Raw genomic sequence first — 57,671 nt, forward strand, 5'->3', positions numbered from 1 at the left:
CGCATCTAACCCCTTGCTCACCGGAAAATTGGGAGCGCAGCGAGTAATTTTTCCGAGTGCAGCAACTTGTTATGTCTCTTCAATCATTAGCGCGGGCCAAAATGCAGGATTTATCAGATACTCAGCATCCCCTTTCTTCTTAATTATCCCTGCCATTAATTGCATGCTGTAGTTGAAATCATAAATATATTTGGTTTCACCATTAATATTTAAGCCAAGAAAGCCGTACCACAGTAAAAGTTCAAATATATTTTCAAAGAATTGTCCATCAACACCAAATTCTTCTAAAACCGAAAATATCTCACCTTTTTTAACAGTCGACTTACTTCCAATAAATGCATAAAGAACATCATCAATATTATTCTCGACGTCATGTATTTCATATCCAATATCGGTCAAAAGATCTGTAGAGTACGCCGTTAAACCTTTTGCAATATCTTCTTCAAGAATGCGATCATGGTTAAGATTAATCGCAAAACTTTTGCACTGACTAATTAAATTTAAAAGAAATCTCGGTCTCATTAAAGATCTTTCAATAAGATATTGAGAACTTTCCTCTCCTGAGTAATGGCTAACACATATCTTTGGCCACAATGAATTAAATGAGTCATCTCCATTAATATTATTGGATACAATTCTTAAGCGTACTAGTTCTCTTAATAAGTCAGGGTCGGTCCAATCCAGAAGAACGCTGGCCTCTTTTCCTCGATCTGAGGTTTCTTTAACAAGTAATTCATAAACATCATTTCTTAGAAATAAAATCGTATTCACAACAACATTTGATTTTCCAAACTGACGTTCTATTTTTTTTGTTGCATCAATTAATGCTCTAATTATCAATAGGTCTTCATGTTCAAGTCCCGAGGTTGGCCAGCCTTTATCAATATTGTCAAAAAGAAGCCAACAGACCTCCTTTTGCCTCATGTATTCGATCACTTGCTTAGATAGATCTCTAACATCATGGCAATAGAGCATTTCTGTTAGACTAGATGCATTTAATCTAACATTGGTCTTATCTCCATGCCTTGATCTATACTCCGTTGATATTTTTTCCATTAGAGAACTCATCCTCTCGGAGAAGTCACCTTCCGTTTCATACCCATCAGCGTGATATAAATCAGCTAATGCGCGGTACGGTTCATATAGAGTGTGATCATGTTTGTGCTGCTCCCTGTCTTTTTCCAATATTTTGTAACATATCTCTAAAAGTAAAACATATTCCCAAAAGGCCATAATTGTGTGCTGGAATGTGCCTTCTTCAAGAAAAGACAAGATCAGTTCTTTAAACTTAATTAGTTTGTATCCATCAGGCTTAAGATCTAAAACAATATTTCCTTTCTTGTTTCTTTCTCTATCTCTTACTTGTAAAAATATTGCCGACTTACCCGAGCCTTTTCGTCCTACAACTATATTTGCTTCGCCTCTCAAGGACTTAAGAAACTGATCGGTTTTTAAATAGTAGCTTTCTAACGTGCGCATCTCGTTTTCTGCTGAGGTCGATCCCAAATCAATAGATTGAAGGAAGGTATCCTCATTAGATGTGACAATGCTTACATCTTGCTGAAATGCTTCAGCCACTTCGCCAGCGAAATTGGCTATATGCTCATTTATGTCATTCGGATGATATGACATACAAACAAAATCACGGTAATCCAGAGGTACTGGATAATCCTCATACTGAAGAATACAAAGTGCTTTAGACATACCGTCAGCTAAGCCTGCAATAAACGCTCCTCTCATATTGTGAACTTCAAAGCCGACCGCTGTGCTGGATAGTAGTGGAACAACTATGCCATGAGATTGAGCAACTTGATTGATAGCGTCATTTGCAGATAATCTGGGCTGTTCATTCGGGTCAAAAGACCGAAACAAATAGCGCGCCTTCTTAATCCGAGAGACTATACGTGTTGCCCAATCCGTCTTATGCATTCCTTCCAGTAGATATACTGGCGACTTAATATTAATTTTGCTGGGTATGCTAAGTGGGTCAGCCGGAACGGCTGTATTTAGAAAACCACTCAATTCTGAAGAGTTTTGATATTCCTTATATCCAAGCGTGTCAAAAATCCCTACCTCTCTTATTGAAGGACTTCCTTCTTGTATACTTCTGTTTTTTGTCAGAAGTACACGCTTTCCCTTACCTATCGCATAGCCTATCTCATAAGTGACATTAAAATTCAGCACCGAAATATCAGCCACAAGAAAACTGCAAGAATCTATACCTTCTAAGACTTTCTCCGAAATAAAGTGGCCTGGTATGTCAAGCGCTTTCCATGTACTTACTTCTGAATGAGAGCTACTAACAGCCTGCTCAATCGTTTGTCCAATTTCAGCGGGTGATGATGCGTACGCATAAAATCCTGATTCATTATTTCCCACAAACGATTTCCTTATAAATGTAATCTTCTCGAAGCATGACGGCCTAACATTTGAATACTACGCATGCGTGTTTTTCTGCAAGCGAAAAACAACGATCTGAGCGTAGTCTATTGATATCAAAAGCTTTATTGACAGCACTGCCATTTTCCTCCATTAAAAACGAGCATGCGCATATTGATGCTGGGCTGTGCGCAGTATCTACACAGCTATTTCCTTAAGTTTTGAATATGTAACGATTTTCTGAGCAGTGCAAGGGTAAATCTGCGCACGTCAGTGGGCAATTTGAGCATCAGAGCGAAGCGTTGGCTAATAGACTGTCTTCAAATCCGGTGGTGACTCCGGTTTTATCCACAGGGCATGGGTGTTAGCCCGTAGCTTTGTATGGGTTGGGGCTGTCAGCCGGGCACAAAAAAAAGCAGCCGTTGGCTGCTTTTTTAAACGTGATTATGTTTAGAGTTTGAACTTGCGCACCCGGCCTTCAAGCTGGCTGGCAAGGGTATTCAGCTCGTGGGCGACCTGATTCAGTTTGCCAGCCCGGGATGAGGTTTGCTGCGAGGCGTTGGCGATCTCCAGTACGCTGTGTTCCACGCTGGCTGCCATCTCGCTTTGTTCTTTCACCGATGCAGCCACGGTATGGTTCATATCGTTGATTGAGCGGACTTCGTTGGCAATTTTACCCAGTGCGCTGGCGGTGTTCTGGACTTTGCTTACGCCAACCTCGGCACTGCTGTGGGCTTCCTGCATCACACGCACGGCATCGCGGGCATCCTGTTGCAGTTCACTGATAATGCTGTTGATCTCTTCGGTAGAGTGGCGGGTTTTGCTGGCCAGCGAGCGCACTTCATCCGCCACCACCGCAAAACCACGGCCTTGTTCACCGGCGCGGGCGGCTTCGATGGCGGCGTTAAGGGCGAGCAGGTTGGTCTGTTCGGCGATTTTTTCAATCACTTCCAGGACGGTGCCGACCTGCTGGCTCTGGTTATCCAGTTTATTGATCACGCCCAGAGCGCTGTCGATGCGCTCTTTCAGGGACTCGATGGCATCCATCGCCTGCTGGGTGATGCGGGTGCCTTCTTCACTCTGTCGCAGTGCCTGATCAGAGGCGTTGGCGGTGTTTTCTGCGCTGGCAGAAACGCTGCGGGTGGCGGCTTCCATCTGCTCCATTGCTGTGGCAACAGAGCTGGTCTGCATCTGTTGTCCGCTGACCGCAACGTTGGCCATGTCAGCAATGCCATTTATCTCCTGGCTGGACTGACTGAGCTGATGCACGGTGCTGCTGACCTGACGCAGGTTGGCATGGAATTCGGCCAGCATCTCGTTGAGTGACGCTGACATGGCGCCGATTTCATCATCTGCCTGCACCGGAATACGCAGGGTCAGGTCATCGTTCTCGCGGATTTTGTTCAGGGTAGAGGCCATTCGTTTAACCGGACTGACCACCAGATGGCGCAGCAGGTAGCTCACCATCAGCAGGCCGCCAATAAACAGGGCCAGCTGAACAAAACCCACCTGCAGCAGGTTGCTGTGAATACGGCTGTCCAGGTTGGCAAAGGAGTAGGTGACACGCACGGCGCCGAGGATCGTGCCTTCAGGTACCTGGTGACACATCAGGCAGTTGGTGCCTTTGTAGTTACTTTCGGCTTTGAGTGGGGTCACGACGGTCAGGCGGTGGCCGTCAGCGTCATTTAACTCGGTGACGATGGATTCACCCTTCAAAGCACGCTGATCCAGCGCATCCAGTGCTTTTTCATCATCCAGGCCCGAACCAAATACCTTGCTGATCTCTTCTCCGCGAATAATACGGGCTTCCGTGATGTCTTCATTGGAGAGGATTTTATCTTGCAGGGTTTTACGGTTACTCATGGCACCGCTCAGCATCAGGATATTGATGCTGTCGAAATAGGAATCTGCGGTTTCCTGGGTGTTGCGGGTCGCAACTTCTAGCGCCAGTGTGGATTCGCTACGGTGAATGATCCACAGGGAGGTGAGCAAAATCAGTATAAATCCGGCAGCGAGCGAAACATTCACTTTGGTCTGAATGGACAAGCTGGTTTTCATATATGTTCTGCTCCTGGCAGCGGCGCTTAAAACAAACCGTAGGTTAATTTAGCAGTTGTCGGCGGATTGCGGAGTTTCTCAAGTGGTTGGCTCAGGTTCTTTAACCCAGATCAATTTTGGGTGAAGTTGACCCGTGGTTTTCTGGGTAATGGGTGGGTTTCCATCCATTTTAAGCGGAGGACTTAAGGAGGGTTGTTTTTGAAAAATTAAATAAGTATCTGTTATTTAAGGCGTTAAAAATATTTTCTGTTTGTTTTTTGGGTTTTGGCCTTTTCCTTGCTCATACATGGCATCACTCACAATAACGTGCCGACCTCTTCTCTAGGGCGGTGCGATAACAACAAAGAACGAACAGGAGATCACTTATGCGTTTACTCGCTGCTGCCGTCACTACTCTGGCATTGTCATTCGGGGCTCAGGCTGTCATGGCTGCTCCGATCGAAATCAAATTTTCTCACGTGGTTGCGGAAAACACCCCGAAAGGCCAGATGGCCCTTAAATTCCGCGATCTGGTTAAAGAGCGTCTGGGCGATGATAAAGTCGTTGTAGAAGTGTTCCCGAACTCACAGCTGTTTGGCGATAACAAGGTTCTGGAAGCCATGCTGCTGGGCGATGTGCAGATGGCTGCGCCAGCACTGTCCAAGTTCCAGAAATACACTGACCAGCTCCAGGTATTTGACCTGCCTTTCCTGTTCAAGGATATGGCGGCTGTAGAGCGTTTCCAGCAGGGCCCTGAAGGTCAGAAGCTGCTGGATTCACTGCGCAAAAAAGGTCTGGTGGGTCTGGGTTACCTGCACAACGGTATGAAACAACTGTCTGCTTCTGAGCCGATGCGTGTTCCTGCGGATGCGTCCGGTAAGAAATTCCGCATCATGACCTCTGACGTACTGCAGGCGCAGTTTGAAGCGGTGGATGCGGTGCCACTGAAAAAGCCATTCTCTGAAGTGTTCACCCTGCTGCAGACTAAAGCGATTGATGGTCAGGAAAACACCTGGTCCAACATCTACTCCAAGAAATTCTTTGAGGTACAGCCTTATATCACTGAATCCAACCACGGTGTGCTGGATTACCTGGTAGTGACCTCTACTGAATTCTGGATGTCGCTGGATGAGTCTGTGCAGACTGAACTGAAAAAAGCACTGGATGAAGCGATTGCTTACGGCAACGACATCGCCGGCAAAAAGACTGAAGAAGACAAGCAACTGATCATCGAATCCAAACGTTCTGAAGTTGTAACCCTGTCTGATGCTGAGCGTCAGCAGTGGGTTGAAGCGATGAAACCGGTTTGGAAACAGTTTGAAGATGCTATCGGCGCTGACCTGATCAAAGCGGCTGAAATGTCTAACCAGTAATCACTGCAGTGATGGGCAGGCAGTGCCTGCCCATTCTCAGTATTGACCGGAAAGCCGGGTGATTAGCCGACTTTCCAGTCAATGCTGCATCAGCTGACTGCTCGCTGGTTTGAACAGCAGATAACAATAAACGGTAGAGTCCCTCTGAGGTTTCCCCATGGTGAGAAATATCATTAACCAATTTGAAGAGAGCTTTCTCTCTTTGCTGTTGGTATCGATGACCCTTCTGGTATTTGCAGAAGTGGTCGCCCGTTTCGGCTTCAGTGCCGGTATTCACTGGGCACAGGAGGTCACCCTGATCCTGTCGGCCTGGTTTGTGCTCTTTGGCGCCTCTTATGGCGTTAAAGTCGGTGCGCATATTGGTGTGGATGTGTTTGTAAAAGCCCTGCCCAACAAGATGCATCGCATTGTCACTGTGATCGCCATTCTGCTGTGTCTGGCGTACTGCGGCATGTTCCTTTACGGCTCATGGATCTACCTCAGCAAGATGAAGATGATCGGTATTGAACTGGAAGATCTGCCGATTCCGAAATGGACTGTGATGAGCATTCTGGTGATCGGTTTTGTGCTGCTGATTATTCGTTTTCTGCAGTTGGGTTGGAAAGTGATTAAAGGTGAAGCCGATGGTTTCCATCTGGCCGATGAAGCGGAAGAGTCGATGGAGATTGCCAAAGAGCTGAAAGAAACAGCGCTGGCCGATGATGCTTCAACAGGGGGTAAAAAATAATGACCATTGCGATTCTGTTTATCACCCTGTTTGCCTGTATGTTTATGGGCATGCCGATCGCGATTGCGCTTGGCTTGTCCTCAATCACAACCATTCTGATGTTCTCCAACGACTCGCTGGCGTCGATTGCGTTGAAGCTGTTTGAGGCAACATCTGAACATTACACCCTGCTGGCGATTCCGTTTTTTATTCTGTCGTCGTCATTCCTGTCCACCGGTGGTGTGGCTCGCCGCCTGATCAACTTTGCGGTTGATACGGTGGGGCACATTCGTGGCGGTCTGGCGATGGCATCGGTTATGGCCTGTATGCTGTTTGCGGCTGTATCGGGTTCGTCTCCGGCCACAGTGGCCGCGATTGGTACCATTGTAATTGCGGGGATGGTGCGCTCCGGTTATCCCAAGGCGTTTGCTGCCGGGGTTATCGCTAATGCGGGTACGCTGGGTATTCTGATTCCTCCCTCCATCGTGATGCTGGTGTATGCCGCAGCGACCGAAGTGTCTGCTTCACGTATGTTTATGGCGGGTTTTATTCCCGGCATCATGATGGGTCTGATTCTGATGATCGCCATCTATATCGTGGCACGCATCAAAGGCCTGCCTTCGCAGCCGTTCCCGGGTTTTGGCAAACTGCTGCGCTCCGGTCTGGTGGCGCTGGGCGGTCTGATGCTGATCATCATCGTGCTCGGTTCTATTTACGGCGGTATTGCCTCACCGACCGAAGCGGCGGCGGTGGCTGCAGTGTATGGTTTCCTGATTGCGGTGATTGGCTACCGTGATATTGGCCCGCTGAAAAACAGTCCATGGATTAAGGCTGATGAGGGTGTTTCTGCTGCGGTTGTGCGCAATAGCTGGCAGATTGCTCTGGCATTTCCACGTTCTATCTTCGACAAAGAAGTGCGCAAAGTGGTGCTGGATGCCTCTAAGGTCTCCATGATGCTGCTGTTCATCATCGCCAATGCGATGCTGTTTGCTCACGTACTCACCACAGAACGTATTCCACACAACATTGCAGAAGCGATCATCGAGTGGGGCCTGCCTGCCTGGGGTTTCCTGATTGTGGTGAACATTCTGCTGCTGATTGCCGGTAACTTTATGGAGCCGTCAGCCATCCTGCTGATCATGGCGCCAATTCTGTTTCCGATTGCCATGAAACTGGGTATCGACCCAATTCACCTGGGCATCATCATGGTGGTGAACATGGAGATCGGTATGCTGACACCGCCGGTGGGGCTCAATCTCTTTGTGACGGCGGGGATTACCGGGGAGAACATGTTGTGGGTAATCAAGGCCTGTCTGCCGTGGCTGGGTCTGTTGCTTGGCTTCCTGATGCTGATTACTTACGTGCCGGAAATATCACTGTTCCTGCCGGAATATATAGATAAGTTAAAAGGTTACTGATGAGTTAAACGATCACAGACGATCCCGTGAACAGGAGCCCAGGGGCAGTGGGCGATGGGAAATGGCCGCTGCCCCGCATTCGTCGTGCTTTGACCACCGCTTGCGGTGGTTTTTTTTATCTTTTTTGTGGCAGGGAATGAGTGTGGCTATAATGTGCGCCCTGAAACATTCACAGGATATGAGTTGTGTTGGGTAACGTTGCTGCGCTCTGGGGTATTACCGGTATCTGTCTGATTCTGGGCAGCGCTATTTATCGTTTGAGCGGAATCGCTCTGGAAACATTCAGCGTGCCACTGGAGTGGTACCACTGGGCCGCCATTGTCGGCAGCATGATCTTTATGGGTTTTGCCGAAGGTTACCGTGGTTTTCAGCAGGCCTGGTCGCCACGTGTTGCGGCGCGGGTGCTGTTTTTATCCGGCAATGTCTCTCCCGTCCGGTTTTTTCTGGCCCCGTTGTTCTGTATGGGGTTCTTCGCCATCAAGCGTCGCCGCATGATTGTGACTTACTGCCTGACGGGCGGCATTATCTGCATGGTTCTGCTGGTGCATCAGTTGAATCAGCCCTGGCGGGGCATTATTGATCTGGGCGTGGTGACCGGTCTTATCTGGGGTTTAGCGTCCCTGCTGGTGTTTGTATTTCAGGCGTTTTTTGGCGAAGGGTTTTCGCATTCACCTGAAATGCCGGAGACACTGGCTAACTCGCATTAAGCTGACTGAGCCAGTGGCGGGTCCTGATATTTTTCAGCGATATGTGCCACTTCTTCATGCTGCTCTTCCAAAACGCGGATACAGGCGCGGTCGATTTTGCCTTTATCTGCCATCGCATGCAGTTCTGCCAGCGCGTCTTCGACAGGCCACGCAGGCTTGTATGGGCGTTCACTGATCAGTGCATCAAAGATATCCGCAACGGTGACAATGCGGGCTTCGTAGGGCACCTCTTCACCTTTCAGACCTTTTGGATAACCGCTGCCATCCATAAACTCGTGGTGAGAGCCGACAATATTCAGCATCAGTGACGAGTCGGGTAGTTCCTGCAGGCTGAATTTGCCGACGATCTTGTTCACGATATCCAGCCCTTTCTGCACATGCTGTTGCATGATGGCCCGTTCCTCTGGCGTCAGCGGGCCGGGTTTTAACAGAATGCTGTCGGGAATGCCGATTTTGCCAATGTCGTGTAGCGGCGCAAACAGCTGTATATGTTCAACCGCTTCGTCAGTCAGTCCCCACTGGTCCGCCAGGTGTCGTGCAATCGGGTGGGCGTAGCGCGCCATACGCTCCAGATGGGCGCCGGTTTCAAAATCCCGCAGATGGCTGAAGTCCCGCGCCAGATTAACGCTGGAGAGAATCGCATTGACCACACTGAGTTCAGCACTGAGGGTCATATTGACCAGATTGCAGTACAGCAACAGGTCACGTTGAACCTTGTCGGAAAATACAGCGGGTTGTTTTGAATTAAAAAACAGGAAACCGATAAATTTGCCGTTGTGAAACTGGGGTACTGTCAGTGATGAACGGTAGCCCTGTGACAATACCCAGGCACTGTGGGTTTTATCCGGTGTCAGGCATTCATCAAGGTGATGGAGTACCCGAATCTCAGCCGTTTCCGCCAGGCGTTTCAGGCAGGGGCTCAGCGACAAACGGCTTTCGTACCCTTTGATGGCATGCCCCTCAAGGGTGCTGTTGATAAACGTCTTGAGCATATCTTCCTGTTCATCAAACAGGGTCAGGGCGATGCGGTCCACTGCAGGCACTGAGTCCAGAATACGTTGATGCAGCACGGCAAGCCGTTCGGTCAGGGTGGTGCCGGTTTCAAATAACTGTTGCTGCATAAAACACCTGATTACCAGTGGCCGGGGGTACAGGTCAGCTTAGTCAATAGAAGGGGATTTAAACATTGATCGGTGTCATAAAATACCAACCCATTGGTCGTCTAAATTTAAACGGAAGTTTGCCCGATGGGTTTGAGCAGGCAGCCTGAGCCGAATCACCGGCCCAGGCAGATATGGGACAGATTAACCGAGGAAAAGTCGGTAGGCGCTATTGTCGGTTTCGTTCCAGTAGTTGTAGCCGATCTCATCGAGGAACTGTACCACCAGTGGGTAGTCCTCTTTTTCCACCTGCATGCCCACTAAAACCCGGCCATAGGCAGCGCCATGGTTGCGGTAGTGGAACATGGAGATGTTCCAGCGGCTGCCCAGTTGGCTGAGGAAATTCATCAGCGCACCGGGGCGCTCAGGAAACTCGAACCGGTAAACCACTTCATTATTTACCGCCGCCGGAGCATGGCCACCGACCATGTAGCGGACATGCAGTTTGGCGGTTTCGTTATCGGTCAGATCAACTACCTCATAACCCTTGTCGGTCAGGGTGGTCACCAGCTCGTCACGGTCGGTTCCACCGGGCTTGATCTGGATGCCGGCAAATACAATCGCGCTCTGATTATCACTGAAGCGGTAATTGAACTCGGTAATGTTGCGACGGCCCAGTGCCGAGCAGAACTTTTTAAAGCTGCCCGGTTTTTCCGGGATACGTGCGGCGATGATCGCTTCGCGTTTTTCGCCCAGCTCAGAACGCTCGGCAATGTGGCGCAGCCGATCAAAATTGACGTTGGCGCCGGAGTCGATGGCGATCAGCGTCTGATCCTGTAACTTTTCGCGCTCGATATATTTTTTCAGGCCCGCGACACCCAGCGCACCGGCCGGTTCGCAGATCGAGCGGGTGTCATCGTAAATATCTTTGATGGCGGCACAGATCTCATCAATGCTGACGGTAATAACCTCGTCCACATATTTTTGTGCCAGCTCAAAAGTGTTTTCGCCAATCTGAGCCACGGCAACGCCGTCGGCGAAGATGCCAACCTGTGGCAGTACCACCCGTTCACCGGCATCCATCGCGGCTTTCAGGCAGGCGGATTCCTCGGATTCAACACCGATCACTTTGATATCGGGACGCAGGTATTTTACGTAGGTGGCGATACCGGCAATCAGACCGCCGCCGCCCACGGGCACGAAGATGGCATGGATCGGGCCGGACTCCTGGCGCAGCAACTCCATGGCAATGGTGCCCTGGCCTGCGATCACATCCGGATCATCAAACGGGTGCACGTAGGTCATCCCTTTTTCCTCTACCAACTGCTTGGCAAAGGTGGCAGCCTCGTCGTAGGCATCGCCATGCAGGACCACTTTCCCACCCAGACGACGAACGTTATTCACTTTGACGTCCGGGGTGGTTTTTGGCATCACGATGGTGGCTTTAACACCCAGCTTGCGGGCTGACATGGCCAGTCCCTGAGCATGATTTCCGGCAGATGCCGCGACCACACCGCAGGCCTTTTCGGCTTCAGTGAGCTGCGCCATCTTGTTATAGGCGCCACGCAGCTTGAAAGAAAACACCGGTTGTTTGTCTTCCCGCTTCAGCAAAATTCGGTTCTGCAGCCGTTCAGACAGCCCGCGGGCTTCGTCCAGCGGTGTTTCCACGGCTACATCGTAGACGCGGGCTTCCAGAATTTTTTTGATATAGCGGTGCGGCATACAAAATCTGCTGTGTTATAGATGTTCCTGCAAGCCGGTAAGGCGTTAGGAATCACCGGGTTTTACCCATGATTAAAGGCGGAAATGGTAAAGCTTATGTGTGTTTGCGTCTACAAGCGGGCAGGGCAGATGCGTATAATTACGTTTTGCGCTGCCACTGCAGCCCGTTAATCACAACCACAGTGAGATCAGCATGACTCAGGATGAAATGAAACAGGCAGTGGCGCAGGCCGCGGTGGACTACATCAAACCCCGGCTGGGGCGGGACAGCATTGTGGGCGTAGGCACTGGCTCAACGGCGAACTGCTTTATTGATGCCCTGGCAGAGATCAAGCACCTGTTTGATGGTGCGGTGGCCAGCTCGGAAGCCACGGCTGAACGCCTGAAAGGACATGGTATTCAGGTATATGACCTGAACAGCGTGAATGAGCTGGATGTGTATGTAGATGGTGCGGATGAGTTTGATCCGTACTTGAATCTGGTTAAGGGTGGCGGTGGTGCCCTGACCCGGGAAAAAATCGTCGCTGCAGTTGCCAAAGAGTTTGTTTGTATCGTGGACAGCACCAAGCAGGTTGATCTGCTGGGCGCGTTTCCACTGCCGGTGGAAGTGATCCCGATGGCGCGCTCTCAGGTGGCCAGAGCACTGGTGAAAATGGACGGCATGCCGGTCTGGCGTGAAGGTTTTACCACTGACAACGGCAACTGCATTCTGGATGTGTATGACCTCGAAATACTTGATCCCAAAAGGCTGGAAGCTGAACTGAACAATATTGTGGGTGTGGTTACCAACGGCCTGTTTGCTCAGCGTGGTGCAGATATTGTACTGATGGGTACCCCGGAGGGGGTGGTGACACTGACGAAGTGATCACTCACAGTCGCTGTAACGTAAAAGGCCCCGTCAGTGAACGGGGCCTTTTCGTATCAGCCGGAACTGATATCGGATTTGGCTATCAGAAGCTCAAACGGCTGATGGCAATGCTGGCTGGCATGGTAATCCAGGCGATCGCGATCAGGTTGATAATAATCCAGCTAAAGCCCGCAGGGTCGCGGTAGTTTTCATCATGTGCCATGAGAGTCACCCTAGAGTAAGTAAGTTAAAACGTACCGACTTGTCAGCGTGTTGCTCTTAGAGGCAACATCGGCCAAGACAAGACATGCATAGAACAAAATTTGGGCGATTTTATCAGCGCTCTGATCGGCTGTATAGTCGACTGCAGAAGGAGATCCCATTGCCTTTTGTGGGTAAAGGCTAAACTCAATACACGGCCTGTTGTTCGGTTAGGGCGTGTCAGAAAAATAAAAACTTGTGATTGCGAAAGGATACGGAATGTTGCGTTGGTTGATTGCTGTTGTGCTGGTTGTTCTGCTGATGGTGCACAATCTGCCCTATTTGTTACGGGATCAGGCGGTTATCTGGTTACGTAGCCATGGTGCTGAGGATGCCCGGCTTAGCGCAGTAGAGATCAACTGGTTTAAAGGTGAGTTCAGACTGCAGGGGCTTAAAGCTACCGCCGCAGAACGACCACCGATGCAGATTGACCAGCTTGAATTGGGTATAGATTACGCGGCGCTGTCAGACAAACGCCTGTTGCTGAAACTGATTGACCTGTCCGGGGTGCAGATGGGGGTGAGACAAACCGCGGATGCTTTATGGCTGGGTCCTATTAACCTGCTGGCGTTACAGAGTCAGGAAGCTGAACCCGAAGCGGCTGAGCCTGACGCACCCAGTGAGTGGAGTGTCGGTTTTAGTAAAATCGAGCTGAGTAACATTGATTGGCAGGCAGAGCTGCCAAATCAGACCCACCGCCTGACCCTTAACCAAGCGTCCGTTCAGGATCTGCTGTTGTGGGCGCCTGAGCAGGCCACCCAACTTAAACTTGAGGGGGCTCTGAACGGTGCGCCGATCAATCTTCAGTCAGAAGCACTGCCTCTGCCAGAGCAAAAAAGTACGCGGCTGAAAATAAAGTTGCAGGACTTCCCGGTGCACAGCCTGACCGCGCCCTGGGTGCCGGGATTGCGCGCCCGAGTCGATCTGGATCTGGCGATTGATGCCAGCAGCAACCTTGCACAACAGTCTTTCACCGTGCAACAGCAGGGCTCCATCCGGATCAGAAATCTGTCCTTTTCACAGGAAAGTCTGGCGCTGTCTCAGCAGGCACTGGACTGGAGTGGTAACGCTTCGGTCGTCTGGCAGGAGGGCGCACTGCAACAACTGGCCACAGACAGTCAGGTAAGCCTTGAAGGCAGTGAATTAAGTCAGGGTGATGAGTCTTTCGCGCTGGGTTCCGGGCGTTTTAATGCTGTTGTGAATGGCACATTATCTGATCTGAAAGCCAGCCTGACTGATCTGCAGGTGAGTCAGTTGGACGCCCGTTTGCCGGGGCAGCAGTACCAGCTGCAGCAGGGCGAACTCAGTGCTGATCTGCAGTTGCAGGATGGCCTGCCGAGGCTGATTCAGCTGGCTTCCCTGAACCTGACCCAACTGGCACTGGCGATCGGTAATTCCGACCCTTATCGGATTGGTGTTGCGCAGCTAACAACTCAGGGTGAGATGACGGCTGATCCGGAAAATCGCTGGCAGGCGGTTATCCCTGTTTTGTCTGTGCAAAACACCCAGCTCAGTCGGTCCGGGACGGCGCTGGTATTACTTGCCGGGCTTGACGGGCAGAACATCGATGTTGCCAATAACGCAGAGCAGGTCAGTGTTGCTGGCGTGCGGTTTAACCAGCTACAGGTGCAGGGGCAAGACCAGACCCTGAGTCAGTGGCAGCAGATTGAGCTGGATGCTCTGAAGCTGCAGCAGATGCAGAGCCTGCAGATTAACCAGATGACCCTGAGTGGTGGTCGCAACCGTCTGCTGTTGTCAGAACAGCGTCAGCCGGTTGAATTTAACTGGTTGATTGAGCGTTTGCAGCCTGAGCAAAGCACAACATCTGCGACAGTTTCTACACCGCAATCGGATGCAGAACCTTTTAAAGTGAAGATCAACCGGGTCATTGTTAAAGGGGATAACCGCATCGCCTTTGTTGATCAGGGGGTGAAGCCGGTACTTAACACAGAACTGGAGCTGAAGAAGCTGCAACTGGATGCGCTCGACACCGGCTCTGATCAGCCCACCCGATTTGAACTGCAAAGCCAGCTCGGAAAATTCACCCAGTTGAACGCACAGGGGCAGATGGAGCTTTTCTCCGGTAATTATGGTGGTGACTGGACTGTGGACCTTAAAGCGCTGGACCTGCCGATGGTCAGCCCCTATTTCAGCCAATTTACCGGTTATCTACTGCGCAACGGTCAGCTGAATATCAGCAGCCGAGGCAGCGTGAAAAAGCGCAAACTGGACGGCAAAACCGATATCTTCCTGAACCGTATCGAAGTGCAGCGGGATAAAAGTGACCGCAGTGATGCGTTTAACGAAAAAGTGACCATGCCGCTGGAAACAGCGCTGATGGTGCTGAAGGACAAAGACGAAAATATTGAACTGGATCTGGAGCTGAACGGCTCGCTGGATGACCCGCAGTTTGGTTATCAGGCCATCATTAACAAACTGGCAGGCAAGGGTCTGAAAAATGCCGCATTTGGTTATCTGACTAAATCCCTGCAGCCCTTTGGGGCGCTGATTACAGTGGCGCAAATGGCGATGGATGCGGCGGAAAAAGGCAGCTTTATCCAGTTGCAGCCGGTGCTGTTTGAACCACTTTCCGCCGAACTGAGTGGTGATGGCAAAACTTACATGAACAAACTGGCGGCGATGCTGCAGGAACGTCCAGCCATGCGGCTGAATATCTGCGGTCAGGTGGTTGCAGCCGATGCCGAACCGATGCTTAAACAGCTGACCGATGCTAATCGTAAAGCCACGCCTGAAGAGCTAAAGGCACTGCTGCAAACTGAACTGCAGGCGCTGGCTGCGGCAAGAGGCGATCAGATCAAAACGGCATTGTCGCAGCAAAACGTCAGTGTAGAGCGCCTCTTTACCTGTTATCCGCAGGTGGATCCGGCGGCTACCGGTGAGCCGCGTACCCTGTTAGGTCTTTAAAGCTGCTGGCGTAACAGCCGGTAACTGGCGGACAGACTTTTCGAACGGTGACTGATCAAGCCCATCGTTACAAACAGCACAAGACTGCCCAGTGGCAATGCCCACCAGAGGGTGGGGTGCAGCACCGGCTCCAGTTGCAACAGGCGCTGATGTACCGGCCACAGACTCAGTTCGGTAATCGCCACCGCCAGCAGGCCAGTGCAGCCACCGGTCAGCGCCAGTTCCAAAAGGTCCAATTGGCGACAACGCGTCCCACTGGCACCCAGTGTTCGTAGCAGGGCATTCTCTTTCTGACGTTGCTCCAGCTCCTGATGCAGGGTGGTGTAGACCAGCAGCAGGGCTGCCAGAGCCGCCAGTAACAACAGCAGGGTTGAGAGCTGCGCCAGTTGTCCCAGCAGGGTTTGCAGCTGATTCAGTAGCTGTCGCACGTCGATCAGCGTCAGGGTCGGGTGATTTTGCAGCAGATTGCGGTTGATCTCCCCAGCCCGGTCCCCCAGATGAAAGCTGGTGATAAAACTGGCGGGCAGTTCATTCAGTTGCGCCGGTGTGAAGATATAAAAGAAGTTGGGCTGGAAGGAGTCCCAGCGCAAAGTCCGCAAACTGTTGATGGGCACTTCAACGCGGGTGCCGCCGATATCAAACCCAAGTAGATCGCCAACTTTCAGCCCCAGCTCATCAGCCAGTTTCTCTTCCACCGATACGCCGGGTTGGTCCGGTTGCCAGTTGCCCTGTGTCAGGCTGTTATGCGCCGGTATTGAGTCTGCCCAAGTGAGGTTGAGTTCGCGGTTGAGGGAGCCGTGGCTTAGTTGTTCGGCGTTCAGTGTATCCGCCAGCGGTGCCTGATTGAGTGCGGTTAGGCGGCCGCGGTAGATCGGCCACAGCTGCGTCCCAATGTCAGCCTGTTGCAGGATGTTGATGACATCATCGGTTTCCCAGGGTTGCACGTTAATCAGGAAGTGATCGGGTGTGTTGGCAGGCAGTTCTGCCCGCCAGCGCTGCATCAGGTCGGTCAGTGCGAGGTAATTGATACTCAGCAGGCTTAACAGCAGGCAGGTGACCGGTATCTGTAAACGATACCAGCGCTGTTGCTGCTGGATGCGGCTTTGCAACAGGCTGCCAAGGTGCAGTCGGTTCTGCAACAGGTGGCCAAACAATACCATCAGACGGGCACCCAGCCAGGCAATCAGCAGTGCGCTCAGCAACAAAATACCCATCAGCAGCAGGCTCAAAACCAGACTGTTAAGATAGAAAAAGCCACTCAGCAAGATAAACAGACCCAGCACCAGATAGCTGATGCGAACCGGATAGCCGCTGCTTTGCAGCTGTTCATGAAACAGATCGGCAGGAGCGGTGCGGCATAACTGCTTCAGAGCTGGCAGAGACAGGGCCACCACTAACATGCCGCCCATTGCCGGGCCCAGCAGATAAAACAGCGGTCGGGTAGGTGGGATCGGTTGTGGCAGCATGTCTGCCAGCAACAGAAACAGACCCTGTTGCGCAAACAGGGCGAGCAGGGTACCCACCAGTGCAGCGATAAACCAGTAGCCCAAAAGCTGCAGCAGATACACCCCGGCAAGCTGAGCGCGGTTCAGGCCGAGCGTCCGCAGCAGCGCCGCCCGCCGATTTTGCAGTCGGGTAAAACGGCGCAGGCTGAGAAAAATAGTCAGACCCGAAATCAGCAGGGTGAGAAACGCCACCAGTTTCAAAAACGCCGAGGCCCGGCTCAGGGCGCTGCCGCGCCGGTCCTCCTCCTCATCAATCGCAATCAGTCGTTCGCTGGTTTCAAGACCGTCTTTGAATTGTTGTTGCAGGGTACTGATGGCCTCCGGCTCACCGGCAAATAACAGGCGGTATTGGGCGCGAGAGCCGGGCAATAGAAGTCCGGTAGAGGCCAGGTCATCTGCCCGAATGATTGCCTGAGGATTAAAGCTGACAAAACCCCGGCCACGGTCGGGTGAGCTGATCAGCGTATGGCTGATGATAAAGTCCCGCTCGCCCAAAGTAAGACTGTCTCCCAATGCCAGGCCCAGCCGTTCCAGAATGGCTGATTCGACCCAGATATGGCCGGTTGCAGGTAACGCTGATGTGGAGGAAGGTTGCAGGTGTATTTCGCCACGCAACGGATAACCCGATTGCGCGGCACGCAGGGAGATCAGTAAAAACTGTTGCTCTGTGCTGGCCATGGTCGCCAGTTGAGTGACGCCGCTGTGCCGGATGCCCAGCTTTTCTGCCGCTTCTGTCCGTTGCGGATGCAGCGGGCGGGTGCTTTGCAGGATAAGATCTGCGCCCAGCAGCTCTGCGCCTTTACGGCTGAGACTGTGATCCAGTCGGTCGCCCATCACCGCCATCAGGCTGGTGGTAAAGATGGCCAGAATCAGCGCCAGAAACAGTGCCCGGCATTCGGGCAGGGTAAATCCCGCCAGGGTTTGCCTGATTGCCAGTGCGCCGAGGGCTCTCATACTGTGTGTTCCTGCAACTGACCGTTATCGAGATGGAACACCCGTTGGCAACGCTGAGCCAGTGCCGGATCGTGGGTGATCAGAATCAGCGTAGTGCCCTCTGAGGCGTTCATCTGCAGCAGTTGTTCAATGATCTGCTCGCCGGTGTGCTGATCCAGGTTGCCGGTGGGTTCATCGGCAAACAGCAGTGTAGGCTGGGTGGCAAAAGCACGGGCAATTGCGACACGTTGTTGTTCACCGCCGGAAAGCTGAGCAGGTTTGTGGTGTAGCCTGTGGCTCAGGCCGACCTGTTCAAGCCGGGCGGTGGCAATGGTTTTAGCTTGTTTGTTGCCCAGTATCTGCAGGGGCAGCATGACATTGCCCAGCGCATCAAGCTCAGGCAGCAGGTGAAAAGACTGAAACACAAAGCTGATCGAGGCTGCTCGGAAGGCGGACTGCTGTTTGTCACTTAGTTCAGTCAGGGTTCGACCGCACAGTGCAATACTGCCTGCGGAAGGTTCATCCAGCCCGGCCAGCAGGCTCAGCAGGGAAGACTTCCCTGCACCCGAGGGGCCGGTAATGGCAACGGTTTCACCCGGTTTGATCTGCAGGTTGATCTTGCTGAACAGGTGGATGGGACCCGCTTGAGTCGCAAACTGTTTTGCGACATCCTGAGCGTTAATGACAAATTGAGTTTCGACTGGATTGGAGAGATCCATGCTACGTCCGTTGTTGTTTCTGATCGTTTTAGCTCTGACTGGCCCGGTGTCTGCCGGTTCCCTGATCGTGCTGGGTGACAGCCTGTCTGCGGCCTATAAGATGGCGCCGGAGCAGGGCTGGGTCGCGCTGCTTGAAAAGCGGTTACAACAGGAAGGGTATGACGTGTCTGTGACTAACGCCAGTGTCAGCGGTGATACCACGCAGAATGGCATTGCCCGGCTGAAGCCTTTGCTGGCGCAGAATACGCCGGATATCGTCGTGATTGAACTGGGGGGTAATGATGGCCTGCGCGGTATGCCGCCATTGTTAATTCGGCGCAACCTGCAAAAACTGATTGATATGGCAGAGGATGCGGGTGCGCAGGTGCTGCTGTTGGGTATCCAGATCCCCACCAACTACGGCCCGGCTTACACCCGGCAGTTTACGTCCATCTACCCGGATCTGGCTGAAGACAATGATATCCCGCTGGTACCCTTTTTTTTGCAGGGGGTGGCGCTGAAACCGGAGCTGATGCAACAGGATGGGATCCATCCGAATGCTGACGCACAGCCTTATCTGGTGGATGCGGTGTGGCCTCATCTGACCCCGCTGCTGGATTGAAGACACAAAAAAAGCCGCTTGATAGCGGCTTTTCTGATACAGATTCGATTACGCCAGGTTAGCGTTAGCGAAGTCCCAGTTTACCAGTGCCCAGAAGGCTTTCAGATAGTCAGGACGCACGTTACGGTAATCGATGTAGTAAGCGTGTTCCCACAGGTCACAGGTCAGCAGCGCAGTCTGGCCAGCAGTCATTGGGGTGCCAGCATTGCTGGTGTTAACGATTTCCAGAGAACCGTCAGCGTTTTTAACCAACCAGGTCCAGCTAGAGCCGAAGTTGTTCACGGCTTTGTCGTTGAACTCTTCCTGGAACGCGGCAAAAGAACCCCACTTGGCGTTGATGGCATCAGCTACGGCGCCAGTTGGCTCACCACCACCGTTTGGTGACAGGCAGTTCCAGTAGAAGGTGTGGTTCCAGATCTGAGCAGCGTTGTTGAAAACACCGCCCGCAGGCGCGGAAGTGATGATCTCTTCCAGAGATTTACCTTCATATTCGGTGCCAGGCACCAGACCGTTCAGCTTAACAACGTATGTGTTGTGGTGTTTGCCGTGGTGGTAATCCAGTGTTTCAGAAGAGATGTGTGGTTCCAGTGCGTCCTTGGCATAGGGCAGCGGTGGCAGTTCAAAGCTCATAGTCTCACCTTAGAATAAGTCGAATACGGAAAGATCGGATTATCAAATACCGTTATGGGGCCCGGTTCCATGACATTCAAGAGCAGTTACCGGACTTCTTGTAGGTGCAGAAATAATAGCACCCTGTCTGGGGCTTTTCATGCCACAAAAAGTGTGTGTTTTGCGTCGCAAAAACAGGTTGAGACTAAAGTTTGCTGCATCCAGGCATCAATAACCCATAGAATGCCGGGTCTGAATAGGAAACTGTCAAAGAGAAAATTGATATGTATAAAGTATTTATCTGGATTGCCATCGTTGCCCTGGGGGTACTGGTGATCAAAACACAGTTTCTGACCTCCAGTACCTTCACGCCCTTCAAACAGGGCTGTATGCAGATTGAGGGTTCCACTGAAGCACGTTGTGACTGTCTCTCCCGTTATGTGCATAAACACTTCAGTGACAATGATGTGAAGCTGATCATGGCGGATCAGGTTAAAGAACCTGCCTTTAAAGCCAAGGTAAATGAAGTGATTTCCCTGGGCTTTCAGAGCTGCGCGGCGGAAGAGTGACCGGGTTGTTGCAGCAGTTCGACCGGAAACAAGGGGTCGGCTGCTGCAAAAAAGGCCGGATTCACCAATGACTCCCTCTCGTTATACCGCAATGGTTGCAGCGTCTCTGCGTTGACTAACCGTCCGCCGGCGGCTTCCAACAATGCCTGCCCTGCGGCTGTATCCCATTCGCTGGTCGGAAACAGGCGTGGATAAAAATCTGCGTACCCCTCCGCCAGCAGGCAAAATTTAAGAGCACTGCCGGCGTGCAATGAATCGATATGTCTGAACTGATTCTGGACCTGTTTCAACAGGGCGGCATTAGCCTGCTGCCCATGGCGTCGGCTTTCCGCCACAATCAGGGTCTCACTCAGGATACGACTGCGGATATGGGTTGCTTCTTTGCCGGGTTCACGCTTGAAGGCCCCTAGCTGACGACTGCCCCAGTAAGCGGTTCCGCTGAGCGGGATATAGATCATACCCAGTACCGGTTCATGGTTTTCAATCAGGGCAATGTTGATGGTGAATTCACCGTTACGGTGAATAAATTCCTTGGTGCCATCCAGTGGATCAATACACCAGAACAGCGGCCACTGCTGACGTGTATCCAAAGAGATGTCAGCGGCTTCTTCACTCAGCTGAGGCAACTCGGGCGTCAGTTTCAATAAACCTTCGTGGATGATTTCATGGGCTCTGAGGTCTGCCGCCGTGACAGGCGAGTGGTCTGATTTTGTCTGAATTTTGAAGTCAGGCGAGCGATACACATCGAGAATGGCATTGGCTGCCTGATGGCAGATTGCAAGCAATGGTTCAATTAATCCGGCATGGTCAAGCATGGGGCACCTCGCACAACATCCGCATGGCTCCGCTATCGAAAACGCACAGGGACAAACCTAGGACCTGTGTGCATAAGCATAGTTTCCCGGGGCGATTTTTGTGGCGCAGACAAGGGTATTTTTCTTTTCATAGCGCCGGGCGAGGGTATACTGAATTTATGCAAACTTACAAAAAACAACGTCATGGTTGACTGGCAAGAGATAGAGACTGTCCTGCTGGATATGGACGGGACGTTGCTCGACCTGCACTTCGACAGCCACTTCTGGTTAGAACATCTGCCGCTGCGTTATGCGGAAATTCATCAACTGGACCCGGATGAGGCGCGTAACTGGCTGCATGAGCGGATTGTGCAGGAGCAGGGGCATCTGCATTGGTACTGTATCGATTACTGGACCCGAGAGCTCAATGTGCCAATTAACGCGTTAAAACTCGAAGTGGCTGACCGCATCGCTTTTCGGCCCCATGTGCAGGACTTTCTTGCAGAGCTTAAACAGCAGAAGATCCGCAGCGTTATTGTGACCAATGCGCATCAGGACAGTCTGATGCTGAAGATCAAACATACCGGGCTGGATCAACTGGTGGATAAGGTGATCTGTTCACATGATCTGGGCCTTCCCAAAGAGGACCCCCGCTTCTGGGATCAGCTGCTTGAGGTTGAACCCTTTGACGCCGCCCATACATTATTGGTGGACGACAGTCTGCCGGTTCTGCAAAGCGCAAGGCAGTACGGCATCCGTTATCTGTTATCCATTTATCAACCGGACAGTGAGAAGCCGCACCGTCAGATTGATGAGTTTGCTGCGATCCATCACTTTAATGAGATTTTTCCGGATAAAACACGCTGAATGACCGAACACGACGATAAAATCCGACTGGATAAATGGCTTTGGGCCGCACGTTTCTACAAGACACGCGCGATTGCTAAGCAGATGATCGAAGGTGGCAAAGTCCACTACAACGGTCAGCGCACCAAGTGCAGCCGACATGTCGAGATTGGCGCGGAAATTCAGGTCAGGCAGGGGTTTGAAGAGAAGACGGTGGTGGTGAAAGCGCTGTCTGATCAACGTCGCGGCGCACCGGAGGCGCAAAAACTTTATCAGGAAACCGATAAGAGCCTTAAGTTGCGTGAACAGCATGCCGCTGAGCGTAAGGTGAATGGCTGCAGCCTGAATCCACGCCATCGACCGAATAAAAAAGAGCGTCGACAGATTGTCTCTTTCAAGGATCAGGTTGGTTGAGTTTTACCTCTCCGACAGCGGAAATCCTTGTGATAAAATGACCGCTTTAATTTGGTAATCCAGTTCCGGTATGAGTAACCCAGATCAGATTCAACGTATCCTGTTTGATAACCTTGATGTTCGCGGTGTTGTCGCCGGTCTTCAGCAAACCTGCACGGATAACTTCAGCAACCATAACTACCCGCCACGCATTCGTCAGATTTTGGGTGAAATGCTCGCCGCTGTAAGCCTGTTGAGCTCCAGTCTGAAGTTTGATGGCCGCCTTATTCTGCAGGCGCAGGGTGCCGGCCAGATTCGACTTCTGCTGGCGGAATGTACCCATCAGAACAACCTCAGAGCGATTGCCCGTTTCGATGACGCGCCGGCCGATGACAGCGCCTTTTCTGATCTGCTGCAGGAAGGCCAGTTGATCCTGACGCTGGAGCCGGAAAAGGGTAACCGCTATCAGGGTGTTGTGCCGCTGGAAGCGGACACTCTCTCAGGCTGTCTGGAAGCGTATTTTGCCGCGTCGGAACAGTTGCCGACGCAGGTGCATCTGGCCTGTGATGGAGAGCGTGCTGCTGGCTTTATGCTGCAGGTTTTGCCTGCCGCGGGCACCGGCGCTGAAGACTGGTCACATATCAGCCAGTTGGGAGCGACACTGAAATCTGAAGAGTTGCTGCAGTTGGATAATGAAACGCTGCTATACCGGTTATTTCATCAGGAGGCCTGTCGCCTGTATGAACCGGAGGCGCTGCGTTTCCGCTGCACCTGTTCACGCGAACGCAGTGCAGCATCACTGAAAATGCTGGACCCGGATGAGCTGCATCAGCTATTGGCAGAGCAGGGTGAAATTGCGGTAGATTGTCAGTTCTGCAACGCTCATTACCGTTTTGATGCAACAGATATTGAAGCCCTGTTTTCGCCGGATGGAACGACGGACTCATCGGGCCAGTTACACTGATTTATCTGGCCTGCCCGCTTGCCGGGCGGACCAGCGATTATTGGATGGTACTTTGTGCTTTTTTTGTGCATAATACGCCTCCTTAAATTCCGGCACCTAGACCACAAGTTAATAGGTAACGTTATTGGCGCCTAAGCCAAGGGAAACCAGTAATGACCAAAGATTGCGAAACTTTTGCCCAGATTAACCTGACACCCGCACAGCTTGTTGAGAAAGCGATTCAAAACGGCGAGGGTACACTGGCCGACACGGGTGCGCTGGTGGTAACCACCGGTAAGCGTACCGGTCGTTCACCGATGGATCGGTTTATCGTTGAAGAACCAAGCACCGCTGATGCGATTGACTGGGGCAACATCAACCGTCCGTTTGACGCAGAAAAATTTGATGCGCTTTGGTCACGGGTTGAAGAGTATCTGGCCGACAAAGAGCACTTTGTTTCTAATGTCCACGTTGGCTCTGATCACAATCATTACCTGCCGGTTAAAATGACGACTCAGACTGCCTGGCAGAATCTGTTTGGTCTGAACCTGTTTATTCGTCCACACGAGTACAACCCGAAAGGCAAAGAAGAGTGGCAGATTCTGAACGTTGCCGGTTTCGAGTGTGATCCTGAGCGTGATGGCACCAACAGCGATGGCGCTGTGATCATTAACTTTGTGAAGCGCAAAGTCTTGCTGGCGGGTATGCGTTATGCCGGCGAAATGAAAAAGGCGATGTTCTCTGTACAGAACTTCCTGCTGCCTGAAAAAGACGTTCTGCCGATGCACTGCTCTGCAAACATCGGTGAAGATGGCTCTACCACCCTGTTCTTCGGTCTGTCCGGTACCGGTAAGACTACCCTGTCTGCTGATCCTGAGCGTTATCTGATCGGTGACGACGAGCACGGTTGGGGCAAAGGCGTTGTCTTCAATATTGAAGGTGGCTGTTACGCCAAGACCATCAATCTGAGCAAGAAAAACGAACCGATCATCTGGGATGCTATCCGTTTTGGTGCCATCGTTGAAAACGTGGTACTGGATGAGAAACGTCACGCTGATTACAACGACGTATCCCTGACTGAAAACGGCCGTTGTGCATACCCGCTGGAACACGTAGACAAACGTTCTGCGACCAACATGGGTGACGAGCCGAATTCAATTGTATTCCTGACCTGTGACCTGACCGGTGTTTTGCCTCCGGTGTCTATCCTGACGAAAGAAGCGGCTGCGTACCACTTCCTGTCTGGTTACACCGCGCTGGTAGGTTCGACTGAAATGGGTTCCGGCGGTGGTATTAAATCCACCTTCTCTACCTGTTTCGGCGCGCCATTCTTCCCGCGTCCAGCGCACGTATACGCTGACCTGCTGATGAAGCGTATCGAAGAGTTCGGCTCCAAAGTATTCCTGGTTAACACCGGTTGGACCGGTGGTTCTTACGGTGTGGGTGAGCGTTTCAGCATCCCGACTACCCGTAGCATCATCAGTGCAGTTCAGAATGGCGCACTGAAAGATGTTGAGACCACCAAGCTGGCTGGCCTGAATATCGAAATCCCAGTGCATGTGCCGGGTGTTGATTCCAAGCTGCTGAACCCGCGCGAAACCTGGGCTGACCAGGCAGCGTATGATGATGCTGCACAGAATCTGATCAGTCAGTTCGTTAATAACTTCAAGAAGTTTGAAGGCGTGTCTGAAGAGATCGTGGCTGCAGGTCCTCAGCTTTAAAACAGTACAAGTAAAAAAGCCTCGCGAATGCGGGGCTTTTTTTTGGCTGTTCGTCGAAGGCAGGGGAGGCTCAGGGAGTTTCCGCAGTGATTCTTTGGCTGGGACTGAAACCCTGATTGTTAAATAGTTCCTCATTCTGATGCAGTAATAACAGGACGTCTGTAAACGGCTGAGGCTTGCCGATACCATAACCCTGTGCATAGTTGACCCCGATGTGCTGCAACATCTGCATGATCTGAGTGTTTTCGACATATTCGGCAATGGTCTGCATGCCCATGATCTGGCCTATCTCATTGATGGATTTAATCATCGCATGATAGACAGGGTCTTCAGCGATATCCTTAACAAACATGCCATCTATTTTCAGATAGTCGACCGGTAGATTCTTTAGATAGCCAAATGAGGATAGACCGCTGCCAAAGTCATCCAGCGCAAACTGGCAGCCAAACTGCTTCAGGGTTTTGATGAATGATACCGCCATGCTTAATCTGGAGATGGCTGCTGTTTCGGTGATTTCAAAGCAGATCTTATTGCCATCGATATCGTGCTCACTGAGTTGAGCAATAATAAAATCCAGAAAGCCCGGATTGGCGACCGACTGGCCTGAAATATTGATGGAGAAGAACTGGACATGAGCCGTGCAGGAACGATTTTCGGCAATGGTTTTGAAGGCATTTGAAATAACCCAGTGATCAATGTTTTCGGCCAGGTCATAACGTTCAGCCGCGGGTAAAAACAGCCCGGGGGCAATCAGTTCCCCGTTTGCGTCCTTCATTCTGACCAGCAGTTCGTAATGCACATCTTCCGACTGGGTTAGTGGCATGATGGTTTGGGCAAACAGGCAAAACCGATCTTCCTCCAGTGCCTTATGTATCCGGGAAACCCAGCGGATTTCACCTTCACGTTCGGCCAGCGTGATATCGTCTACTTCATATACGTGAATACGGTTGCGGCCCAGATCTTTAGCGGCATAACAAGCAGCATCTGCTTGTCGCAGCAGCTCTGTCAGATTTGGCGTTGTTTCATTAATCGCGACCAGTCCTATACTCACCCCGATTTTAAAAATATTGTCTTCCCAGCTGAACGGGTAATCCTGAATCGCATTTTGCAGCAAGGTGGTGATGTTCTGGGCCTGCTCGAGGGAGCAGTGTTCCATCAGAATGGCAAATTCGTCTCCTCCCAGCCGGGCCAGCGTATCTCTTTGTCGCACCCTCTCCCGCAAGACCATGGCTACCTGGCGCAGCAGTTCGTCACCGGCGATATGCCCACAGGTATCATTTACTACCTTGAACTGGTCCAGATCCATAAAACACAGAGCATGCGTGCTTTTATCCGTTCTGACCTTGGTCAACAGTCTGTTTGCCCGCTGTTCAAACTCACTGCGGTTGAGGATGCCTGTCAGGGCGTCATGGCTGGCCTGATGATTCAGCTTGTTGGATAGCAGGTGTTCTTTGGTGATGTCTTCCTGGGTGGAGATATAATGCGTGATCTCCCCCTGACTGTTGTCGATGCTGGATATAGAAACCCGGCTCCAGTAGGTGTCGCCATTTTTTTTACGATTCTGCACTGTGCCTTGCCATACCTCTCCCGAAGCGATGGTTTGCCACATCTCCTGATAGGTCTCTAAGGGCGTCGATTCTGAACGTAAGATACTGACGTTATGGCCGATTGCTTCTTCACTGCTGTAGCCGTTAATTTCGGTAAACCTTGGGTTTACATATTCAATGATGCCGTTGTGGTCAGTGATGATCACGGTTGTTGAGGTTGACTCAACCGCGCGGGACAGTTTTTTCAGTTTCTCGTCGGTCATTTTGCGTTCGGTAATATCACGGGTGACCGCCAGGTGGGCAGTGATGTCACCCGATTTGTCCCGGAGAGGCGTGGCATGTGTTTCCACCCATTTCCGGCCACCCTGCAGACCGATAATTTCGTATTCCATGATGATGGATTGACCGTCGAACACCTTTTCATTCAGCTCGATAAACTTATCCCGGTGCTCAGGGGCGATCAGGTCGTACACCAGTGCGCCGTCCACTTCTGCAAAAGAGGGCGCCTCGATCAGCCCCAGCCCCGCCGGGTTCATGCTTAACAGGAGACCGTCGCGGGACACGGTTTTCACGCATTCGGGTTCAGATTCCAGAATGGTGTTCAGCTTGGTGTTTGCAGATTTAAGTTCCTCTTTCGCCTGTTTGCTCTCGCTGATGTCACGGATAAAAGCACAGGCGCTTTCCTGGCCGTCAAAGGATAAGAAGTTCAAGGAGATTTCAACCGGGATGGATGTCTGATCCCGGGTTTTGAGTTCAGTGGTGACCCTGACACTGCCGGTGCCCTTCAGGTTCTGCCAAAAGGTGGTCCACTCTCCGATGGGTAGTGCATTCTGGATGTCGGAAATATCAAAGTTGAGAAGCTCTTTCCTGCTGTGACCGAGCATCTCACAGGACTTGGCGTTTGTGTCCAGCAGCTTCCCCTGTGAATCTATCCACATAATGGCTTCGCTGCTTTTGTCCAGCGACATTTTTTTATAAAACAGGTTTCGGTTGATTGAATCGAGTTGGTTGAAATTGCGACGAATCAGCAGGCCGCCGGAGAACAGCAGGATGCTGATGGCCAGGAACAACAGTGCCGACGGTAAAGAGTGAGATTGGCTTAGATACAGAGAGAGTCCCTGATAGACCGCCATCAACACCAGACCGGAGGCGATGAAGATGCTGGCGTTCCTGCTTACCGCAGCCTGTTTGAATCGAAATGCCACTCCTGCAGTAATTAACAGCATCAGAATTGCAGCTATAGAAAGGGACGTGGCCATAGTGTGAACTCTGTGAGTGAGAGGTAGGCAAACTTAAAGTCACAAATCAGGGACCTTGTTCCTTTATAACCATTAAGTTCACAAGTCTTTTTTTAGTTATAGCAGAGCCTCAAGCCTTTAGGGCTAATCTAAATCATAGCGAAATATAGGCCAGATGGAATGCTGGCTTTTTAGAGTGAGCTGTTGGCGTCACTGGCATTTAAATTTGAAGTTAGCAGCACAGAGATATTCGGCTTCCTGTTCCAGTTCGGCATGGGTCAGCGGATGGTGTTCCAGCCAGCCTTCGGGAAAGCAGAGGGTCAGTTTTTTGCCGTCGGCGACATATTCAATTCCGGGCAGACGATCCTTGCTTCGGCTACGGTTCAGAACCACAGACAGGCGCAATAATACGCATAAGCGGGTAAAGGGTTCCTGCAGGCGTTCTGGCAGGGCTTTGAACTCATCCTTGGGGAATTTGCGCCGATGGCCGCGTACCAGCGTGGCAAGCTGGAGCTGGCTTTGATTGGTAAAGCCGGGAAGGTCGGAATTGTTCAGCAGGTAGGCGCTGTGTTTGTGATATTGGCTGTGCGCGATGGTCAGGCCGATCTCATGGGTACGGGCTGCCCAGCTCAGCATATCGTAATGCTCGGTATTCAGGTTCCAGGCTTGTTTGACCTGAGCCCAGGCGATTAGCGCGGTGTTCTCGACGCGTTCTGCCTGTTCGGTATCTACATGATAACGTTGCATCAGAGCGTTAATGGTGCGGTCACGTACATCTTCATGTTGCAGTCGGCCAACCATGTCATAGAGCACCCCTTCACGCAGGGCGCCGTCGGAAAACTCCATGCGCTCGACATTCAGCGTATCGAAAATCGCACAGAGAATGGCACAGCCAGCAGGTAGCAGGTGCAGTCGTTCAGCTTTCAGGCCGGGCAGGTCCAGCTTCTCAAAATGATTCACCTTGAGAATGCGCTCTTTAAGGGAATTCAGGGCCTGTAAGGTCAGTGTGTCTTCACACCAGCCCAGTTGACTGCAGACATTGCGGATTGCCTTAATGGTGCCTGAGGCGCCAACAGAACTGGTCCAGCCGTGTTTTTGGTATTCGGCGCGAATGGCCAGCAGTTCGCGGCAGGCGGTGGTATAAGCTCGTTTGAACCCTTCTGTGGTGATCTTTCCGTCCGGGAAAAAATACTGGCTGTAGGAGACGCAGCCTATGTGCAGACTCTCGGTCAGATGGGGCTCAAAGCGCTCGCCAATAATAAATTCGGTGCTGCCGCCGCCGATGTCGACCACCAGTCTTGGCCCGTGATCATCCGAGAGGGTGTGGGCTACGCCAAGGTAGATCAGGCGTGCTTCTTCGCGTCCGGCGATGATCTCCAGTGGGGCGCCAATCACTTTTTCTGCGGCTTCAATAAACGCCTGACTGTTTTGTGCCTCGCGCAGGGCATTGGTGCCAACTGCACGGATATTCTCTCGGGGCAGTTCGCTGATGCGTTGAGCAAACCGGCTCAGGCACTCCAGGCCTCTCTGCCAGGCGTCATCCATCAGCATGCCGTTGCTGTCTATGCCAGCGGCTAACTGTACTTTTTCTGAGAGGATATCGAGCGGGCGAATTTCGCCCTGCGTGTGCTGGGCTACTACCATGTGAAAGCTGTTGGAACCCAGATCTATAGCTGCCAGCAGTTGTGACTCTTCAATCGGGCTGGCGGGGGTGTTCTCTGTCATTCGGTGAAGTACCTCAGGCTGCTGACCGAACTGGCCCTGCGGGGCGATGGGGCGTGTGGCTGTAAGACTAACAGATGCCTGCCGGTGGTGCAGGCAAAAATTCAGGTCAGTGCGCCTATTAAACCGGCTAAAGAGGTTGGATTATCCATTTGGGGTGTTACAAAATCATGGCCTTGGATGGTATGATCCTTGTCTGTATCAATTCTGGGTGCAATGGAGAACAGTCCCCATGAGCGAAAACATTGTCAATGTCACTGATGCTTCTTTTGAAGATGAAGTGATTAAAGCAGAAGGTCCGGTATTGGTTGATTACTGGGCTGAGTGGTGTGGTCCCTGCAAAATGATCGCTCCGGTATTGGAAGAAGTCGCAAAAGAATATGCCGGTCAGCTGAAAATTTGTAAGTTGAACATCGACGAAAACAGCGAAACACCGCCAAAGTTTGGTATTCGCGGTATTCCTACCCTGATGTTGTTCAAAGGCGGTAACGTTGAAGCGACCAAAGTAGGCGCACTGTCAAAATCACAGTTGTCTGCCTTCATTGAAGCGAACCTGTAACCGGTTCCGGATGGGTAATGGATAAAAACATTACCCATTCCTTCTTTCCGGCTATAGACAGCCTCCCGGCAACCTTTTATAGTGGAGCTGTTTAGTTGGTCGCCAACTCTCTCCAATTTACATGGCCCTGCCAGCTACTCGTCCGAACTCTCCCTTTTCCAGCCAATTAGCTATTGATTAATTTCAGCCTAGTGCTTGTTCCCTTCCATTATGAATCTGACAGAATTAAAAACAAAAAGTGTTCCCGAACTGCTTGATATAGCACAGGGTATGGGCATGGATAACCTAGCTCGTTCCCGCAAGCAGGATGTTATTTTCGCGATCCTCAAACGCCATGCAAAAAGTGGTGAGGATATTTACGGTGATGGTGTTCTGGAGATTCTGCAGGATGGATTTGGTTTCCTGCGCTCCGCTGACTCCTCCTATCTGGCAGGCCCTGATGATATTTATGTCTCGCCCAGCCAGATCCGACGTTTTAACCTGCGTACCGGTGATACGATCTCTGGCAAAATCCGTCCGCCAAAGGATGGTGAGCGCTACTTCGCGCTGCTGAAAGTTAATGAGATCAACTACGATCAGCCGGAAAACGCCAAGAACAAAATCCTGTTCGAAAACCTGACCCCGTTGTTTGCGCAGGAACGCCTGCGGATGGAGTTGGGTAACGGCAGTACCGAAGACCTGACGGCCCGCGTGATCGACCTGGTGTGCCCAATGGGTAAAGGTCAGCGTGCACTGCTGGTTTCACCGCCAAAAGCCGGTAAAACCCTGATGTTGCAGAACATTGCCAACAGCATTTCACGTAACAATCCGGAAACCTACCTGATTGTGCTGCTGATCGACGAGCGCCCTGAAGAGGTGACCGAGATGCAGCGTACTGTGCGTGGTGAAGTTGTGGCGTCCACCTTTGATGAGCCGCCGTCACGTCACGTGCAGGTAGCTGAGATGGTGCTGGAAAAAGCCAAACGTCTGACTGAACACAAAAAAGACGTTGTGATTCTGCTGGACTCCATCACCCGTCTGGCCCGTGCTTACAACACGGTGATCCCGTCTTCCGGCAAGGTATTGACCGGTGGTGTCGACGCACATGCACTGGAACGTCCTAAGCGTTTCTTCGGTGCCGCGCGTAACATTGAAGAGGGCGGCAGTCTGACCATCATCGCAACAGCGCTGGTGGATACCGGTTCCAAAATGGATGAAGTTATCTTTGAAGAGTTCAAGGGTACCGGTAACTCTGAGGTGCACCTGGATCGTAAGATTGCTGAAAAACGGGTATTCCCGGCAATCAACATTCGTCGTTCAGGCACCCGTCGTGAAGACCTGCTGACCACTGAAGATGAACTGCAGCGTATGTGGATTCTGCGTAAATTGCTGGATCCGATGGAAGACACTGCAGCCACTGAGTTTGTCATCGATAAACTGAAAGACTTTAAAACGAATGATGAATTCTTCCTCTCCATGAAACGTAAGTAAAATGGAGCAGGGTGATGAAGGGTAAGCCTGTGGCTTACCCTTTTTTATGAATCAAGAATTAGACGCTGACCCGTATGTCGACACCTAAATACAAAGATCTGCGTGATTTTATGCAGATGCTGGAAGCGCGAGGTGAGCTGAAGCGCATTCAGCACGAGGTTGATCCCTATCTTGAGATGACCGAGATCTGTGACCGTACCCTGCGTGCAGGTGGGCCTGCCTTGTTGTTTGAAAACCCCAAAGGTTTTAGCACCCCGGTACTGGCTAACCTCTTTGGTACTCCGGAGCGTGTGGCGCTGGGTATGGGTGAGGAACGGGTTGAAGCGCTGCGCGATGTCGGCAAACTGCTTTCTCAGCTGAAAGAGCCGGAACCACCCAAAGGCATGAAAGACGCCTGGGATAAGTGGCCGGTTTTCAAACAGGTGCTGAATATGGGGCCGAAGGTGGTTAAGTCCGCCCCTTGTCAGGCCAGGGTGATTGAAGGTGATGCGGTCGACCTCTATCAGTTACCAATTCAGACCTGCTGGCCGGGCGATGCGGGGCCGCTGGTGACCTGGCCGCTGGTCATTACCCGGGGGCCAAACAAGTCACGCCAGAATCTGGGTATCTATCGTCAACAGTTGATTGGTCGCAATAAGCTGATCATGCGCTGGTTGGCGCATCGTGGTGGAGCGCTGGATTTTCGTGAATGGCAGCAACAGCATCCGGGTGAGCGCTTCCCTGTCGCAGTGGCACTGGGCGCTGATCCGGCGACTATTCTGGGTGCGGTGACACCGGTGCCGGATACCCTGTCCGAGTATGCCTTTGCCGGTCTGCTTCGGGGCGGCAAGACCGAAGTGGTGCAGTGTATCGGCAGTGACCTGCAGGTACCGGCCAGTGCTGAATTTATCCTGGAAGGTTATATCGAGCCGGGTGAAATGGCGGATGAAGGTCCGTTTGGTGATCACACCGGCTATTACAATGAAGTAGACCGTTTTCCGGTATTTACCGTAGAACGTATTACCCATCGGCCGGACCCGATCTATCACAGCACCTATACCGGACGTCCACCGGATGAACCAGCGGTACTCGGGGTGGCGCTGAACGAAGTGTTTGTGCCGATTCTGCAGAAGCAGTTCCCGGAAATTGTCGACTTCTATCTGCCGCCGGAGGGCTGTTCTTACCGCATGGCGGTGGTGACCATGAAAAAGCAGTATCCGGGTCATGCCAAGCGGGTCATGCTGGGTGTCTGGTCGTTTTTGCGGCAGTTTATGTACACCAAGTTTGTCATTGTCTGTGATGATGACATTAATGCGCGTGACTGGCAGGATGTGATCTGGGCCATTACCACCCGTATGGACCCTTCGCGGGACACCGTGATGATCGACAATACCCCGATCGATTATCTGGACTTTGCATCGCCGGTGTCCGGTCTGGGGTCCAAGATGGGTCTGGATGCCACCAATAAATGGCCGGGCGAAACAACCCGGGAATGGGGTGAGCCGATCCAAATGGATGCCGAGGTGAAGCAGCGGGTTGATGAAATTTGGGATACGTTAGGTATTCTGGACTGAGCTGTGGCCTGGTCAATTGAACTTGAGGGGCTTGGCGGACGAATCATCGCTGAGCCTGATGAAACCCTGTACGAAACCCTGCAACGTCATGGCTATCGGATGCGGGTCAGTTGCCGTAACGGTGTCTGCGAAATATGTGAAATTCAACTGCTGCAGGGTGAAATAGAGCAGCGGTATCCAAAAAAACACTGCTGTGTAACAGCGGTGGATAATCAGGGCGGAAAGCCCATTTTGGCCTGCACCAGTCGGCCACTTTCTGACGTTAGGGTGAAGATAGAGGGAGTTCGACCTCCCGGAGTGTTAGTCGTGAAAAAATTGCGGTGTGATATAACCAGCATAGAAAAACTGAACAGCGACGTGTACCGGGTTCGCCTGCAATTGCCGGCTACCGGCAGTTTGGCAGCCGAGTTCTATGCCGGACAGTACCTGGATATTCTGCTGCCGGACGGACGGCAGGCTTCATTTTCAATTGGTTCTGCACCGGAACAGGGGCGCGATCTGGAGTTGCATATCCGGCATATGCCCGACAGCGATATGTCCTGTGCGATTCTGGAATGCCTGCAGAACAATGCTTCCGTTCAAATTGAGCTGCCCAAAGGCACCTGTTATCTGCAGGCCACTAAAATCAATCCTCAAACCCGGCTCATTTTTGCGGCGGCAAGTACCGGCTTTGCTCAGGTTAAGAGTGTGGTTGAGCATCTGCTGGCTAATCAGTACAGCAATCCGATCTATCTCTACTGGGGAGCACGGATTGAGGAAGATCTCTACCTTGAGCGGCTGCCTGAGCAGTGGGCCAGTGACCATCCGCATGTCCACTTTATTCCGGTGGTCAGCCAACCGGAACATAGTCCGGGCTGGCAGGGGCGTTGTGGCCTGATTAACGACGCAATCCTGGCCGACTTTGACAGTTTTGAGGGCGTGGAGATTTTTGCCAGTGGTTCACCAGCAATGGTGTACGCACTGCTCGACAGTTGTGAAACTCGCGGCTTCAGCGCCAGCCAGATGCACTCTGATGTATTTGCCTATGCGCCGCGTCCGCCGAAAAGCTAACGCTGATCGCCGTTAAGAAACCTTAGCGGCGAGATCAGCTTCTTCAGGCATCGGCAGCATCGGCAAGTCATTGGCGATCAGCTGCATATGCTGCTCAAGCAACGTCTGCGCGCGGGATTGTTCGCCTAGATGACGCAGCAGACGCACCAGTTCCGCCAGCGCATCTCTCGATGGTTCCAGTGCCAGACTCTGTTCAAAATACTGAACGGCTTCCTGCCATTTCTGATTGCGCATGCAGAGCCGTCCCAGCGTCAACAGCAGGGCCGGGCTGTCCGGGTGTCGCCGTTGCCACTGGTCGGCATGCTGCAGTTGTTTCTGGGGGTATTCGCCCTGCACCCGCCCGTAGAGTGACACCAGTTTTTCATCCCAGTGGCGTTTAATCAGATCCCGCAGGTTTTGTTCTGCACGACCTTCGGCCCCTAGTTTGATTAACAGCTCGGTATAGCGCTGGACCAGTTCAATATCTCTGGCCCGCTCCAGTGGAATGCTGTGCCAGACCCGTCCCAGCGTTTTGAGCTGAGTTTCAGGGTCAATACCTGAGCTTGCCGCCGCAGACTCCAGCTGTTTGGTGTAGCACTGCAGTTCCAGACTGCGGATCTGCTCTTCAGGCAGCGCCTGATTCTTGCGTAGTACCGGCAGCAGGTCAGACAGGGCAGACCAGTCGCTGAGGCGTACGTAGACATCCTTCAGCAGTTTCATGACATAGGTATTTTTGGGGGCCAGGCTGCGCAGGCGTAGCAGTGTTGCCAGGCTGGGCTCAAGCTGGCCCCGGGCGAGCTGAATCTCGGCCTGTGAAATCGCCACGGTCACTTCCGCTTCCGGGGTGCTGCTGCGCGCTTTCTGCAGCAGCTCATCGGTGGCTACTTCATTGTTCTGTTCGTGGGAGGCTTTCGCGGCTGCCAGATAGTTGATCAGGGGCAGATCTGAACGCTCGGCTGCCTGCACCAGCTGTTTCTGCGCCTGTGCCCAGTTGCCCTGAGCCAATGCGGTAAGGCCTTTTAGCGTTTTACGACGGCTGATGCGCTGGTTGCGATGCTCCCGCCAGGCGGTGAATTTCCAACTGCGTTTGCGGCCTCGGTTGATCAGGTTCAGGGTGCCATGCAGGGCAAAAAACAGCACCACCAGGACAAACAGCATCACCCAGATACTGGTTTCAATAGTGGTATTTTTGTAAGCCAGCAGCACATAGCCACTGTCTTCCACCATTTTTTGGCCCAGCCATGCGCCGACGGCAAGCAGGACCAGTAGCAGCAGGAACAGTTTTTTCATTGTGCCTGTGCCTCCTGTTTCAGTTCAGTCATCTGCCTAAGATACTGCTTCAGGCTTTTCAATGAACTGGAGATATCCGGCATGACCGGTGCAACATCGATCGCTTTTAGCTCATCCAGGCTGCGCAGCAGGCTCTGGGTCACACTGCTATCGGGGTCGAAATAATCTCTGATCCACTGGGCTGATTTATCGAGACTGGCCTGATAGGAGACCGCTTTGCGCAGTAACAAAGCCTGCTGCGCCTGTTCGAGCATCAGATGCAGGTTTTGTTGCAGGTAATAATTCTGCTGTGGGGAAAGTAGCGGTTCGACCGGCTCGTCACGGTGCTGAATCACGATCAGCGAGTTGAACTGCTCAACCAGTTTGTTCCAGATCGCCTGCAGATCACTGCGCCAGGATTCGGCCACAGTCTCAGGGGTGACCTGTTGCAGCAGTTCAGGCAGTTCACGTTGTTTGGTCACCGGCAGCAGGGGTAGCTTGTCAACCTGAGCATTCAGGGCTCCCAGTTGCAGGAAGACGCCCTCAGTATCCAGTTTGGGCACGGCTTCCAGTGCGGCAATATCGGCAGCGAGGGTTTTACGGACTTCGTAAATGCCAACGTCATCGGTTTCGCGCAAAATTTCATCGGCGGATTTCAGCAGCGTCAGAGCACCGGTAGCGGTTTGCTCCATCAGCACCCGCTGATTGGCTAAACGCAGCAGATATTCAACTTCGGCCAGTAACCAGTCATTACGATCAGTGTTTTGTTGAGCGGTGATCTGCTGAATGCTGCGGGTCAGCCGTTGTTGCAGTTCATCGATATTCTGTTTGTCAGCAAGCGCTTGCTGCTGGATCTGGGACAATTGCTGTTGCAGTTGGCTGATACTGTCTGATGAGGAAGAGCGTGCTTCAGTCACGGCGGTATCAATGGAGAGTCGCAGGGCGGTCTGCTGATCGGCAAGTTGCGCCGACTGCTGCAGATTCAGCCAGAACAGGTAACCGGCCAGCGCGAGCGCAGCGATGGACAACAACAGCGCTATTTTGCCAGGCCAGCCTGAGGCGGGTTTAGCAGGTGGCTGCTCAGGTGAGGTGCTGGCGGCTGCAGGTGATACTGGAGGTGCATCCTTTGTTTTTTCGAGACTCTCTGCGGCGAGCTCCAGATCTTCTGCCGTCACCTTGGTTGCTTCAGGCTCGGGCGCAGTGGTATCGGGTGAAGTATCCGCTGGGTCTTTGGTGGATTCGGTCTCTGGCTGCCGCTCTTTTTCGCTCATCTTTAGACTTCCGACATTGTCTGCTGCGCGGCTTCGATCATGCTCAGATCATCAGCGCCGGCAGTTGTTATTACCGTTGTGAATCCGGCCAGAACAGCCTCCTGTGCTGTTCTCTGGCTGGGCACCAGCAGAGGAACCTGCAACATGGCCTGACGGTGTTTGTCGTCCGTTAGTTGCAGCAGATTTTTCAGGGCTTCCGAGCTGGTCAGCATCAGGATGTCCGGCAACGTTTCATAGAGTGTGTTGTGCAGTGTTTCTGAACTGTAGTCGGGACACCCGCGTTCATAAAGTTCAGCATAACTGACCATGGCGCCGCGTGCACTCAGTTCCTGAGCCAGTTTTTCCCTGCCCCCCAGGCCACGGCAGATCAGGATTTTATCGCCGGCCACATTTTGCAGTGCCGGAGAGGCCAGCAAGGCTTCAGAATCAAATCCATCAGGGCTGTGGTAGGCGTCAATACCGTACTCAGCAAGCACGGCGGCCGTTTGTTGGCCGATGGCCAGCCACTGAACACGAATTGGCAGCTGGGGCCAGTATTGATCGATCAGCTCGCCCGCCTGTTGCGCCGCATTGGCACTGATAAAAATCACGTGCTGGAACAGATCCAGATCCATGATCAGTTGGCGGGCTGCACAAAAGACGGGATTGGTTTCACTGAGCGGCGTTATGCTCATCAGCGGCAGGGCAACAGGCGTTGCCCCGCGCGCCTGCAATTGCTCGATAAGCGCGCGTGCCTGATGAATGGGGCGGGTCACAAGCACCCGCTTGCCTTGCAGGGGGTTAGGCGTTGTCACTGTTGTAGACGGCATCCAGAATCGCTTTGGCACCGGCATCCAGCAGACGCTCAGCAAGCTCAATTCCCATCTGCTCGGCCTGATTTGGGTGCCCGGTGATTTCATCACGCAGGATCAGTGTGCCATCCGGGCGGGCAACGAGTCCGCGCAGGTAGAGTTCACTGTAATCATCATTCAGGGTGGCATAACAGGCGATAGGCACCTGGCAGCCGCCCTCAAGCCGTCGGTTCATGGCGCGCTCTGCGGTGACACGGTAGGCGGTGTCCGTATGATGCAGCGGTTTCAGCAGGTCCAGTAGTTCGGTGTCATCCATGCGGCATTCGATGCCAACGGCACCCTGGCCGCCGGCAGGCAGGCTTTCTTCAGGTGTGATTTCGCAGCGGATGCGATCCTGCATCTCAAGTCGCAGCAGTCCCGCGGTGGCGAGGATGATCGCGTCATATTCGCCTTCATCCAGTTTGCGCAGGCGGGTGTTCACATTACCGCGCAGCCATTTGATTTCCAGATCAGGACGACGCTCACGCAACTGTGCTTCACGACGCAGCGATGAGGTGCCGACCACACTGCCGGCAGGCAGCTCGTCGATGCTGTTGTACTGGTTGGACACAAAAGCATCGGTGGGACGCTCGCGTTCACAGATCACCGCAAGCCCCAGACCGGCTGGAAACTCCATCGGTACATCTTTCATCGAATGCACGGCAATGTCAGCTTCGCCGGCCAGCATCGCTTCTTCGAGTTCTTTGACAAACAGTCCTTTTCCGCCGACTTTGGCCAGTGGTGCGTCCAGCAACTTATCGCCGCGGGAGGTCATGCCCAGCAGTTCGACCTGCAGACCCGGATGAAACCTTTCCAGTTCGGCCTTAACAAATTCAGCTTGCCAGAGGGCGAGAGGGCTTTGACGGGTCGCAATGCGAAGGGTTCTGTTCATGTCTGATCTGTCCTGTAACGCGAATTTTTACAGCTTTGCTGAGGATTGCGGCAATTGTATCAGAGCTTCCTTGGCGGCGCAGGAAGACGACATGATATAATCCGCGCCAGATTTTGATTCAGATCTGGTTTTTAGACCGGTAAACAGAGGTTAACCCAATGAGTGACAAGACCAACCAGCAATGGGGTGGACGTTTCAGTGAGCCAACCGATGCCTTTGTGGCGCGTTTCACCGCTTCGGTGGAGTTTGATCAGCGCATGTATCTGCAGGATATCCGGGGCTCCATTGCTCATGCCAAAATGCTGGCCAAAGTGGGTGTACTGACCGATCAGGAGCGTGATGACATTATCCGCGGTCTGGGTGAAATCCGTATCGAAATTGAGCGTGGTGAATTTGAGTGGTCCGTGGCACTGGAAGATGTGCACATGAACATTGAAGCCGCCCTGACGAAGAAGATCGGTATCACCGGTAAAAAACTGCATACCGGCCGCTCCCGTAACGATCAGGTCGCCACCGATATCCGTCTTTATCTGCGTGATGAAATCGATCTTATTCTGGCTGAAATCACTCGTTTGCAGCAGGGTCTGCTGGATCTGGCAGAGGCTGAAGCCGACACCATTATGCCGGGCTTCACTCATCTGCAAACCGCTCAGCCAGTGACCTTTGGTCATCATCTGATGGCCTGGTTTGAGATGCTAAGCCGCGACTTTGGCCGGTTTGAGGATTGCCGCGAGCGCGCCAATATCATGCCGCTGGGTGCTGCAGCACTGGCCGGTACGACCTATCCCATCGAGCGTGATTACACCTGTGAACTGCTGAACTTTTCAGCGCCGGCAGAAAACTCACTGGATGCCGTGTCGGACCGCGATTTTGCGATTGAATTCTGTGCCGCCTCCAGCATTTTGCTGATGCATATGACGCGCATGTCTGAAGAGCTGATTCTGTGGACCTCGGCCCAGTTTAACTTTATCAACCTGCCGGACCGTTTCTGTACCGGTTCATCCATCATGCCGCAGAAGAAAAATCCGGATGTGCCTGAGCTGGTGCGGGGTAAAAGCGGTCGGGTGTATGGTCATCTGATGAGCCTGCTGACGCTGATGAAATCTCAGCCGCTGGCGTACAACAAGGATAATCAGGAAGATAAAGAGCCGCTGTTCGATGCGATTGATACCGTGAAAGGCTGCCTGCGTGCGTTTGCCGATATGGTGCCAGCGCTGGAAGCGAAACGTGACTCCATGCGTGAAGCGGCGCTGCGTGGTTTCTCCACTGCAACCGATCTGGCAGATTATCTGGTCCGTGCCGGTGTGGCGTTCCGCGATGCGCATGAGATTGTCGGTAAGTCAGTGGCCTATGGTATTCAGACCGGCAAGGATCTGGGTGAGATGAGCCTGGCTGAACTGCAACAGTTCTCCGATGTGATTGCTGATGATGTATTTGAAGTGTTGACGCTGGAAGGTTCGGTTGCAGCCCGTGATCACATTGGCGGCACTGCGCCTAATCAGGTGCGCAAGGCGGTGCTGCGTGGCCGTGAAAAACTGGCTCAACGCGGCTAAGTTTTTACTGGTTTGTAAGAAAGCCGCCGGGTGATTCCCGGCGGCTTTTTTGTTGGGCATTCAAAACACTATTTCATGCCGGGTTCAGCATCAGAGGCTAAACTGGAGGCCATTAACATGCATAGCAAAACAGGGAAGAGCGATGAAAGAGTGTAAAACGGTGCAGGCAGGAATCCTTGGTCTGGGTGTTTTTCTGGGACTGACCTTGCTGGGTTATCTGCTGGCTGATGGGGCACTGCGTTTCAAAGCGATGGAACGAACTGTGACGGTTAAAGGTTTGGCAGAAAAAGAAGTGCAGGCGGATCTGGTGATCTGGCCGATCCAGTTTGCAGTAGCAGACAATGATCTGACGGCACTCTATACCCGAATAGAGGCAAATACAGCCAAGGTGAAATCCTTTCTGCAGCAACAGGGTATAGAGGAGCAGGCTATCTCAGGTGCAGCCCCTGCGATCACTGATAAATCGGCGCAGCAATATGGCACTGGTCAGCGGGCTGAATTCCGCTATACAGCGTTGCAAACTGTCACAGTGTATTCCACTGAGGTGGCAAAGGTCCGTCAGGTGATGAGTCAGTTATCGGTGCTGGGTAAAGAGGGGATCGCGTTCAGTGGTGAAGGCTATCAGGGACGGCCGGAATATCTTTTTACTGAGCTGAATGCGATCAAACCGCAGATGGTGGAGGAAGCAACCCGCAATGCGCGGGAAGTGGCGAATAAATTTGCCGCAGATTCCGACAGTCAACTGGGCAAAATTCGCCGGGCATCGCAGGGACAGTTCAGCATTATTGATCGGGATCGAAACAACCCGCACATCAAAAAAGTGCGGGTGGTCTCTACGGTAGAATATTACCTGTCTGACTGAGTCGCTTACGCTTAATTGAGGGTGATATCTACCATCAGATCGCTGGCAATGGCTTCAAGCGCTTCTTGCAGATCATCCAGATCGGTGTCTGCAGGTACGTGCAGTTCGGCCCGGGCTTTAAACAGCAGTTCGGCGGACATCGAGCCTGATACCAGTTCAGTGTTGAGGCGTTCAACGTTGATATTTCGGCTGGCCAGAGCGCGGGAGATATCACGCACAATGCCCGGCTTGTCGTGGCCGACCAGCTCAAGAATCACATTTTCAGTGGCCACAGAATCTGTCTGATCGGTGGCCCGTTCAGCCATCACCTTCAGGCCCTGTCCCTGCAGTGCGGTCAGGGCATTGATCAGCGTGTCTGCGTCGGCTTCGGGTACCTGTGCCACCAAGATACCGGCAAATTTTCCGGCCAGACGGGACATGCCAGACTCAAGCCAGTTGCCGTTGTGGGCGGTAATCGTTTTGGCCAGCATTTCGACCAGACCGGGTTTATCTGGACCGATGACGGTAAGTACCAGAGATGTCATCATTACAGCGTGCTCCGTCTTAATTATCTTTGTTGGCCCAATATACCACTATGAATGAAATTATCAGTGCTCTTTGGCCGGTCTTTGTGCTTTTGTTGCTGGGTTATTGGGCGCAGCGCCATGAATTTCCTGGACCCGGCTTTTGGTCATATGCGGAGCGTGGCACCTATTTTGTGCTGTTCCCGGTGATGCTGGTGGATAAACTCAGTGAGGCGCCCATCGGCCAGATCAGTCTGATGCAGACAGGTCTGGCGGTGCTGGCGTTGATTTTGCTGGGCAGTGTGACTGCTTTTGTTTGCCGCATCTGGGTAACAAATGCGCCTGCTTTTACGTCGGTCTATCAGGGATCTGTCCGTTTTAATACCTACGTGGGGCTGGCCGCAGCGGCGGTTTTGTTCGGTGATGCGGGACTGGCACAGGCGGCAGTGATTGCCGCGTTTATGATCCCGCTGCTGAATGTCTTTTGTGTACTGGTTTTTGTGTTCTGTGTTGGCGGGCATGCCAATGTCTGGAGTGTCATTAAGGCCCTGCTGACCAATCCACTGATTGTGGGTTCATTGCTGGGCCTGTCACTTAACCTGACCGGGCTGGGGCTGCATGCCTCAATCCAGTCGATTACCGGTTTGCTGGGGCAACTGGCACTGCCGATGGGTTTGCTGGCGGTGGGTGCGGGTCTCAGTTTCCGCTTTCTGATGCGTAGCTGGCAGCCAGTGTTGCTGGCGTCTGTGATCAAACTTGTCCTGTTTCCGCTGTTTGCGGTTCTGCTCTCCCATCTGCTTCAGTTGCCGACCCTGAGCGCCCAGGTGCTGTTATTGTTTGCTGCCTTGCCGACGGCCAGTTCGGCCTACATTCTGTCCCGGCAGATGGGGGGCGATGCTGCGCTGATGGCCGGTACGATTACTGGCCAGACTTTGCTGGCCATGGTGACGATGCCGTTGATGCTCACGCTTTTATGGCCGTTGCTCTGATTTCTCTTTCATAGCAATCAAAATTTAGGAAAAACTGTGTTAAATCAGGCGATAAAACCGCTTTTTTACACAGTTTTCTTAATTTTTTTACCTAAATTGCCGATAAAGTAGACGTTTGGTTAAAAAGTGTCTTGCAAAAAAAATGAAATATGGAACACTAGCCCGCAGCAATGTTAAACGGATGTTTGCTAAAGGGTGTGGACGTTAAGGCATAATTATGAAAAAGAGTCCTGATCTGGTTTTAGTGCTGGTGATTGTTTTTGTTGTCGGGTCAGTGATGACCGGAGTATCGCACGCCGACTTCCAGTTCACTTCGCTGATCCAGCAAGTATTTAATAACAGCTGATCAACCGTCTGTCTTCGGATAGCTGCTTTGATCAGTGACGATCAGATTGAGCGGGATATCCCAGCTCTCCACAGGTAGTCTTTCCACTTTTTGCAGTTCATGGGCTAAGCCGATAAGGGTTGGCCCAGCCAGGCCTTTGCGTTGCTGCTTGAACGCGAAAGTCCGGTCATAGTAACCGCCTCCCATCCCCATGCGATTCCCTTCAGGGTCAAAAGCAACCAGGGGTAACATCACCAGATCCAGTGCCCAGGCAGGGCGTAACCGATTGGGAATCAGTTTCGGCTCTTTAATGCCATAACTGTTGCGTCTGAGTAGCGTATTTCTGCGGTACGCGATAAACCAGAGTCGATTGTGCAAAACCGGATGCAACACCGGCAGATAGGGTGTTTTGCCTAGCCGCCAGCACATACGGATCAAAGGCTGCGGATCAATTTCACCATCATTGGGCAGATAAAATGCGATGTGCCTGGCGCGGATAAATTCGGGTCGGGCGCGCAGTTGATGGAGGAGTCCTGTTGCCGCTTTACGTTGCGCTGCATCGCTTAGCGATTGACGGCGCTGACGCATCTGTTTGCGAAGGGATGTGCGGTCCATTCAGATAAGGTCCCCGGGATGCCGGTGTCAGTCATGGCCCTGAACCCGAAGGTTCAAGGAGGCAGTGATCGAGAGTCATAAGGCTTTCCGAAGGTCGGACATGCTCACGTGAATCCACGGATCACCACCATGGGTGTGATTATCGGCTCGAGGGACTTAACCAACGGTCGAACACCCCAGGGCTGACTCTATTATACCCTATACGTTTGCCGTGTCAGGTCTTGAAAAAAAGGATATTTCTGTTACTGGCAGAGTAAATGTTTGTTTTAGAAACTAAATATTTAATTTTGATCCAGATGCTGCAGTGCTTTGTCGACTTTCTGGCCCATGACTTTAAGGCGTGTCTCAATGTCGGAATTTACGTTCTGTTTTGACTGCAGTAACTCATGTGCCAGATTAAGGGCCGCCATAATCGCGATGCGCTCCAGACCAAGCACCTTCCCGGTTTTGCGGATCTCCTGCATCTTTTCATTCAGTAAAACCGCTGAAGTCAGCAGTTCGGCTTCAGCATCGGCGGGGCAATTGATGCTGTATTCCTTGCCCAGCAGTTTAATGGTCACAGCCTGAGAACCTGAGGGTGTCATGCGTTTTGCTCCAGATTTTTGAGCCGCTGAATCATGGCGGTGATTTTACTCTGCGTTTGCTCGTTTAACTGAATCAGTTGGGCGCGTTCCTCTTTCAGGTGCTGTTCCCGTTCACGAAGCTGTTTGTTTTCCTGTTCCAGACGAGCGCAATGCTCCAGTAACCGGTCGATCTTGTATTCCAGTGCATTGAAATAATGTTCGGTCATTGGGCCTGCTGGCTCCTGTGGGGTATGGGATTCTGAATGACTATAATCAGCGCATTGAGCCGGGTCAATGCGCTGCATGGCTACGGTGGTCATGCTAGGATTAGGGCACTTTGATCCCGAATGGCGGGTTCAGTCCGTAACCAAAGATGGACAAGAATGGAAAATGTGATTCAACAGCTGCCGGGGTTTGATCGGGTAGCCAATATGATGGTGGCAGAGTCCGCGATGGATGTTTCTCCGTCTGAGCTGCATGGTCATCTGACGGGGCATATCGCTGCCGGCGCGCGGATGCAGCCGGATCAGTTAAAAAAACTGGTCTGTGAGCTGCTGGATATCACCATGCTGGTGGATCAGGACAGTGCTGCTGTTATTCAGCACCTGTACCTGGCGAGTTGTGCGCAACTGGAGGGCATTGAGCTCGAATTTACCCTGCTGTTGCCGCAGGACGATGAAGATATTGTGCAGCGGGCAGAAATGCTTGGTCGCTGGTGTCAGGGGTTCTTAAGTGGATTCGGGCTGTATGGTAAACACACCGATGCCACCCTTTCGGCTGAAGCGAAAGAGACACTGGATGACCTGGCGAATATCGCCAATATCTCTCTGGATCTGGAAGGTACTGAGGAAGATGAATCAGACCTGATGGAAGTAGAGGAATATGTCCGGATGGTGGTACTGATGCTGTTTACTGAGTGTAATCAGGCATTGCTCAAGCAGGCGCAGGCGCTGGCTGATGCTCAGCCCGGTAATAACAGGTTGCACTAAATGAAACTGAGCCAAACCGTATTTGCTGAGCGTCGCCAGCGCCTGATGCAAAAAATGACGGCCAACAGCCTGGCAATCATCCCTGCTGCACAGATGCAGAAGCGCAACAGCGATGTTGAATATCCTTTCCGTCAGGACAGCGATTTTTATTACCTGACCGGCTTTGATGAACCTGAAGCGGTATTGTTGCTGTTGCCGGGTCGTGAAACAGGCGAAACCGTGCTGTTTTGCCGGGATCGTGATCCGCTGATGGAGATCTGGAATGGCTATCGTGCCGGTCCGCAGGGGGTAGTGAGCGACTACGGCATGGCTGAAGGTCATCCCGTTGACGAAATTGACGATCGGCTCCCCGCCATGCTGAATGGTATTGAGCGCATTTATTACGCCATTGGGCAGGATGAACAGCTGGATCAGCAGATCCGGCACTGGCTCAACCTGATCCGGGGGCAGGCGCGGCAGGGGGCTGTCGCACCGACAGAGCTGGTGATGCTCGATCATCTGCTGCATGAGATGCGGCTGTTCAAAACCCCGGAAGAGCAGGAACTGATGCGCCGTGCCGGTGAGATTTCAGCCTGGGGGCATGTGCGGGCGATGCAAAGTTGTCGTCCCGGTATGTACGAATATCAGCTGGAGGCGGAGATTCTGCATTGCTTTATGCAGAACGGCTGTCGGCAACCGGCGTACAGCTCGATTGTTGGCGGTGGCGCAAATGCCTGCGTGTTGCACTATATCGAAAACAGTGCCCCCCTGCTGGACGGTGATCTTGTTTTGATCGATGCCGGGTGTGAACTGGATTATTACGCGGGTGATATCACCCGGACTTTCCCGGTCAGTGGCACCTTCAGCACGGAACAGGCGGCGCTTTACAATCTGGTACTTAAAGCGCAATTGCACTGTATTGAGATGATCCGCCCCGGCGTGTTGTGGAATGCTGTACATGAAGCATCGGTTCAGGTGCTGACCGAAGGGTTGGTCGAATTGGGGCTGTTGCAGGGCGAGGTCGCTGATCTGATTGAACAGGGCGCTTACCGTGATTTTTACATGCACCGTGTCGGTCACTGGCTGGGCATGGATGTACATGACGTAGGTGACTACAAGGTTGAGGGCGAGTGGCGTCCGCTGGAACCTGGCATGGTCATGACAGTTGAGCCGGGTCTTTATGTGGCCGCAGATAACACCAATGTAGAACCGCGCTGGCGGGGCATTGGCATCCGCATTGAAGATGATGTGCTGATTACGGCTAATGGCTGTGAGGTACTCACCTCGGCTGTGCCGAAACAGATTGATGAGATCGAAGCGTTAATGGCGAACCGATGAAACAGCAGTATGACCTGATCATCATAGGCGGTGGCATGGTGGGCGCAAGTCTGGCCTGCGCTCTGCTGCCCGCGGCTGAACGGCTTAACCTGCGGCTGGCTGTGGTTGAAACCCATCCACTGCCTGCCCCCGGCAGTCTGAAGTATCAGCCCAGTTACGATGCCCGTGCCACGGCTTTGGCTTATGGCAGCCGCTCCATCTATGAGGCGATTGGTGTCTGGTCTGCACTGGCACAACACCTTGCGCCGATTGAACATATTCATGTGTCTGATCGGGGTCAGTTTGGTGCCAGCCGTCTGCATGCGGCTGAACAACAGCTGCCAGCGCTTGGTTATGTGGTGGAAAACCACTGGTTGGGCGCGGTGCTGATGGACCATCTGCAGCAGAATGCAGGTGACCATATCGATTTTTTGTGTCCGGCAGAAGTGACCGATATCGATTTTGGGTCGGACGTTAACAGCGTGCATCTTAAAGAAGGTGATCAGTCCCGGGTACTGCAAACCTCGCTGGTGGTGATGGCGGATGGTGGGCGATCTGCTCTGCGCGAGCGTCTCGGTATCCAGTATCAGGCACAGGACTATGAACAATGTGCTCTGATTGCCAACCTGACGCTAGACCGTACCCACGGCGCGGTTGCCTACGAACGTTTTACTGACTCGGGTCCCATGGCGCTGCTGCCGCTGACTCCGCTTGACGGTGCGCAGCGGGTGGCGCTGGTCTGGACCCTGCCGTCCGAGCAACTTGAAGATGTTCTGGCGCTGGATGAAGCGTGTTTTTTGCAGCAGGTTCAGGAGCGCTTTGGTTATCGGGCAGGCCGCTTTATTAAAGCCGGAGAACGGGCTCACTATCCCCTGCGTCTGGTGGTGGCTCAGGAGCAGGTTCGCCGGGGTTTCGTGGTGCTGGGTAATGCGGCTCATGCGCTGCATCCAATTGCCGGACAGGGTTATAACCTGGCTTTGAGGGGCGTTGCTGCATTGGCAGAACGACTGATTCAGGCCCGCGATGCTGGACGGCACTGGGGTGAGCTGACAGAACTGCAGGCATTTTTCGATCAGCAGCTGTCTGACCAGAAACGCACTATTGGTTTCAGTGACCAGACGATGAAGTTGTTTTCCAATCAGCAGCCACTGCTGTCGCTGGGCCGCAGTATTGGCCTGCAGCTACTGGATATCTGTCCGCCTGCCAAAACAGTCTTTGCCCGCAGTGCCATGGGGCTGGACTCACCCGCGCCACGTCTGAAGTGAGGGTACAGTGATGACCACCCCTGAAGTACACGATGTCGTTGTTGTTGGTGCGGGTATGGTCGGCCTGACCGCTGCGCTGGCCCTGGAACAGGCAGGACTGGATGTTGTGGTTCTGGAACAGCATCCGTTAGATCTGGCTGCAGTCGTGGAGGCTGTAGAGCGCGAGCCGGCGAGCGGATTTGATCCCCGCGTCAGCGCGCTGACTTGCGCCTCACAGCAAATACTCACCCGACTGGGCGCGTGGTCGACCATCGAAAACCTGAGAATCAGTCCCTATACCGAAATGGATGTTTGGGATGGCCTCGGTACCGGAGAGATTACGTTTTCCGCCTATGCGCTGCATGAACCCTGTCTGGGGCATATCGTCGAAAACCGGGTCACCGTTGCCGGTTTGTGCCGTGCTGTTGAACAGAGTGGCATTGAGCTGCACTCGGGCGTCCGGGTGCGCGGCATGCAACAACTCGCACAGGGCCGACTGCTGGAGCTTGAAGATGGTCGGCAGATCAACGCACGTCTGGTGATTGCGGCCGATGGGGCGCACTCCGCAATTCGCAAACTCGCCGGTATCCCAATGTGTGAATGGGATTATGGTCATCATGCTGTGGTGACAACGGTGCAGACAGAACAACCGCACCAGGCTACTGCCTGGCAGCGATTTACCGAGGATGGGCCATTGGCCTTTCTGCCGCTGAATGATGGTGCCGATCAACAGCACTGCTCCATCGTCTGGTCTACGTCGCCTGATCATGCCAAGCATCTGATGGCACTGGACGATGAAGCGTTCTGTGCCGCTTTAGGTCAGGCATTCGAACATCGGCTGGGCGCGATTACCGGTACCGCTGAGCGGTTTGTTTTTCCGTTACGCCAGCGGCATGCTCAGTATTACGTGAAACCGGGTTTTGCGGTGATCGGTGATGCCGCACATACCATTCATCCGCTGGCCGGTCAGGGGGTGAATCTGGGTTTGCTGGATGCAGCGCAACTGTCTGAAGTGATTCAGCAGGCGCATCAGCGCGGCGAAGATATCGGCGCTGAAGCGGTGCTGCGACGTTTTCAGCGGGCCCGGCAAACAGAAAATCTGAAAATGACCGCGGCCATGGAGACGTTCAGACAGCTTTTTGGCTATCAAAATGGCTGGCTGGGATTGGTCAGAAATACAGGTATGCGCCTGTTTCAGCGGATGCCTGTGGTTAAAAATCACCTGGTATTACAGGCAATGGGTTTGAGTGGCTCATTGCCGGAACTGGCAAAAAGGCCGATAAAAGTTTAATTTTTTCATGCAGTTATGATTTTTATGGCTTTTTTGGTAGAGAAAAAAACTCCAACAAGACCCGCGTGGCTGCGATCAAAGATTGAACTAAGACGAGAATCCCTATAAATTGTCATCCCTTTTTTGCAAATCGGGCTGTTTTTTACTGTATGCCCGGAGCAATTTGATCGTCGTCTGCAGAGTTAAAAAGTATGGGTAGCAAAACCGCACTGTACGCAAAACATCAGGAAATGGGTGCCAAACTGGTGGATTTTGGTGGCTGGGATATGCCTATTCACTACGGTTCACAGGTTGAAGAGCATCACAAGGTTCGCCAGCATGCCGGCATGTTTGATGTCTCTCACATGACGGTGGTTGACGTTACCGGCACCGACGCAAAGGCTTATCTGCGTTATCTGCTGGCAAACGATGTATCCCGTCTTAAAACCAAGGGTAAAGCGCTATACAGCGGTATGCTGAATGAAAATGGCGGCGTCATCGATGACCTGATTGTGTATCTGATGACTGAGCCAGGCGTATCCGGTGAGTGGTTCCGGGTGGTGGTTAACTGCGCGACCCGAGAAAAAGATCTGCGCTGGATGGCTGAGCAGACTGCGAAATTTGATGACGTGGCTCTGACCGAACAACCGGACCTGGCGATGATTGCGATTCAGGGCCCGCAGGCTATCCAACTGGCCTCAGCTGTACTCTCTGAGTCACGCGCCAAAGTAGCTGCACAGCTCTCGGTATTTCAGGGTCAGGAAGTACAGGGCTGGTTTGTTGCCCGCACCGGTTACACCGGTGAAGATGGTCTTGAAATTATGCTGCCGGATGATGAAGCTGAAGCCTTCTGGCAGGCGCTGGCGGACGCCGGTATTCAGCCCTGTGGTCTGGGTGCACGTGATACCCTGCGACTGGAAGCGGGTATGAACCTGTACGGTTCTGATATGGATGAAACTGTATCACCGCTGGCGGCCAACATGGGCTGGACCATTGCCTGGGAACCTGAAAACCGTGATTTTATCGGTCGCCAGGCGCTGGAAACTCAGAAAGCCGCAGGTCCCGCTGAAAAGCTGGTGGGTCTGGTGCTGGAAGGCCGCGGTGTTCTGCGTGGTCATCAGAAAGTGATTATTGAAGGTGTAGGCGAGGGTGAGATTACCAGTGGTACTTTCTCTCCAACCCTGGGCCACTCCATCGCCATGGCGCGGGTGCCTGCTGCAACTGCAGACGCAGCTGAAGTCGAGGTACGGGGTAAACGGATTCCGGTGCGGGTGCTGGCGAAACCGGCATTTGTACGTAACGGTGAAAAAGTGTTCCAGTAACTGGAACTGAGCTGCAACGGTAGGATAAAAACATGAGCAATATTCCATCTGAATTGAAATATGTTGCCAGTCATGAGTGGGTACGCATCGAAGGCGATGGTACGGTCACTGTTGGCATTACCGATCATGCTCAGGATCTGCTGGGCGATGTGGTGTTTGTAGAACTGCCTGAAGTGGGTGCTGAAGTCCCCGCAGGTGAAGAAGCCGGTGTGGTTGAGTCAGTAAAGGCTGCGTCCGATATTTATGCGCCTATCTCTGGTGAAGTGATCGCTGTGAACGAAGATCTGGAAGAATCGCCTGAACTGGTGAACTCCGATCCTTACGGCGACGGCTGGTTCTTCAAACTGAAAGTCACCGAACCTGATGAGCTGGCTGAGCTGCTGGATGCTGAGGGTTATGCGGAACACTGTGAAGCGGATTCCTGATTTCATTCACAGTTAAAAACTGAATTAATACTGTCCCGGCCCAGCGCCGGGACAGCCGTCTCTGATCCTGGATTATCATGTCTCTGCAAACCTTAAAGTTAAATAGTGGTGCTGACCGTCGCCTGCGTGGCGGTCATGTGTGGATCTACAGCAACGAAGTGGATACCCGTGCCACGCCTCTGAAATCGTTTGAGCCAGGTGAGCAGGTGGTGGTTGAAACCGATAAGGGCAAACCCCTGGGTATCGCCTATGTGAACCCGAATACCCTGATCTGTGCGCGGTTGATCAGCCGTGACCTCAAGCATGGTCTTGACCGTTCCTTGCTGGTGCACCGGCTGAACATTGCACTGTCGCTCAGACAGCAGAACTTTAAGGACGACTGCTACCGACTGGTGTTTGGAGACAGTGACGGGCTGTCCGGGTTGGTGATTGACCGCTTCTACAATGTGTTTGTGGTGCAGGTCTCTACCGCCGGGATGGAACGGGTGATTCCCGAGATCATTGATGCGCTGAACAAGGTCTTTAAACCAGAGGCAATTCTGCTGAGAAACGACGGCAAAATGCGCGATCTGGAAGGGCTGGAAACCTACATCGAAGTGGTTCAGGGCGAGCTGCCAGCACTCTGTCCGCTGATTGAAAATGGTGTTTCGCTGCTGGCGCCACTTGAACATGGTCAGAAAACCGGCTGGTTCTACGATCACCGGAACAATCGGGCCCGGATGCAGTCACTGGTAAAGGGCAAGCGGGTACTGGATTTGTTCAGCTACGTCGGTGGCTGGGGTGTACAGGCCTTGGCGGCGGGAGCCGAGCAGGTGACCTGTGTCGATGCTTCGCATGTGGCGCTGGATGTGGCACTGGAAAATGCCAAGCTGAATGATGCCAGTGCACGGTTTGATGCCATGCACGGTGATGCGTTTGATGCCTGCAAAGAGCTGATTGAACAGAAACGTAAATTTGATGTGGTGGTATTGGATCCACCGGCGTTTATCCAGAAGCGTAAAGATATTCGCAATGGCGAACGTGCGTATGCGCGGATGAATAATTTTGCTATTCGTCTGCTGGAGAAGGATGGCATCCTGATTTCAGCCTCCTGCTCTATGCACCTGCAGCGTGAACGTCTGGTGGATATCATTCGTTCTAATGCCCGTGAACTGGACCGCATGGTACAGATCTTTGATCAGGGCCATCAGGGCGCAGACCACCCGATTCATCCTGCCATTCCGGAAACGGATTATTTGAAAGCCTATTTTGCCCGGGTGTTGCCGGCTTTTTAAGCCGATCCTCTACTGTCCCGGGCTGCACAGCACAGGGGACAACGGATGCAAATGAATACGCTGGGTCAGACTGACCTGACCGTCAGTCGTGTGTGTCTGGGAACCATGACCTTTGGTAACCAGAACACACAGGCTGAAGCCTTTGAACAACTCGATTATGCCTGGGCGCAGGGTGTTAACTTCCTGGATGCCGCAGAGATGTATCCGATTCCGGTAAAAGCGGATTATCAGGGCATGACCGAAACGATTATCGGTCGCTGGATGCAGGCCCGGCAAAACCGTGACCAGGTGATTATCGCCACCAAGGTAGCCGGTCCCGGTGAGATGGTGAGTTTTCTCAGGCCGGATATGCGACTGGATCGTCGCAACATTCGGGCGGCGATTGAAGGCAGCCTGCAACGACTGCAAACCGATTATATCGACCTCTATCAGCTGCACTGGCCCGATCGGGCAACCAATTATTTTGGTCGCCTGGGTTACCAGCATCAGCCTCAGCTGGACGGCACGCCAATTCTTGAAACCCTGCAGGTTTTGCAGGAACTGGTGCAGGAAGGGTTGGTCCGGTACATCGGCCTTTCCAATGAAACAGCCTGGGGCTGTATGACCTTTCTCAAATATGCCGATCAGCTGGGCTTGCCCCGCGTGGTTTCCGTGCAAAATCCTTATAGTCTGCTTAATCGATCTGCCGAAGTGGGCCTGGCTGAGGTGATGCAACGTGAATCAGTGGATCTGCTGGCCTATTCGCCACTGGCATTTGGCACTCTGTCCGGGAAGTATCTGCAGGGCGCGAAGCCAGAAGGCGCTCGCCTGACGCTCTATCCGGAATATACACGTTATCAGACGGTGCAGGGCCAGCAGGCGGTTGAGGCCTATGTGGATCTGGCCAGAGAGGCGGGTCTGTCTCCGGCAACGCTGGCACTGGCATTTGTGAACAGTCGTCCTTTTCTGGGCAGTAACATCATTGGTGCTACTCGTATGGACCAGCTTAGAGAGAACATTGCGGCTGAGCAGGTGAGCCTGTCGGCTGACCTTGTTGCGCAGATAGAACAGATTCATCAACTTTATTCCAATCCCTGTCCCTGAGGATATTTTGCCCTGCAATGGCTGCACCCGCTGGCACTTCTGAGCACCTTTGCCACACTGTAATTGAGTTGCTTAAGCAAGGGGTTTGTTATGTTGCAAGTCAAGGATGCTATGTATCCCGTCAGTCATCCGCTGCAGCCCGAAATGATGCTGGTTGAGGCGGTGGATCATATTCTGAATGCAGGTGTTATCGGATTGCCGGTGGTTAATCAGGCGCATCAGGTGGTTGGTTTTTTATCAGAGCATGACTGTCTGCCGTTTCTCATCACGGGAAGCTATCACTGCGACAGTCGTATTCAGGTCAAGGACATCATGCATTCTCCTCCGGTCACGGTATCGCCCAATAAAAGCATTGTGGATCTGGCGCAGGAGATGGGTCTGAATCGACCGAAGGTGTATGCGGTGGTGGAGGATGGGCGGATGATCGGATTGATCACCCGCAGTATGGTCATGCGTGAGCTGAATCAGTCACTCAAACACTGCAAAGTGGTGGCCTGATCTTCAACGCAGGCTGATGATGGGCCAGCCACGGGCTTCTGCAGTTGCTCTGAGTTTGTCGTCGGGATCTACCGCGACCGGATGACTCACCTGTTCGAGCAGTGGCAGGTCATTAATAGAGTCGCTGTAGAAAGCGCTGCCTTCCAGTGAGTGCTGGTTCTCGCCTAACCATTGATTCAGACGGGTGACCTTACCGTCCTGAAAGCATGGCGTGCCACTGACCCGGCCGGTGTAACCGTTTGCGGTCTGCTCCGGTTCTGTGGCAATCAGATCATCCACCCCCAGCGCTGCAGCAATAGGTCCCGTTACAAAACGGTTGGTGGCAGTGATAATCAGCAGGAAATCACCCCGTTGCCGGTGTGTCTGCAGGAGTTCTGCTGCCTTGTTCAGCATCATCGGCTGGACCTTTTCCTGCATAAATTGCTGATGCAGATTATTTAACTGATCCAGTTCCAGCATGGCCAGCGGTCGCAGGGCAAACGCAAGAAACTCCTGAATATCCAGGGTCCCCTCTTTATAACACTGATAGAAGTGATCATTGGCGCGGCGATACTCATCGGTATCTACGATGCCTTTTTCACACAAAAACTCCCCCCAGGCGTGATCGCTGTCGCCGCCAAGCAGTGTGTTATCCAGATCAAAAATTGCCAGTGCCAAACCGAATTCCTGCCTATGAAAGTGGTTAATCGCGGCAAGCATAGGGTGCTTGTCCGGTGATTGCAATCGACCTGAAGGCCGCGGGTTTTCAGGTCGCAATAAGACTGTAAAGTTAATTTGCTGAAAAATAATGAAATGTGGAACAATAGGTTTTAAAACAGGTGTTAGGAAATCAAAGGTGATTGATTCAGACGGGTTCAGACCGAATGTCGGTATCATTCTGGCAAACTCACTGGGTCAGGTACTTTGGGCAAGACGGATAGGACAAGACGCGTGGCAGTTCCCGCAAGGCGGGATTAATGAGCATGAAACGCCGGAAGAGGCGATGTTCAGAGAGCTGCGCGAGGAGGTAGGGCTGTCTCCAGAGGATGTGGAAATTGTAGCCGTAACCCGCGGTTGGTTACGTTATCGCCTGCCCAAACGCATGATCCGGCGTCATACACAGCCCGTGTGTGTCGGCCAGAAACAAAAATGGTATCTGCTGCGTATGCTAAGCGCAGACAGTGCGGTGTCTATCAACAACAGTGAGTCGCCGGAGTTTGATGGCTGGCGATGGGTAAGTTACTGGTATCCCCTTGGACAGGTGGTCTCATTCAAGCGGGAGGTCTATCGTAAAGCTATGAAGGAGCTTTCTCCTAAACTGACACGCTTTTATAACCTCTAAATCAGGGCGAAACGGATGCTGGAAGTGCTGAGAAAGATCGTGCAGGAGGTAAGTCTTGCTCCCGATCTGAAATCAGTAGTCGACATGCTGGTGCAAAGCATACGGCAGGCTATGCAAACTCAGGTTTGCTCGGTCTACCTGTTTGATGCTGAGGACCACAGCTACGTGTTGATGGCATCCGAGGGCCTGAATAAGGAAGCGATTGGCAGTGTCCGTCTCTCGGCGGGCGAGGGTCTGGTTGGTTTGGTGGTGCAACGCGCTGAACCGATCAACCTGGAAAAAGCCGATGAACACCCCGCCTTTAAATACCTTGAATCCACTGGTGAAGAACGTTTCAGCTCCTTTTTAGGTGTGCCGATCATTCACCACCGTGATGTACTCGGTGTGCTTGTTGTGCAACAGAAGGAACAGCGTCGCTTCGATGAGAGCGAAGAAGCGTTTCTGGTCACCCTGTCGGCTCAGTTAGCAGGCGCGATTGCCCATGCCGAGGCGACCGGTTCCCTGGGTTCTATTGGCGGGCCGGAAAAACCCCAGATCGAACTGCATTTCGAAGGTGTAGCGGGTTCATCCGGAGTCGCGATAGGTCAGGGGGTAGTGATTGCGCCCCCGGCGGATCTGAACTCTGTGCCGGATAAACCTGCCGGCGATATTGATCGTGAAATCGAAAGTTTTTATGCCGCCCTGGAGCAGGTCCGTAATGATGTGCGGGAAGTCAGCCTAAGTCTGGCGAAGCGCTTGCGCTCTCAGGAGCAGGCGTTGTTTGATGTTTATCTGCGCATGCTGGAAGACAACGCGCTGGCGGGCGAGGTGGTTGAGCGGATTCGCAAGGGGCTCTGGGCGCAGGGTGCCTTGCGTGAAGTGGTTCTTGAGCATGTCCGAAAATTTTCCATGATGGATGATGCGTACCTGCGTGAGCGTGCCACGGATATACGTGATCTGGGCCGCCGGGTACTCGCTTATCTGCAGGAAGCCAATACCCGTCCCACGGAGTTCACGGATACGACCATTCTGGTGGCGGACGAACTGACGCCAGCCATGCTGGGGGAAGTGCCCAGCGATAAACTGGTGGGCCTGGTGTCTGTGCATGGCTCCAGTAACTCCCATGCCGCCATTCTGGCGCGCTCCCTGGGTATCCCCACCATTATGGGTGTGGTTGATCTGCCCTATACCAAAATGGACGGTCGTGAACTGGTGCTGGATGGTTATTCCGGTCGTGTTTATGTTCAGCCGGGGCCGGAACTGCGCAAAGCCTATGAAGATATTCTGCGGGATGAGCGGGAACAGGCCGCCGAGCTGCAAACCCTGAAAAATCTGCCTGCAAAAACCCTCGATGGCCATCACGTACCGCTCTGGGTGAACACGGGTTTGCTGGCCGATCTCAGCCGTTCTCTGGAACGTGGTGCCGAGGGGATTGGTTTGTACCGAACTGAAATCCCGTTTATGACCCGTGAGTTCTTCCCCAGTGAGCAGGAGCAACGGCAGACCTATCACAGCCAGTTAAAAGCGTTCAGTCCCCGGCCGGTCACCATGCGTACGCTGGATATTGGTGGTGACAAGGCGCTGTCCTATTTCCCAATTGAGGAAGATAACCCGTTCCTCGGCTGGCGCGGTATCCGTGTAACGCTGGATCATCCCGAAATCTTTATGGTCCAGGTCAGGGCGATGCTGCGGGCTAATGAAGGTCTGGATAACCTGCGTATCATGCTGCCGATGGTGACCAGTATGCATGAGATTCAGGAAGCCAGTCGTCAAATTGGCCGCGCGGTGCTGGAGCTGCAGGAAGAGGGCTGCAATATCGAACGGCCGGAAGTTGGGGTGATGGTTGAAGTCCCGGCGGCCGTGTATCAGGTGCGCCAGATTGCCCGGCTGGTGGACTTTATCTCAGTCGGTTCCAATGACCTGGCGCAGTATCTGCTGGCGGTGGATCGAAACAATCCAAGGGTTTCTGATCTGTACAATGGTTATCACCCCGCCGTGCTTCAGGCACTGCGATTTGTGGTGCGCGAAGCGCATAAAGAGGGTGTTCCGGTTTCGATCTGTGGCGAGCTGGCTGGCGAGCCGGGTGGCGCGTTACTGTTGATGGCGATGGGATACGATAGCCTGTCGATGAACGCCACCAATCTGCCCAAGGTAAAGGCCGCAATTCGTAAGATCAATCTGACCGATGCCCAGGCGTTGCTCAAAGAAGTCATGTCGATGGATGATGCCGAAGTGATTCAGCAGTTGATTGCGCGGCGTATGGCTGAGCTGGGTGTCTCTCAGCGTTACCTGCCCTTTATTCCCGGTTGATCACTCTGTTCCTCAGTCCCAAACACCGGTAAAACCATCGATACCTGAACCGGCTGGTCCCCATCCTTTTCCGGATATGAAAATTCATACAGCGAGGTTTCACCTGTTTTTGCCTGCAACAGTACTGATGTGGCCCGTGTGCCATAGGTTTCCGATGCTATAAATGCCGAAGAGAGCAGTTGTTCAAGCGCTGCTCCGACCCCGGTATCGGGTAGAGCCTCAGGAGGTGGTTGGGTTGTATCCAGCATCGGCCTGCGCAGTGCTTCAATGGAGACTGCCTGTTCAAGTTGTGCGGTCAGGGCCTGCCGCGCTCTGGTGAGCTTAGGCCAGGGGGTATCCAGCAGGGCGTTGCTCAGCCCGTAGATGCCCGGGGTAAGTTTTCGGATGCCCGGTGTCCTGTTGGAGTAATAAAACAGTCCGCTGGCATCACCCAGGATCAGGTTAAAACCGGGATATAGAGCTGCGGTTCTATTCAACTCCGTTAAATAGGTGCGGGCATCCGCTGTGCCGGTCAGAAAGGCATGGGTCAAAGTCCCTCTCGAATACCCTTCTACAGAGGCGGTTTTTCCTTCACGGTAATTGGTGATCGCGGCAAAGCGGCCTTGTTGATGGATGCCAAGCCAGGTGCCGCCAGCCAATAGATCGCGCCCGGCATAGAGGCCCGGATAGTCAGACCAGGGTGCCAGGGCCTGAGTGGGCCTGTCATAAAACTCGTCCCGGTTGGCCAGTACAATCAACGGGAAATCAGGGTGAGCGCGGTAG

The 57,671-nt window shown here is 52.7% G+C and carries 51 protein-coding genes and 1 other RNA gene (1 of these 52 only partly in view); 31 read left to right on the plus strand and 21 right to left on the minus strand.

Annotation, left to right across the window (positions count from 1 at the left end):
* Positions 1–69: 69 nt before the first annotated feature.
* Both P2G53_RS11205 and P2G53_RS11210 read right to left on the minus strand, forming a co-directional pair.
* Positions 70–2,379 (minus strand): hypothetical protein, encoded by a 2,310-nt coding sequence (locus P2G53_RS11205; protein ID WP_275817240.1) that lies wholly within the window; start codon positions 2,377–2,379, stop codon positions 70–72.
* Between the two features lie 450 nt (positions 2,380–2,829).
* A complete protein-coding gene (locus tag P2G53_RS11210; protein WP_275817242.1) occupies positions 2,830–4,437 on the minus strand; it encodes a methyl-accepting chemotaxis protein in 1,608 nt (535 codons plus the stop codon).
* A 365-nt stretch (positions 4,438–4,802) separates the two neighbouring features.
* Here P2G53_RS11210 and P2G53_RS11215 point away from each other — a divergent pair, with 365 nt between their 5' ends.
* The 4 genes from P2G53_RS11215 (at position 4,803) to P2G53_RS11230 (ending at position 8,620) form a co-directional block, all read left to right on the plus strand.
* Positions 4,803–5,789: a TRAP transporter substrate-binding protein gene (locus P2G53_RS11215; protein ID WP_275817244.1), complete on the plus strand. Its 987-nt coding sequence runs from the start codon at positions 4,803–4,805 to the stop codon at positions 5,787–5,789.
* Positions 5,790–5,946: 157 nt separating this feature from the next.
* The gene (locus tag P2G53_RS11220; RefSeq protein WP_275817246.1) at positions 5,947–6,516 is read left to right on the plus strand and encodes a TRAP transporter small permease; all 570 of its coding nucleotides are present in this window, start codon (positions 5,947–5,949) and stop codon (positions 6,514–6,516) included.
* Entirely contained in the window at positions 6,516–7,913 is a 1,398-nt protein-coding gene (locus P2G53_RS11225) for a TRAP transporter large permease subunit (RefSeq protein WP_275817248.1), read from the plus strand. Before P2G53_RS11220 ends, P2G53_RS11225 begins: the two co-directional genes overlap by 1 nt.
* Before the next feature lie 185 nt (positions 7,914–8,098).
* Positions 8,099–8,620, plus strand: coding sequence for a hypothetical protein (locus tag P2G53_RS11230; protein WP_275817250.1), 522 nt, complete (start codon positions 8,099–8,101; stop codon positions 8,618–8,620).
* On the opposite strand, the gene P2G53_RS11235 is transcribed toward P2G53_RS11230, so the two are convergent.
* Positions 8,617–9,741 carry an HD domain-containing phosphohydrolase gene (locus P2G53_RS11235; protein ID WP_275817252.1) on the minus strand — a complete coding sequence of 375 codons (1,125 nt, stop codon included), beginning with the start codon at positions 9,739–9,741 and terminating at the stop codon, positions 8,617–8,619. The genes P2G53_RS11230 and P2G53_RS11235 overlap by 4 nt on opposite strands.
* Before the next feature lie 183 nt (positions 9,742–9,924).
* Entirely contained in the window at positions 9,925–11,442 is a 1,518-nt protein-coding gene (gene ilvA / locus P2G53_RS11240; protein WP_275817254.1) for a threonine ammonia-lyase, biosynthetic, read from the minus strand.
* Between the two features lie 193 nt (positions 11,443–11,635).
* Between ilvA and rpiA the strand changes: the two genes are divergently transcribed.
* Both rpiA and P2G53_RS11250 read left to right on the plus strand, forming a co-directional pair.
* Complete coding sequence (gene rpiA, locus P2G53_RS11245) at positions 11,636–12,307, plus strand: ribose-5-phosphate isomerase RpiA (RefSeq protein WP_275817256.1); 672 nt, start codon at positions 11,636–11,638, stop codon at positions 12,305–12,307.
* A gap of 462 nt (positions 12,308–12,769) precedes the next feature.
* Complete coding sequence (locus P2G53_RS11250; RefSeq protein ID WP_275817258.1) at positions 12,770–15,475, plus strand: DUF748 domain-containing protein; 2,706 nt, start codon at positions 12,770–12,772, stop codon at positions 15,473–15,475.
* Here P2G53_RS11250 and P2G53_RS11255 read toward each other — a convergent pair.
* Together P2G53_RS11255 and P2G53_RS11260 are read right to left on the minus strand one after the other, a co-directional pair.
* Positions 15,472–17,934, minus strand: a complete 2,463-nt coding sequence (locus P2G53_RS11255) for an FtsX-like permease family protein (RefSeq protein WP_275817260.1) — start codon at positions 17,932–17,934, stop codon at positions 15,472–15,474. The two genes, P2G53_RS11250 and P2G53_RS11255, sit on opposite strands and share 4 nt — an antisense overlap.
* The gene (locus tag P2G53_RS11260; RefSeq protein ID WP_275817262.1) at positions 17,931–18,632 is read right to left on the minus strand and encodes an ATP-binding cassette domain-containing protein; all 702 of its coding nucleotides are present in this window, start codon (positions 18,630–18,632) and stop codon (positions 17,931–17,933) included. Before P2G53_RS11260 ends, P2G53_RS11255 begins: the two co-directional genes overlap by 4 nt.
* Here P2G53_RS11260 and P2G53_RS11265 point away from each other — a divergent pair.
* Positions 18,631–19,233: an arylesterase gene (locus tag P2G53_RS11265; RefSeq protein WP_275817264.1), complete on the plus strand. Its 603-nt coding sequence runs from the start codon at positions 18,631–18,633 to the stop codon at positions 19,231–19,233. The two genes, P2G53_RS11260 and P2G53_RS11265, sit on opposite strands and share 2 nt — an antisense overlap.
* A gap of 48 nt (positions 19,234–19,281) precedes the next feature.
* On the opposite strand, the gene P2G53_RS11270 is transcribed toward P2G53_RS11265, so the two are convergent.
* Entirely contained in the window at positions 19,282–19,863 is a 582-nt protein-coding gene (locus tag P2G53_RS11270; RefSeq protein ID WP_275817266.1) for a Fe-Mn family superoxide dismutase, read from the minus strand.
* A 263-nt stretch (positions 19,864–20,126) separates the two neighbouring features.
* Between P2G53_RS11270 and P2G53_RS11275 the strand changes: the two genes are divergently transcribed.
* On the plus strand, positions 20,127–20,411 hold the full coding sequence (locus tag P2G53_RS11275) for a hypothetical protein (protein WP_275817268.1): 285 nt from the start codon (positions 20,127–20,129) through the stop codon (positions 20,409–20,411).
* Here P2G53_RS11275 and cysQ read toward each other — a convergent pair.
* Positions 20,387–21,226: a 3'(2'),5'-bisphosphate nucleotidase CysQ gene (cysQ, locus tag P2G53_RS11280; RefSeq protein WP_275817270.1), complete on the minus strand. Its 840-nt coding sequence runs from the start codon at positions 21,224–21,226 to the stop codon at positions 20,387–20,389. The two genes, P2G53_RS11275 and cysQ, sit on opposite strands and share 25 nt — an antisense overlap.
* Before the next feature lie 183 nt (positions 21,227–21,409).
* Between cysQ and yrfG the strand changes: the two genes are divergently transcribed.
* The 4 genes from yrfG (at position 21,410) to P2G53_RS11300 (ending at position 25,108) form a co-directional block, all read left to right on the plus strand.
* Complete coding sequence (yrfG, locus tag P2G53_RS11285) at positions 21,410–22,072, plus strand: GMP/IMP nucleotidase (RefSeq protein WP_275817272.1); 663 nt, start codon at positions 21,410–21,412, stop codon at positions 22,070–22,072.
* Entirely contained in the window at positions 22,073–22,465 is a 393-nt protein-coding gene (hslR, locus tag P2G53_RS11290) for a ribosome-associated heat shock protein Hsp15 (RefSeq protein ID WP_275817274.1), read from the plus strand. It begins immediately after the preceding gene.
* 70 nt (positions 22,466–22,535) lie between these two features.
* Positions 22,536–23,408, plus strand: a complete 873-nt coding sequence (gene hslO, locus P2G53_RS11295; protein ID WP_275817276.1) for an Hsp33 family molecular chaperone HslO — start codon at positions 22,536–22,538, stop codon at positions 23,406–23,408.
* 152 nt (positions 23,409–23,560) lie between these two features.
* Positions 23,561–25,108, plus strand: coding sequence for a phosphoenolpyruvate carboxykinase (locus tag P2G53_RS11300; RefSeq protein WP_275817278.1), 1,548 nt, complete (start codon positions 23,561–23,563; stop codon positions 25,106–25,108).
* A gap of 70 nt (positions 25,109–25,178) precedes the next feature.
* On the opposite strand, the gene P2G53_RS11305 is transcribed toward P2G53_RS11300, so the two are convergent.
* Together P2G53_RS11305 and ppx are read right to left on the minus strand one after the other, a co-directional pair.
* Complete coding sequence (locus P2G53_RS11305; RefSeq protein ID WP_275817280.1) at positions 25,179–27,914, minus strand: EAL domain-containing protein; 2,736 nt, start codon at positions 27,912–27,914, stop codon at positions 25,179–25,181.
* Between the two features lie 189 nt (positions 27,915–28,103).
* Positions 28,104–29,618, minus strand: coding sequence for an exopolyphosphatase (gene ppx / locus P2G53_RS11310; protein WP_275817282.1), 1,515 nt, complete (start codon positions 29,616–29,618; stop codon positions 28,104–28,106).
* Positions 29,619–29,847: 229 nt separating this feature from the next.
* On the opposite strand from ppx, the gene trxA reads away from it, so the two are divergent.
* The 4 genes from trxA to P2G53_RS11330 all read left to right on the plus strand — a co-directional run bounded on the left by trxA (position 29,848) and on the right by P2G53_RS11330 (position 34,247).
* Positions 29,848–30,174, plus strand: coding sequence for a thioredoxin TrxA (gene trxA / locus P2G53_RS11315; RefSeq protein WP_275817284.1), 327 nt, complete (start codon positions 29,848–29,850; stop codon positions 30,172–30,174).
* A gap of 210 nt (positions 30,175–30,384) precedes the next feature.
* On the plus strand, positions 30,385–31,644 hold the full coding sequence (gene rho, locus P2G53_RS11320) for a transcription termination factor Rho (RefSeq protein WP_275817286.1): 1,260 nt from the start codon (positions 30,385–30,387) through the stop codon (positions 31,642–31,644).
* 74 nt (positions 31,645–31,718) lie between these two features.
* The gene (ubiD, locus tag P2G53_RS11325) at positions 31,719–33,197 is read left to right on the plus strand and encodes a 4-hydroxy-3-polyprenylbenzoate decarboxylase (RefSeq protein WP_275817288.1); all 1,479 of its coding nucleotides are present in this window, start codon (positions 31,719–31,721) and stop codon (positions 33,195–33,197) included.
* A gap of 3 nt (positions 33,198–33,200) precedes the next feature.
* Positions 33,201–34,247 carry a 2Fe-2S iron-sulfur cluster-binding protein gene (locus P2G53_RS11330; RefSeq protein WP_275817290.1) on the plus strand — a complete coding sequence of 349 codons (1,047 nt, stop codon included), beginning with the start codon at positions 33,201–33,203 and terminating at the stop codon, positions 34,245–34,247.
* 12 nt (positions 34,248–34,259) lie between these two features.
* Here the strand turns inward: P2G53_RS11330 and P2G53_RS11335 are convergent, their stop codons facing one another.
* Genes P2G53_RS11335 through hemC form a run of 4 tightly spaced genes read right to left on the minus strand, consistent with a single transcriptional unit; the run spans position 34,260 to position 38,488 of the window.
* Positions 34,260–35,516, minus strand: a complete 1,257-nt coding sequence (locus P2G53_RS11335) for a heme biosynthesis HemY N-terminal domain-containing protein (protein WP_275817292.1) — start codon at positions 35,514–35,516, stop codon at positions 34,260–34,262.
* Positions 35,513–36,766: a uroporphyrinogen-III C-methyltransferase gene (locus P2G53_RS11340; RefSeq protein WP_275817294.1), complete on the minus strand. Its 1,254-nt coding sequence runs from the start codon at positions 36,764–36,766 to the stop codon at positions 35,513–35,515. The genes P2G53_RS11335 and P2G53_RS11340 overlap by 4 nt, the downstream gene beginning before the upstream one ends.
* 2 nt (positions 36,767–36,768) lie before the next feature.
* Entirely contained in the window at positions 36,769–37,575 is an 807-nt protein-coding gene (locus P2G53_RS11345) for a uroporphyrinogen-III synthase (RefSeq protein WP_275817296.1), read from the minus strand.
* Entirely contained in the window at positions 37,547–38,488 is a 942-nt protein-coding gene (hemC, locus tag P2G53_RS11350) for a hydroxymethylbilane synthase (RefSeq protein WP_275817298.1), read from the minus strand. Before hemC ends, P2G53_RS11345 begins: the two co-directional genes overlap by 29 nt.
* 158 nt (positions 38,489–38,646) lie before the next feature.
* Between hemC and argH the strand changes: the two genes are divergently transcribed.
* Both argH and P2G53_RS11360 read left to right on the plus strand, forming a co-directional pair.
* A complete protein-coding gene (gene argH, locus P2G53_RS11355) occupies positions 38,647–40,041 on the plus strand; it encodes an argininosuccinate lyase (protein WP_275817300.1) in 1,395 nt (464 codons plus the stop codon).
* A gap of 142 nt (positions 40,042–40,183) precedes the next feature.
* Entirely contained in the window at positions 40,184–40,903 is a 720-nt protein-coding gene (locus P2G53_RS11360; RefSeq protein WP_275817302.1) for an SIMPL domain-containing protein, read from the plus strand.
* A gap of 11 nt (positions 40,904–40,914) precedes the next feature.
* On the opposite strand, the gene P2G53_RS11365 is transcribed toward P2G53_RS11360, so the two are convergent.
* Complete coding sequence (locus P2G53_RS11365) at positions 40,915–41,430, minus strand: ACT domain-containing protein (RefSeq protein WP_275817304.1); 516 nt, start codon at positions 41,428–41,430, stop codon at positions 40,915–40,917.
* A gap of 47 nt (positions 41,431–41,477) precedes the next feature.
* Here P2G53_RS11365 and P2G53_RS11370 point away from each other — a divergent pair, with 47 nt between their 5' ends.
* Positions 41,478–42,395 (plus strand): AEC family transporter, encoded by a 918-nt coding sequence (locus P2G53_RS11370; RefSeq protein ID WP_275817306.1) that lies wholly within the window; start codon positions 41,478–41,480, stop codon positions 42,393–42,395.
* 217 nt (positions 42,396–42,612) lie between these two features.
* Positions 42,613–42,741 carry a hypothetical protein gene (locus P2G53_RS11375; RefSeq protein WP_275817308.1) on the plus strand — a complete coding sequence of 43 codons (129 nt, stop codon included), beginning with the start codon at positions 42,613–42,615 and terminating at the stop codon, positions 42,739–42,741.
* On the opposite strand, the gene P2G53_RS11380 is transcribed toward P2G53_RS11375, so the two are convergent.
* The 4 genes from P2G53_RS11380 to P2G53_RS11395 all read right to left on the minus strand — a co-directional run bounded on the left by P2G53_RS11380 (position 42,742) and on the right by P2G53_RS11395 (position 44,125).
* The gene (locus tag P2G53_RS11380; RefSeq protein ID WP_275817310.1) at positions 42,742–43,335 is read right to left on the minus strand and encodes a 5-formyltetrahydrofolate cyclo-ligase; all 594 of its coding nucleotides are present in this window, start codon (positions 43,333–43,335) and stop codon (positions 42,742–42,744) included. It abuts the gene before it with no gap.
* Between the two features lie 6 nt (positions 43,336–43,341).
* Positions 43,342–43,521: non-coding RNA, 6S RNA (gene ssrS / locus P2G53_RS11385), on the minus strand.
* 95 nt (positions 43,522–43,616) lie between these two features.
* Positions 43,617–43,919, minus strand: coding sequence for a cell division protein ZapA (locus tag P2G53_RS11390; RefSeq protein ID WP_275817312.1), 303 nt, complete (start codon positions 43,917–43,919; stop codon positions 43,617–43,619).
* The gene (locus P2G53_RS11395) at positions 43,916–44,125 is read right to left on the minus strand and encodes a TIGR02449 family protein (RefSeq protein ID WP_275817314.1); all 210 of its coding nucleotides are present in this window, start codon (positions 44,123–44,125) and stop codon (positions 43,916–43,918) included. Before P2G53_RS11395 ends, P2G53_RS11390 begins: the two co-directional genes overlap by 4 nt.
* A 156-nt stretch (positions 44,126–44,281) precedes the next feature.
* On the opposite strand from P2G53_RS11395, the gene P2G53_RS11400 reads away from it, so the two are divergent.
* The 9 genes from P2G53_RS11400 to P2G53_RS11440 all read left to right on the plus strand — a co-directional run bounded on the left by P2G53_RS11400 (position 44,282) and on the right by P2G53_RS11440 (position 53,299).
* The gene (locus tag P2G53_RS11400) at positions 44,282–44,887 is read left to right on the plus strand and encodes a UPF0149 family protein (RefSeq protein WP_275817316.1); all 606 of its coding nucleotides are present in this window, start codon (positions 44,282–44,284) and stop codon (positions 44,885–44,887) included.
* On the plus strand, positions 44,888–46,204 hold the full coding sequence (gene pepP, locus P2G53_RS11405; RefSeq protein WP_275817318.1) for a Xaa-Pro aminopeptidase: 1,317 nt from the start codon (positions 44,888–44,890) through the stop codon (positions 46,202–46,204).
* Positions 46,201–47,448 (plus strand): 2-octaprenyl-6-methoxyphenyl hydroxylase, encoded by a 1,248-nt coding sequence (ubiH, locus tag P2G53_RS11410; protein ID WP_275817320.1) that lies wholly within the window; start codon positions 46,201–46,203, stop codon positions 47,446–47,448. Before pepP ends, ubiH begins: the two co-directional genes overlap by 4 nt.
* A gap of 10 nt (positions 47,449–47,458) precedes the next feature.
* Positions 47,459–48,718, plus strand: a complete 1,260-nt coding sequence (locus P2G53_RS11415; protein WP_275817322.1) for an FAD-dependent oxidoreductase — start codon at positions 47,459–47,461, stop codon at positions 48,716–48,718.
* Positions 48,719–48,909: 191 nt separating this feature from the next.
* A complete protein-coding gene (gcvT, locus tag P2G53_RS11420; RefSeq protein ID WP_275817324.1) occupies positions 48,910–50,019 on the plus strand; it encodes a glycine cleavage system aminomethyltransferase GcvT in 1,110 nt (369 codons plus the stop codon).
* A gap of 32 nt (positions 50,020–50,051) precedes the next feature.
* Positions 50,052–50,444 (plus strand): glycine cleavage system protein GcvH, encoded by a 393-nt coding sequence (gene gcvH, locus P2G53_RS11425; RefSeq protein WP_275817326.1) that lies wholly within the window; start codon positions 50,052–50,054, stop codon positions 50,442–50,444.
* 77 nt (positions 50,445–50,521) lie between these two features.
* Positions 50,522–51,718: a class I SAM-dependent rRNA methyltransferase gene (locus P2G53_RS11430; RefSeq protein WP_275817328.1), complete on the plus strand. Its 1,197-nt coding sequence runs from the start codon at positions 50,522–50,524 to the stop codon at positions 51,716–51,718.
* A gap of 45 nt (positions 51,719–51,763) precedes the next feature.
* Positions 51,764–52,801, plus strand: a complete 1,038-nt coding sequence (locus P2G53_RS11435; RefSeq protein WP_275817330.1) for an NADP(H)-dependent aldo-keto reductase — start codon at positions 51,764–51,766, stop codon at positions 52,799–52,801.
* A gap of 90 nt (positions 52,802–52,891) precedes the next feature.
* Entirely contained in the window at positions 52,892–53,299 is a 408-nt protein-coding gene (locus P2G53_RS11440) for a CBS domain-containing protein (protein WP_275817332.1), read from the plus strand.
* A 3-nt stretch (positions 53,300–53,302) separates the two neighbouring features.
* On the opposite strand, the gene P2G53_RS11445 is transcribed toward P2G53_RS11440, so the two are convergent.
* Complete coding sequence (locus tag P2G53_RS11445) at positions 53,303–53,956, minus strand: HAD family hydrolase (protein ID WP_275817334.1); 654 nt, start codon at positions 53,954–53,956, stop codon at positions 53,303–53,305.
* 178 nt (positions 53,957–54,134) lie between these two features.
* On the opposite strand from P2G53_RS11445, the gene rppH reads away from it, so the two are divergent.
* Together rppH and ptsP are read left to right on the plus strand one after the other, a co-directional pair.
* Positions 54,135–54,620: an RNA pyrophosphohydrolase gene (gene rppH, locus P2G53_RS11450; RefSeq protein ID WP_275817336.1), complete on the plus strand. Its 486-nt coding sequence runs from the start codon at positions 54,135–54,137 to the stop codon at positions 54,618–54,620.
* Between the two features lie 15 nt (positions 54,621–54,635).
* A complete protein-coding gene (gene ptsP, locus P2G53_RS11455; protein WP_275817338.1) occupies positions 54,636–56,909 on the plus strand; it encodes a phosphoenolpyruvate--protein phosphotransferase in 2,274 nt (757 codons plus the stop codon).
* On the opposite strand, the gene P2G53_RS11460 is transcribed toward ptsP, so the two are convergent.
* Positions 56,885–57,671, minus strand: partial view of an NRDE family protein gene (locus P2G53_RS11460; protein WP_275817340.1) — the 3' portion only. 20 nt of this gene lie beyond the right edge of the window; 787 of the gene's 807 nt are visible here — the last part of the coding sequence; its start codon lies off the right edge, out of view; it ends in the stop codon at positions 56,885–56,887. The two genes, ptsP and P2G53_RS11460, sit on opposite strands and share 25 nt — an antisense overlap.

Origin of the sequence: Neptuniibacter sp. CAU 1671 (assembly GCF_029222905.1) — a bacterium.
Taxonomy (GTDB): Bacteria; Pseudomonadota; Gammaproteobacteria; order Pseudomonadales; family Balneatricaceae; genus Neptuniibacter.

Coding starts and splice junctions, on each gene's coding strand:
- P2G53_RS11210 (WP_275817242.1), bottom strand. CDS start 4,437: ATGAAAACCAGCTTGTCCATTCAGACCAAAGTGAATGTTTCGCTCGCT.
- P2G53_RS11215 (WP_275817244.1), top strand. CDS start 4,803: ATGCGTTTACTCGCTGCTGCCGTCACTACTCTGGCATTGTCATTCGGG.
- P2G53_RS11220 (WP_275817246.1), top strand. CDS start 5,947: ATGGTGAGAAATATCATTAACCAATTTGAAGAGAGCTTTCTCTCTTTG.
- P2G53_RS11225 (WP_275817248.1), top strand. CDS start 6,516: ATGACCATTGCGATTCTGTTTATCACCCTGTTTGCCTGTATGTTTATG.
- P2G53_RS11235 (WP_275817252.1), bottom strand. CDS start 9,741: ATGCAGCAACAGTTATTTGAAACCGGCACCACCCTGACCGAACGGCTT.
- ilvA (WP_275817254.1), bottom strand. CDS start 11,442: ATGCCGCACCGCTATATCAAAAAAATTCTGGAAGCCCGCGTCTACGAT.
- rpiA (WP_275817256.1), top strand. CDS start 11,636: ATGACTCAGGATGAAATGAAACAGGCAGTGGCGCAGGCCGCGGTGGAC.
- P2G53_RS11250 (WP_275817258.1), top strand. CDS start 12,770: ATGTTGCGTTGGTTGATTGCTGTTGTGCTGGTTGTTCTGCTGATGGTG.
- P2G53_RS11255 (WP_275817260.1), bottom strand. CDS start 17,934: ATGAGAGCCCTCGGCGCACTGGCAATCAGGCAAACCCTGGCGGGATTT.
- P2G53_RS11265 (WP_275817264.1), top strand. CDS start 18,631: ATGCTACGTCCGTTGTTGTTTCTGATCGTTTTAGCTCTGACTGGCCCG.
- P2G53_RS11260 (WP_275817262.1), bottom strand. CDS start 18,632: ATGGATCTCTCCAATCCAGTCGAAACTCAATTTGTCATTAACGCTCAG.
- P2G53_RS11270 (WP_275817266.1), bottom strand. CDS start 19,863: ATGAGCTTTGAACTGCCACCGCTGCCCTATGCCAAGGACGCACTGGAA.
- P2G53_RS11275 (WP_275817268.1), top strand. CDS start 20,127: ATGTATAAAGTATTTATCTGGATTGCCATCGTTGCCCTGGGGGTACTG.
- cysQ (WP_275817270.1), bottom strand. CDS start 21,226: ATGCTTGACCATGCCGGATTAATTGAACCATTGCTTGCAATCTGCCAT.
- yrfG (WP_275817272.1), top strand. CDS start 21,410: ATGGTTGACTGGCAAGAGATAGAGACTGTCCTGCTGGATATGGACGGG.
- hslR (WP_275817274.1), top strand. CDS start 22,073: ATGACCGAACACGACGATAAAATCCGACTGGATAAATGGCTTTGGGCC.
- hslO (WP_275817276.1), top strand. CDS start 22,536: ATGAGTAACCCAGATCAGATTCAACGTATCCTGTTTGATAACCTTGAT.
- P2G53_RS11300 (WP_275817278.1), top strand. CDS start 23,561: ATGACCAAAGATTGCGAAACTTTTGCCCAGATTAACCTGACACCCGCA.
- P2G53_RS11305 (WP_275817280.1), bottom strand. CDS start 27,914: ATGGCCACGTCCCTTTCTATAGCTGCAATTCTGATGCTGTTAATTACT.
- ppx (WP_275817282.1), bottom strand. CDS start 29,618: ATGACAGAGAACACCCCCGCCAGCCCGATTGAAGAGTCACAACTGCTG.
- trxA (WP_275817284.1), top strand. CDS start 29,848: ATGAGCGAAAACATTGTCAATGTCACTGATGCTTCTTTTGAAGATGAA.
- rho (WP_275817286.1), top strand. CDS start 30,385: ATGAATCTGACAGAATTAAAAACAAAAAGTGTTCCCGAACTGCTTGAT.
- ubiD (WP_275817288.1), top strand. CDS start 31,719: ATGTCGACACCTAAATACAAAGATCTGCGTGATTTTATGCAGATGCTG.
- P2G53_RS11335 (WP_275817292.1), bottom strand. CDS start 35,516: ATGAAAAAACTGTTCCTGCTGCTACTGGTCCTGCTTGCCGTCGGCGCA.
- P2G53_RS11340 (WP_275817294.1), bottom strand. CDS start 36,766: ATGAGCGAAAAAGAGCGGCAGCCAGAGACCGAATCCACCAAAGACCCA.
- P2G53_RS11345 (WP_275817296.1), bottom strand. CDS start 37,575: ATGCCGTCTACAACAGTGACAACGCCTAACCCCCTGCAAGGCAAGCGG.
- hemC (WP_275817298.1), bottom strand. CDS start 38,488: ATGAACAGAACCCTTCGCATTGCGACCCGTCAAAGCCCTCTCGCCCTC.
- argH (WP_275817300.1), top strand. CDS start 38,647: ATGAGTGACAAGACCAACCAGCAATGGGGTGGACGTTTCAGTGAGCCA.
- P2G53_RS11360 (WP_275817302.1), top strand. CDS start 40,184: ATGAAAGAGTGTAAAACGGTGCAGGCAGGAATCCTTGGTCTGGGTGTT.
- P2G53_RS11365 (WP_275817304.1), bottom strand. CDS start 41,430: ATGATGACATCTCTGGTACTTACCGTCATCGGTCCAGATAAACCCGGT.
- P2G53_RS11370 (WP_275817306.1), top strand. CDS start 41,478: ATGAATGAAATTATCAGTGCTCTTTGGCCGGTCTTTGTGCTTTTGTTG.
- P2G53_RS11375 (WP_275817308.1), top strand. CDS start 42,613: ATGAAAAAGAGTCCTGATCTGGTTTTAGTGCTGGTGATTGTTTTTGTT.
- P2G53_RS11380 (WP_275817310.1), bottom strand. CDS start 43,335: ATGGACCGCACATCCCTTCGCAAACAGATGCGTCAGCGCCGTCAATCG.
- P2G53_RS11390 (WP_275817312.1), bottom strand. CDS start 43,919: ATGACACCCTCAGGTTCTCAGGCTGTGACCATTAAACTGCTGGGCAAG.
- P2G53_RS11395 (WP_275817314.1), bottom strand. CDS start 44,125: ATGACCGAACATTATTTCAATGCACTGGAATACAAGATCGACCGGTTA.
- P2G53_RS11400 (WP_275817316.1), top strand. CDS start 44,282: ATGGAAAATGTGATTCAACAGCTGCCGGGGTTTGATCGGGTAGCCAAT.
- pepP (WP_275817318.1), top strand. CDS start 44,888: ATGAAACTGAGCCAAACCGTATTTGCTGAGCGTCGCCAGCGCCTGATG.
- ubiH (WP_275817320.1), top strand. CDS start 46,201: ATGAAACAGCAGTATGACCTGATCATCATAGGCGGTGGCATGGTGGGC.
- P2G53_RS11415 (WP_275817322.1), top strand. CDS start 47,459: ATGACCACCCCTGAAGTACACGATGTCGTTGTTGTTGGTGCGGGTATG.
- gcvT (WP_275817324.1), top strand. CDS start 48,910: ATGGGTAGCAAAACCGCACTGTACGCAAAACATCAGGAAATGGGTGCC.
- gcvH (WP_275817326.1), top strand. CDS start 50,052: ATGAGCAATATTCCATCTGAATTGAAATATGTTGCCAGTCATGAGTGG.
- P2G53_RS11430 (WP_275817328.1), top strand. CDS start 50,522: ATGTCTCTGCAAACCTTAAAGTTAAATAGTGGTGCTGACCGTCGCCTG.
- P2G53_RS11435 (WP_275817330.1), top strand. CDS start 51,764: ATGCAAATGAATACGCTGGGTCAGACTGACCTGACCGTCAGTCGTGTG.
- P2G53_RS11440 (WP_275817332.1), top strand. CDS start 52,892: ATGTTGCAAGTCAAGGATGCTATGTATCCCGTCAGTCATCCGCTGCAG.
- ptsP (WP_275817338.1), top strand. CDS start 54,636: ATGCTGGAAGTGCTGAGAAAGATCGTGCAGGAGGTAAGTCTTGCTCCC.